The organism is Pseudomonas sp. LRP2-20, assembly GCF_024349685.1.
Lineage (GTDB): Bacteria > Pseudomonadota > Gammaproteobacteria > Pseudomonadales > Pseudomonadaceae > Aquipseudomonas.
The window spans coordinates 2,420,386-2,477,548 of the sequence record NZ_AP025944.1 but is presented as its reverse complement, the minus strand read 5'-3'; the positions used below and the strand labels follow the sequence as shown (position 1 = coordinate 2,477,548).

Sequence of the window (57,163 nt, the reverse complement as noted above, 5' to 3'; positions counted from 1 at the left end):
CGCCATCGCCACCGGTTTTTTCAATGCCGGCACCAACGTCGGCGCCATGGTCACCCCGGCCCTGCTGCCGCTGATCCTCACGGTCTGGGGCTGGCAGGCCGCGTTCATCGCCATGGGCTGCCTGGGCCTGGTCTGGCTGGTGTTCTGGGGCCTGAAGTACTTCAACCCGGAGGAGCACCCACGGGTACGCCAGAGCGAGCTCGACTACATCCAGCAAGACGCCGAGCCTGAAGTGGCGCGCCTGCCCTTCAGCCGCATCCTGGGCATGCGCGGCACCTGGGCCTTCGCCGTGGCCTACGCGATTACCGCGCCGGTGTTCTGGTTCTACCTGTACTGGCTGCCGCCGTTCCTCAACCAGCAGTACAGCCTGGGCATCAGCGTGACCCAGATGGGCATCCCGCTGATGCTGATCTGGCTGACCGCAGACTTCGGCAGCATCGGCGGCGGCATCCTCTCTTCGTGGCTGATCGGCCGCGGCGTGCGCGCCACCACCGCGCGCCTGGTATCGATGCTGATTTTCGCCTGCACCATGGTCAGCGTGACCTTCGCCGCCCATGCCAGCGGGTTGTGGATCGCAGTGCTGGCCATCGCCCTGGCGGTCGGCGCGCATCAAGCGTGGACGGCGAATATCTGGAGCCTGGTGATGGACTACACGCCCAAGCACCTGATCAGCACGGTATTCGGTTTCGCCAGCATGTGCGCGGCGATTGGCGGGATGTTCATGACGCAGATCGTCGGCAGCGTGCTGATGGCGACCAACAACAACTATGCCGTGCTGTTCACCATGATCCCGGCCATGTACTTCCTGGCGCTGATCTGGATGTACTTCATGGCGCCGCGCAAGCTCGAGAGCCAATAAGCCCGGATTCCAGTTACCTCGATGGGGCCCTGACGGGCCCCTTTTTTCATGCGTGTCCGGGGGGTTCCTGCAATGGCCTGATCGCCGGCGGCCGGCTGCCACGGGTAAACCACCGGCCCCGAGCACTGTGCAGTACTTGTGGGAGTTACTCTCTTGCTCAATATCTTGAAGCTGGCGCGATCCCTGTGGGAGCCGCGCTTGTCGTGGCGACGAACTGCGGCGATGGGCCGCGAAGCGGATGGACCTACCTTGGGGCTGATGTGGACTCGGATGTATTCGCCGTGGGGTATGTAGAGCCTATGAGATCGAGCGCCGCCCGCTCGGCGCATCGCGGGCGGCGCTCGATCTCATAGGCGCTACACACCCCAAGGCAAGCACACCATGTAGTGGTCTACTAACCCCGGACACCTTTTATGAGCTCAGACGCTGGCGAGTACGGCCTTGGCCTTCTCCAGTGCCATGCGCGCACGCTGCTCACCACTGATGCCCTGCTCCATCAGCTGCCGGGTGGGGATCTCCAGGCTCAACGGTACGGTTGCCGGCAAACCACGCAACAACCCCACCAGGTCGGCATCGCCCTCCCCCGGGAAGCGCCGTTCGTTGCGCGCCTGGCGCAGGATCTCGTCCATGTCGGCCGGCACCGGGCCGGCGACGTCGCACAGCTGGGCATAGCGCATGCACTGCGCGGGCAACTGCGCCAGGTCGTCCAGCGAAGAACGCGAGCGGTTGAAGTGGAAGGCATCCACCAGCACGCAGCCATTGGCCCGGTCGGCGTTGGCCACCACGCGCATGGCCTGGCGCAGGTCGCGCACGTCGGTCCAGGGCATGAACTCCAGGTGCGGGTAGATGCCATAGCCGGCAGCCAGGTCGCACAGCTCGGCAAAATTTGCGGTAAGGCGCGCTTCGTCCGGGTCGTTGCCAGCCACCAGCAACTCGCTGCCGCCCAGCTCGGCACCGACAGCCAGTATCGCTTCGAAATCGGCCACGCAGGTGTCGGCCTTGAGCCGGAGGATTTCCAGGTCGAGCACCTTGATACCGGTGTCGCGCAGGCGCGCCTGGGTCTGCCGGCGCAGGTCGGCGTCAGCCACCAGCGGGAAGTGCTGCTCCTGCTCGGTGGCCGGCACCAGGCGCAGGCCCACATGGCTGTATCCGGCACGGGCGGCGGCTTCCACCATGTCTGGCGGGGAAAGTTCGAGCACCGTCAGGGCAGCCAGGGAAAAGATTCGGTCGGTCATGTCATTTACCTAAAGACGAAAAAATCAGGCGATGAGCGCTGGCGCGCAGGCCCGGCCGGTTTCGGCGGCCTGGCGGATCGCTTCGACAAGGGCCAGGGTGCGGCCACCGTCGGCGGCATCGATCAACGGCGCTTCAGTGCCCTGGGCGACGCGGATGAAGTGCTGCAACTGCAAGGTCAGCGCCTCGCCTGCGGGGATGGCTTCCTCGCTCTGCAACAGCGGTGTGTGCCAGCCAGATCCCGCCTCGGCGTATTGCCAGCGCTTGAGCTGCGGAATGCTCAGCGCACCCTGGGTGCCGGCCAGCAGGTAGCAAGGCTGGCCATCCTGACGCGGGTAGATCGGGCTTTCGCCGGAGTCCAGTTCCCAGCTCCACGGCGCGGCTACGGCGTCGGAACCGGTCAGACTGCCCAGCGCACCGTTGGCGAACTGCAGCAGCACCGCCGCGCTGTCTTCATTGGCGAAGCCGCGCACGTCGTTGCGGGTGAAGGCCTGCACCTGCACCACCTCGCCGCACAAGTGGCGCAGCAGGTCGAGGTCGTGGATCAGGTTGGTGAGCAGAAAGCCCGCCCCCGGCTCGCGGCGCCAGGGTGTTTCGAAGTAGCTGTCGGGTTTTTGCAGCTGCCACAGCGCGGTGACGTTGATCAACCGCCCCAGCTTGCCTTCGCCAATCACCTGGTGGGCCTTGGCGATCAGCGGGTTGTGCCGCCGGTGATGGCCGACCAGCACTGGCACGCCGTGGCGGCGCGAGGCCTCGACCAGTGCACGGACTTCATCGAGGTGCACACCCACCGGCTTTTCCACCAGCACCGGTACACCGGCCTCGACGCAATCCAGGGCGCAGGCCACATGCAGGTTGTTAGGGTTGGCGACGATCACCGCATCGGGCCGCGCCTGCTCAAGCATCTGCCGGTGATCGGCGAAGCAGGCAACCCCGCACTCGGCAGCGAAAGCTTCAGCCTGTGGGCCTGGGTCTGCCACCGCGCACAGCTGGGCTTGCGGCAGCTCGCGCAGGTGCTGGTAATGCTGGCGGCCCATGATGCCGGCGCCGATCAGGGCGATTCGTAGGGGTGAGTTCAACGCACTGTCCTCTTGTCGTTATTGTGGCGCCGATTGTGAAACCAGATTCCAGAATCGACACTACACAATGTAGAACCAAGTTCAGCTTTTCAGAACGACCTCCCCCACAGACTGTGCGATTACCGACCAGAAATGCACATCAGGCAAACAATTCGCTTGCCCGGCTGGCAGCCGACAGCTCTTCTGCCGCCGCCAGCAGCAGCGGCGCCAGCTCGGCCAGGCGGGTTTGCGCCAGGCGGGCGCTAGGGCCGGCAATGCTGAGCACGCCGATCACCTCGTGGCTCTGCGGGCGGCGCACCACGGCGGCCAGAGCTGAAGTGCCGATGGCCGAGGTCTGCTCGACCCAGGCATAACCGCGCTCACGGGCGCGCTGCAGGTAAGCCAGCAAGTCATCGGTCGAGCGCGGCGCATTGGGGCCGAACTGGGCGGGGTCGGCAATGCCTTGGCGCAGCACCATCTGCAGCGCGTCTTCATCGCTCAGGCTGGCCAGCCAGGCATGCCCGGAAGCGGTATAGAACAGCGGCGCGTCACGCCCCATGTCGGGGTCGTAGCGCAGCCCGGAGCGGGCACCCTGGGACTTGGCAATCCAGGTCTGGCGGTTGCCTTCGATCACCCCAAGGCGCACCAGTTCGCCGCTGTCCTGGGCCAGGCGGTCGAGAATCGGCTGAATGATGTCGGCGCCGCTGCTCGACAGGTAGCGAAAGCCCATCGCCACCAGCTTGGCGGACAGTTGATAGCGGCTGTTGTCGCGGTTCTGCCGCACGTAACCCAGGCGCACCAGCTCGGTGAGCATGCGGTGGCAGGCGCTCTTGGGAATGTCCAGGCGCTCGGCCAAGGTTTGCAGCGGCAAGCCGTGCGGCTCGCCAGTGAGGCTTTCAACAAGACTGAAGGCGCGTTCGATCTGACTACCAGCCATGATGCGGATCCCTGAAAATTTGCCGAATTCTAGAAGATGATTCCATATCGTCGATAGTCGTCGTGCCCACCAGGCACTGAAGTGTCCGGTAATCGACCGAAAGTTGGTACTTGGCCTTGCAGTGCCGCCCGCATAAAAAGAATATTGTGGAATCAGGTTCCAATAATAATGCAGGAGATACCGCAATGCCCGCCGAACCCTTCCCAAGCGACTGCGACGTACTGGTCATCGGCTCTGGCGCGGCCGGGCTGGCAGCGGCGGTCACGGCCGCCTGGCACGGGCAGAAGGTCATCCTGGTAGAGAAGGACCCGGTCCTCGGCGGTGCCACCGCCTGGTCCGGGGGCTGGGCCTGGGTGCCACGCAACCCGCTGGCCCGGCGCGCCGGCATCAGCGAAGACATCGAGCAGCCGCGTACCTACCTGCGTCACGAACTGGGCACGCACTACAACGCCGAGCGCGTCGATGCCTTCCTCGAAGCCTGCCCGCACATGGTCGCCTTCTTCGAGCAGCACACCGCCCTGCAGTTCGCCGACGGCAACGGCATCCCCGACATGCACGGCGACACACCCGGCGCTGCCCTCGGCGGCCATCAGGTGATTGCCGCGCCGTACGATGCGCGCCAGCTCGGCGCGCTGCTGCCACGCCTGCGCAAGACCATGCGCGAGACTTCATTCATGGGCATGCCGATCATGGCGGGCGCCGACCTGGCCGCTTTCTTGAACATGACCCGCTCGCCGCGCGCCTTGCTGCACGTGTGCAAACGCTTCGCTCGCCACCTCTACGATCTGGCCCGCCATGGCCGGGCGATGCACCTGGTCAACGGGGTGGCGCTGGTGGCACGGCTGGCGAAGTCGGCGGATGACCTGGGTGTGCGGATGATCGAGTCGACAGCGGCCAAGGACCTGCTGATGGAAGACGGCAAGGTGCTGGGGGCCGTGGTCGCAAGCGCGCAAGGCGAACGGGCAATCCGCGCCAGGGCCGTGGTGCTGGCCGCAGGCGGCTTCCCCAACGACCCCGCTCGGCGCCGGCAGCTGTTCCCGCGCGACGCCAGTGGCCATGACAACCTCGCCCTGCCCCCACCGTCCTGCTCCGGCGATGGGCTGCGCCTGGGCGAATCGGCCGGGGGTGTGGTGGCCACTGACCTCAAGTCGCCGGTGGCCTGGGCGCCCGTGTCGAAAGTGCCACACCGCGACGGCAGTGTCGGCCACTTCCCGCACATCATCGAACGCGGCAAGCCAGGCATCATCGGTGTGCTGGCCAACGGCAAGCGCTTCGTCAACGAAGCGCACGGCTATTACGACTATGTTTCCGCCATGGTCGCCGCCGTGCCGGAGGGCGAGGAAGCCTGCTCATGGCTGATCTGCGACCACCGCTTCCTGCGCCGCTTCGGCCTCGGCCATGCACGCCCTGCGCCCCTGCCGATCGGCTCACACCTGCGCAGCGGCTACCTGAAACGCGGCGCCACCCTGGAACAACTGGCCCAGGCGTGCGGCATCGACCCCGCCGGGCTGAGCGCCACGGTCGCTGAATTCAACCTGCACGCACGCCAGGGCCAGGATCCCGCCTTCGGCCGCGGCTCGACACCGTTCAATCGCAAACAGGGCGACCCGCTGCACAAGGGGCCCAACCCCTGCGTGGCGCCAATCGAGCACGGCCCGTTCTATGCGGTAAAAGTGCAGCCCGGCTGCTTCGGCACCTTCGCCGGCCTGCGCACCGACGGCCACGCCCGCGTGCTGAACGACGCCGGCCAGCCAATCAGCGGCCTGTATGCGGCCGGTACCGACATGGCCAGCGTGTTCGGCGGCTGGTACCCCTCCGGCGGCATCAACCTCGGGCCGGCACTGACCTTCGGCTATGTCGCCGGGCGGCATATCAGCGGCGCAACGGAGTACGAATAGCGTCAGCAGGAGGCAAACCATGGACATGGGCAGGGTTTGCCACTCACACTGGCGCCCACCGACCTTACCCGAGGAGGACCACTGCCCTTGAACAAGAACACCGAGCCCTCAAGGGGCTGGCTGGCCAGCAAGCTCCTCGCCGACGGCCAGGAACCAGACCCGCGCTTCACCCTGGCCAACGAGCGTACCTTCCTGGCCTGGATCAGGACCGCGCTGGCGCTGCTGGCCAGCGGCATCGCCGTGGACATGTTCACGGCCGAGATCTTCAGCCCCGGCACCCGCCGCCTGCTGGCGGTGGCGCTGATCAGCCTGGCCCTGCTGCTGAGCCTGCCGGCCTTCATCCGCTGGCTGAACGTGGAGCGGGCGATGCGCCAGAAGCGCCCGCTGCCCTTCCCGTTGATCGCCCCGGCGCTGTCGATCGGCGTGTCGCTGGTGATGGCGTTTTTTGCCTACGCGGTGTTCTTCCATGCCTGACCCGCAGCTGGTCCACGCCGATGACGGGTTGCAGCCGGAGCGTACGCTGCTGGCTTGGCGCCGAACCATTCTGGCGATGGTGGTGTGCAGTTGCTTCTTCCTGCGCTGGGTGCCGCACCATCACTGGCTGGCCGTAGCGCCGGCCGTGCTCTGCCTGTTGGCTGCCGGCGCTGCCTGGCTGCGCTTGCGCCGCAGCTACCAGCGCCATGTGGTCGGCCTGCAGGCTGAGACCATCGCCTCTGGCGTCACGGTGAATCTGCTGCTGGCGGTATGCGTTACCGCGCTGTGTGCGGTCGAACTCGCCGCGATCCTGGCCTGGTAGCCACGGCGCACTAGAACTGCCCCAGCCAGTACGCCACATCCACCTCATCGATCTGCTCGCGGCGCAGGAATCGCCCGGCGTACTCCAGGTACACCCCGCTGCTGAGGAACAGCCGCAGCAGCTGCCCGTCGATGTGCTGGTCGCGGGCCATGAACACCAGGATCTTCACCGACTCGGACAAGCTTTTCGCCGGCTTGTACGGCCGGTCGGCGGCCGTCAGCGCCTCGAAGATATCGGCAATCGCCATCACCCGCTCGGCAACGCTCAGCTGGTCCTTGCCCAACCGGCGTGGGTAGCCGCCGCCGTCCATCTTCTCGTGGTGGTTGCCGGCGATGTCCGGCACACGCCGCAGCTGGCGCGGGAACGGCAGCGCCGTCAGCATGATGATGGTCTGCACGATATGCTCGTTGATCTTGAAGCGTTCTTCATCGTTCAGCGTGCCCCGGCGGATCGCCAGGTTGTACAGCTCACCCTGGTTGCTGGCATTGGCCGGCAGGCGCATGTCGAAGCCCCACACATTACGCGGGTCGCCCTTGACCACCGGCGGCTTGCGCGTCCCCCAGGGCTGCAGGTGTTCGGGGCGATCGGCCAGCAGCGCCTCTTCGACCGGCAAGGGTGCAGGCGCCGCGCCGGCAAAACGCTGCTCTTCATCGCGGGAAAGGCCCAGGCGGTTATCGAAATGCCGCAGCCAACGGCGCTGGCCGATGCGCTGCAGGCGCTCGACATCCTCATCCTGCATGAACTCGCCACCGATATTGGCCCTGGCGACGAACGCGAACTCTTCCTGCAGCTCGGCGCGGCACTGCTCCAGCGTGCGTTGCAGCAGCGGCTTGGCCTCGCCGGCGGCAAGGCCTTGCCAGTAGGCAAGCTCGGCATCACGCCAGAGCACCTCGAAGCGCATGCGGATTTCGTGAATGCGGTTGTACAAGGTCTCCAGCTTGGTCGCCTTGTCGACCACGTACTCGGGGCTGGTGACCTTGCCGCAATCGTGCAGCCAGGCGGCAATGCGGAACTCGTAGCGCTCGGCCTCGGTCATGCTGAAATCGGCAAACGGGCCGCTGTCGGCCTGCATGGCCTTGTCCAGCAGCATCTGCGCCAAATGCGGCACGCGCTCGCAGTGGCCGCCGGTATAGGGGCTCTTGGCATCGATGGCGTCAGCGAGCAGCTTGATCATCGCGTCCAGCAGGCGTTGCTGGGCTTCGACCAGCTGGCGCGTCTCGATGGCCACGGCCGCGGCACCGGACAGCTCCTCGACGAAACGGCGGAACGGCTCGCCCACTTCAGCAGCCTCGCCCTGCATCTGCAGGACAAGGATGCCGAGCAGCTCATGCCCCCGGTCGTTGAGCACCAGCACAAGACTACGCCCGCCCAGCGCCAGGGCCTGCGTGACCGCCCCCGCCAGGTCGGCTTGATCGGCCTCGCCGAACGCCAGCTCGTCGGGGTAGCCGGTACCCCCGCAGGACGCGGACAGCCGCAGGCGAGCATGCGGGTCATCGAACAGGTACACCGCCCCGGCGCTGGCCCCGGCGGCCTCCACCAGATGCGTCAGCACGCCATCGAGCATGCGCTCCAGCTGGGTTTCGCGGCTGAGTGTCAGGGTGATTGCCTGGAAACTGCGGATGGTGCCGGACATGCGCCTGAGTACCCGGCTCAGCGCTCGCACTTCGGAAACCCGCGAGTCCACGCCCACTTCGCGGCTGAAATCGAAGTCGGCCAGGCCACGCACCTGCTCGGCCAACTGGTGCAGCGGGCGGCCGATGCGTTGCCCGAGCAGGCCGCCCAGCAACAGGAGCACGGCCATCAGCGCGGCCGTCCACACCAGTTGCTCGAACAGCACCTTGCGCGCCCCCGCCAGCAGTTCATGCGCTGGCACCGCGATCAGTACCTGCAGGTCCTGCCCGGCCAGGTTGGTCAGCGGCACGCGCATGCCGTACCAGCTCGCGCCGTCGACCTGATAGACCTGTGGTCGCGTGCCTTGCGGCTGTCGGCTGTAGATCTGTTGCAGGCTGGGAATTCCCAGCTCGCCGAGACGCGACAGGCGCACGGTGTCGCCCTCGTGAACGATGACCCGCTGCAGGTCCGGGTACGCGACCACGTTGCCCTGGTCGTCGACCACGGCAATCTCGGTACCGGGCGTCATGCGCAAGTCGCGGGATTCGCTGGCCAGGTCGTTGACCGAGACATCCATGCCGAGCACCGCCGCGCCGTCGACGCTGCGTTGGGCCATGGTCATGCCGATTTCGCGGGTGGTGAAGAAGACGTAGGGATGGGTGAGCACGGTGCCGGGTTGTGCCGATGCATCGACGAACCAGGGGCGCGAGCGCGGGTCGTAGTGATAGTCCGGCATGGCCTGGGCCTTGAGCAGGGTCAGCGCGGGGTCATAGAAGCGCCACTCGCCGCGCATCGCACCACCCTCACCCAGGCTGACACTCTGCACCAGGAAGCGGCTGCCCACTGGCGCGGCAAAGCGCTCCAGCAACTGCGGGTCGCGTAAGCGGCGCACCAGCAGGAACTCGCCGTTGGGGTACCCGACATAGGCGGCGCTGAGCATCTTGTTGGCATTCAGGCTCTCGACCAGCTGCGGCAAGCGCTCCAGGCGCTGGGCCAGGCTGCTGGCGGCCGGGTTGAAGGCCAGCAGGCGAATGCTGCTCTGCGCCGGATCGACCAGGCGCCGGGCACGTTCGTCGATGGTCTTGGCGACCTGCTGGGCAGCATCGCCGGCCGCAGCCACCAGGGCCTGGCTGATACCGCGGTAGCCCTGCCAGGCCAGGCCGGCGCCGAGCAGCAGCATGCCGAGCATGATGGCCAAGGCCACCAGCAGTTGCAGGGGAATACCCCGCCCGGCGTTGCTCATGGCTGGCTGCTCCACGCGCCAGCGCAATGCCACAACCCCAGGCTCTCCCTCTGGCGGCCCGCCGAACCGGCAGCAAAACCTTTCGACACGCAGACCATCCCAAGCGCTCCATGTGTGGCGACTTTCAACAGTGTAATCAGCAAAACCGATCATGCAGCGTGAGCACCGAACACCACATGGGAGATGGCACATCGTGCCACCCACCCGTGAAATGTTCAGGCTATCTCGCAGCTTTGCTGTTTGAGGGTAGACAGCAACCCGACAATGAATTGAATTTGTCTAGCAGCTCCCTGCCAAATAAACACTAACAGCACATTTTTAACATTGCGTTTCAATTTATCACGCAAATACCAACTTTAGCGAAAATTCCTACAACATTTTCAGACGACAAAAGTTTCACAGCGAAATGATTCCACGCTAGGGTGAAAACTTTCTCCCCCCTTACGCCATGCCATACCAGCAATGCTAAACAGCAGACAAGTAGGCGAGGACATTTCATGCAAACCGAATCAAAACATCACAACAATTCACATGAACCACACAATAAAGCCCGGGAAATAATCAATCAAAAAAAAGCAACCCCAGTGAATGATCGTAAAACTTGCGATCATTCAAATTCAGAACTGGACAGGCCAACTTTCTCCACCACGGCCGAAACGGAATATCCCGCAGACCCCGACTTCCAGTTGCGCGGTGGCTTCGACAACTTGATGCTGGACGCCGCCGCACCGCTGTTCGGCCTGGTCATGCGTCTACGCACGCTGGATGAACTTCCGAATATCAAGGATGTGCATGCGAAAGTGCGCAACCAGATCGAGAAAATTCGCCAGGAAATGCGCCAGAACAACTATGAGCCGGCGCAATTGCAGGCCTACTCCTATGCCCTGTGTCTGTTCATCGACGAAGCCGTGATGGAACGCCCGTGGGGCAAGAACAGTTGCTGGAGCCAGGAATCGCTGCTGAGCATCTTCCATGACGAGACCCAGGGCGGTGAAAAGGTCTTCACCGTGCTCTCGCGGCTCATGCAGGAGCCCAAGCGCTACCAGGACGCCCTGGAGTTCATGTATTTCGCGCTGTGCCTTGGCCTGAAGGGCAAGTACGCCGTTGCCCCGAAAGGCGAAGAAACACTGAACGCCCTGATCCACCAGCTGCACGGGATTATCCGCGAACTGCGCGGCCCCGTCCCGACAGAAATCTGCGACCCCTACACCAACGTGGCGCCCCGCGACTTCCGCTTGAAACGGCAGTGGCCCTGGTGGAGCCCGCTGGTGCTGTCTGCCGTTGCCATGGCCATTGCCTACGGGATCTACAGCTACCGACTTCACCTCATTACCACCGAGGTGCTGGAGTCGTTGGACCGCATTTTACAGCAGTAGCCGAACGCCACGCATTTCAGGGAGATCCACATGTCCAGCCAAACCGACCTGCGCTTCAGCTTTCAGCCGCTGCTGACCCAAATGGAATTCGAGGTTGTGTCGTTCACGCTCGACGAGGCGATCAGCACGCCGTTCCAGCTGCATCTGGAACTGATCAGCTTCGAAGATGATGCCGACTTTGCCCAGTTGCTCGACAAACCTGCACTGTTCACCCTCTGGCGTGGTGAACGCCCGCTGCGCTACGTGCACGGCCTGATCAGCAGCTTCAGCCAGGGTGAAACCGGCTTCTGTCGTACCCGTTACCACGCCCTGGTCGAGCCACAACTGGCACGCGCCAGTCTGCGCTCGAACTGGCGCATCTTCCAGCAGAAAACCGCCGCGCAGATCATCGAGCTGATGCTCCAGCGCCAGGGCATCCTGCACTTCGAGCTGCATGCCAGCTGCAATCATCAGGTGCGCGAATTCTGCGTGCAGGCCGGCGAGACCGACCTCGACTTCATCGCCCGGCTGGCGGCTGAAGAAGGCTTCGTCTACCGCTTCGAGCACAGCGCCAAACAGCACAAGCTGATCATCAGCGATCGCGTGCAGGCCTTGGGGCTGATCAGCCATGGCGTCATCAAGGCCGAGGATGACGATGACGGCCTGTTCGATGATCAGCAGCAGATGGGCCCCTATCATGTGCTGTACCGCGCCAACAGCGGCGGTGTGCAGGCGCTACCCTGCCTGCGTCGGTTGCGCTATAGCGAACAGGTACGTACCGCCAGGCAAGTGCAGCGCGACTACACCTTCACCAACCCGGCCTATAACCAGCAGCACCGCGCAGAGGCCAGCGGCGTAATTCACCAATCGACGGATTACGAGCGTTTCGACTACCCCGGCCGCTACAAGCGCGATGCGGTAGGCAAACCCTTTACCCAGACCCGTCTCGACGCCCGGCGTCACGATGCCTGCATCGCTGAAGTGGAAGGCGACGATGTGCGCCTGCAACCGGGGCTGAGCTTCACCCTCACCGAACATCCGCGTGAAGACCTGAACGTGCATTGGCGGGTGATCCATGTCGTCCATGAGGGCAGCCAGTTCACCAGCTTGCAGGAAGAAGCCGCCGGTGCCGAACGCGGCACGCACTACCAGCAGAACGCAACGCTGGTGCCTGGCCGAACCGAGTGGCGCCCTGCCCCGCTGGACAAGCCCCGTGTCGATGGCCCGCACATGGCCACCGTGGTCGGGCCACCCGGTGAGGAGATCTACTGCGACCCGTGGGGCCGGGTCAAGGTCAGCTTTCCCTGGGACCGCGAGAGCCAGAACAACGAGTTCAGCTCCTGCTGGGTGCGCGTTTCACAAGGCTGGGCCGGCGGCAGCTGGGGTTCGATGGCCATCCCGCGGGTCGGCCAGGACGTGATCATCCACTACGTCAACGGCGACCCCGATCAGCCGATGATCACCGGGCGTACGTACTGCGGTAACCAACTGCCTCCGTACGACCTGCCGGAACACAAGACGCGCATGACCATCAAGAGCCAGACCCACAAGGGTGATGGCTACAACGAACTGCGTTTCGAGGATGAACTGGGCAAGCAGGAAGTGTTCATCCATGCCGAGCGGGACCAGAACAATGTGGTCAAGCACAACGAAACCACTCAGGTGGGTAATGATCGAACCGAGCGCATCGAACGGGACGAAACGATCTCGGTCGGGCAAGACCGCCGCGAGGACGTGGGCCGAAATGAGTCCGTCAGTATCGGGCAAAACCGCACTCAGGAAATTGCCAACGACGACAACCTGACCATCGGCTGCACCCATACCATTCTCATTGGCAAGGACCGTATTGAAACAGTCGACAATCATCGGCAGGACATCACCAAGGCCAACCACTCCGTGGAAATTGGCGGCCACCTTGAACAGCGTGTTGCCGGTCACAGCACCCTCCAGACCGGAGAAGCGATTCGGCATGTCACCAGAAACTATGACATTCAGGTCAGTGAAAGCCTGACCATAAAAAGCCCGGCAGGCCTTATTCGGGTCGATGGTGCCGGCATTACGCTGGACGGCTTGGCGCTCACCTTCAGAGGCCCCGTCAGCCAGCAATCGAAGGGCAACCAATACTCGACGTCAACTTTTGGTGTACCTGAACCCGGTGAACCGATCTGCCTGAGCTGCCTGCTCAAGGCGATTACTGATGGCCACAACATGATTCGCATGGAGGGCCCTTGATCATGACCAGCCCTTTCGTCGATGCCTACACCAAGATACTTCGAGAATCCGATCATTACCGGCTGAGCGCCATTGTTGAAATGGCCTGCCTCTCATCTGCGCAACGTCAAAAGCTCACTGGCTTCTACAAGGGGCGGTGCTGGCCACTACTTTACCAAGCGCAGTTCCACAATCTGCAGGCGGTAGGCCCATGGCTGTTCGGTGCACGACCCGGTTCGGCAGTCGCCGGTCAATACGACTTTCAATGGCAACTTGAGCAAGGTACAAACGGGGCAATAAGTGGCTGGATCATCAGTGCATTGCCACCGGAAAAGTTGGCTCATCATCTTGGTCAGGCCAACGTGGTTTTCGGCGCCGATGGGCACACTTACATGCTGCGGTATCACACGGCTGCCGCACTTCAAGTGTTATCAATGCGCCGCGAGCTGCCTGGTATAAGCGAATGGCTTGCCCCCATCCATCATTGGTGGGCAGCCATGGCACACCCGCAATTGAAACTATGGCAGCCGATCACAGGCGCTAATAACCCCCAGATCATTCACGTTCCTCCCATCACGCTCGACGAGGCTTGCTGGACGGCACTGGCTGGCGACCCTTTGAGCCACCAATTGGCTGAAGCGCTGAAAAACGAACAGTCCTGCCCTGCGCTAGCCACGCATTGTCATGGCACGCGGCTTGGCTTGATACAGCACTACCTGAACCAGGCCCGTGAAAATGGCCTGAGCCACCCGTCAGACCTGACCACCTATGTACTGATGACGGCTCGCTACGGTGAACAACTGGACAAAACGCCCGCATGGCAAGACGCGCTGGCAGCCACGCGCGGGCAGCCGTCAACGCTTACCGAAAATGTGCAGGTCTACCTGCGGTCCCTGTTCTGAGGCACGCCATGAATGATCTAAACAAAACCCTGGAATTGTGCAAGCGCATCAACAACGCCTACAAACCTGCCCTGTTCAACAGCCCGGTCGCCAACTGTACGCGCCGCTTCGAAATCCTTCCGCTACGCTATGCCACTGTCGGTGGCAACCCGGCGCAACGCGCTCGCTTGCCCAAGTTACCTGTCCATCTCACGCCTTTTGCAGAAGTAGGCGAGCTCGAGCAGTCCAGCTACGCGATCCGCCCTCTTCGCGAAGGTTTTTTCTATCTGCTGATAAAGCGCTGCGGTGCTCAGGAGTATGAATGGCATAGCCAGTACCGTGTGGCAGCCAATGGTTCACTGCAATACATCGATGCCGACGCGCCGCTGGCACCGGTGCCTAGTGCAGCCAGCCTGGATGAAGTACTCCGTGGCTTCGGCTGGACTATCACGCTGTACGACTTGGACGACATTGAAGAACTGCGGCCACTTTTCAGCCCGTCCCCGCTAACACCGCGACTGCTCGACAATTACCGGTTGCTCGAACATGAGTACCGCGACAGCTTGCCGAAGATCACCGTCGAAGCGTTGATACAACCTGCCGACGCCCCGTCCCTGGCACACGTGCTCAAACACGATCAACTCAGCTGGGTGGCCGACTTCAAGGCACAAGAAGATGATGCGCTAAAAGCGCTGCTGGACCAGCAGCCGTTTAACACCGGCCAGATCGTGTCGCCCCACGCATCGAGGCAAGCGTTGGCACCCGCCGTAAATCAGATCAAGCCACGGGGCGCGGCAATTGTGCTCGAGGATGCCATCGGCATCACCCAGGAACTCAACGCGTGGCGCAATGCAGCCATCGACGACGTGAAAACCAAATGGTTGCAACACGTAGTCGAGCCCGGAGTGGATAACGAACGCAAGCTGCTGGTGGCGCAATCCTTTCTGGAGATTGAAAAACTTTATCCGCAGATGGTTGCGGATCAAATCGTCAAACGCGAAGTCATGGCCGAAACCATCCGCACGCAGCCTACCACGCCTGTGGAGTTCTATGCATTTTCCGAGCGAGCAAGGAAAGCTGCCGACGAGCACGACGCCCGCATGAAACCACACCTGCAGAAATTTGAGCGTGAAGTACGTGACAAGGTACAGAAACGCCTGGATGCCGGAGAGTTCAAGGCGAAGTTTGACGAAAAATATGGCCAGTTGCTGGACCTGCCCGCCATGCATAACCAGTTGGAGAGTTTCGAGGAAATAATGCAGCAGGCCGAGCAGGCGGCCGAAGAGCGCGCGCATGATCATCTGCTCTGGCTGACCAGCGAACCGTTGTTGCAGGCGCTGGACCGTTACGACAATGCCGACCTGATCAATGGCTTGGCCTTCGCCGAACAGACAGGGCTGTGCGTGATTGGCATGGAGCTCAGCGAACTGGGCACCAAGTTGCTGGATTATTGGTGGGGCAATGACCTGGAAGAGCGCTCGAACCTAGTGATTCGAGGTGTTGCTTACAATCAGGAGGACGTCCGCGACGAACTCACCGCTCTGCGTGAAGCCGCCAAGGCTATCCCTCCCTCTGAAACTGCACTCGAGTTGCGAGAATCGATTGCCAGGCAAGCACACACGGCTGCCAATGCCTTTGGACGGATCAATACGCTCCACGAGCAGTTACAGACTCAAGGCAGCACGGCAAGTATTGGCTTGTACGCCTGGTATGCCGCGCTGGGTCGACAAGTGCTGCGAACTGCGGCACCCAACAGTGCAGACCGCGCTCTGCACCACGGCCTTCGCCTGACCCTGCTGGCCTCGGTTCACGAGACAGCAGTCAAGGTGCGGGTGGATGAAGCTGCGCGACTAGGCCAGGACATCAACCCGCAGCGCAGTGGCGCCCAAGTTGCCCGGTACCTCGACCAGGCTTGGGCCGAGGGGCTGATGCAGGCCAACTCCAGCGATTTCTACAAGGTCCGGGCTTCGGCGGTGATTCTCTTGCTCGAGGGGATGCTGATGGCCTTGAAAGCCCAGCAATTACCGGACAGTGATACGCGCAAGAAAACCGAACTGTTGGCAATGGCGATGACTACGGCTGCTGCGGGCTTTGAGATGGGCGCCAGCTATGTGGATCAGGTGGTCGCGCGGTACGGGGCTAACAGCGTGACAGGGAAAGGGGCGTCAGTGACATTGGGCCGTTTGAAACTGTGGGGGGCTGGGTTAGCTGGGGTGGGGGGGCTGGTCTTGGCTTGGTGGGATTTTTCGGATGCAAGTGATCATGACAAAGAGAGCTCTGGAGCAGTTACATCAACGGCAGCAAGAAGATCACGAGTTATAAGCACGGCTTACCGTGCTCGAGCAGCGGCGACCGTTACCTTGTCATTTGCCGAATTGGGCACTGCCATTGCAATTGCCAAGCCCTTCTTTGATTATTTGGCAAATAAAAGCCAAGGAACGCTTGCAAAACTTCTAGGCAAACCCATGTCCATATTAGCAAGTAAGCTTGGATCAAAAGCAGCACGACTCCTGCTTTCCCGTTTGATACTGGGGGCTTTCTGGATAGGGGTTGGCCTTACCTTGGTCTTACTATTGATAGAAGACGACGCTTTGGAAAAGTGGTGCAAGCACAGTGTATTTCGAAAAAACAAACGAGCTATTCCGCACGAAGAAAAATCTGAGCTACCTGCTCTCTACTCAGCATTCAAAGAGATAATCTAATGTATCTAATAGAGTGGGGACTCTGGAAAATAGCTACAGAAACCCAGAAAGAACGAGCCGCACCTAATTCCGAAAAATCATCAAAAAGGAAATGCGTAACCGATGACATCTACGAAAGCGACCTCGACTCAGAAGTACACTTTAACAGTGTTAGCGAAGTACCAACCGCACGAGGACCAATATTTGAGTTCAATGATACACACCTTGAAATGCGGTGTGGCGGCTCAGAGGAAAAGCGGGGCATACTAACATTAATGACACTAGGCGGCGTATGCCCAGCTATATATTCATTCACCCAAGGTGCGGTAGGCTTCGTGTATCAAGACATTACCACCCCTCATTTGAGCGATGCAATTTCTATCTCCCTCACTCTCTTCACGCTCGCAATGACCGCTGCCATATACTACTTCTACTTCAAATACGGCTTCCAAATCACCAGACTTGAAGCTCTTACCAGTCGCCACTTACTTATCCGCTTCAACAGAAAAACCCGCCAAGTTCATCTACATCGCCCCAAAAACTGCGGTGGCATCGTTACCTTCCCCTGGCACGCCACGGGTAGTACAGCAGTCCTTCCTGAAGATGATTGGCTGAGTGCAGGCATGAGATTGGCATTGGTTTGGCACCCTAGCCGGACCGGGCTACCTCATATGGAAACAGCATTCATCGGCAAACAAGGCCAAGGTGGCAGCGAACTGCGTGACGAATGGGAGTTCATCCGCCGTTACATGGAAGAAGGCCCAGCCACATTGCCCCGCCCCAAGCTAAGCACCCAACTGCCCTCCCCAATCCAGGCATTCAGTGCGCAATTCGAAGGCCTCGGCCGTTTTATTCGCAACAGCAGCTGGTTGCTGAAACTCGCCCTGCTCTTCGTATGGCCTGCCTTCGTCATCATCGGCACTGCACACTGGGTCAGCCTGATGCTGTGCTGGCGACCGCGCTGGCCAAAAATCATCCGAGAGGCTGGCATGCCCGGCAAACCTGTACCGCCTTTGACCACTTTGGCCGACTACCCGCCAGAGATACAGGAACGCTTACTCGCCAATGCCGATCTCTGGCAGCTAAAGCCGGGCAAACGACCTGAGAAAAAGCCTCGCGCCGTGAAAGCGCCCAAGGCAACTGGCTGACGCGCCTCGAACTCGCTTCCATTTACCCAGAGCGGGATGGCACGGGCTCTGCCCGTGTTTGCGGGCAAGCCCGCTCCACAGATAAAGGAGCATGCATTGGGGTGCGTGGCAGTCCAGCAAAATCTCAACAAGGCAATAAACATTGGCCTCCCCGCCTCCACCCGCTAAACTCCCCCCGGGTGCTAGCTGCAAGGTGCAGTGATGCAGGTTAAAGAACAGTGCAGGTCGGGCCGCCTGCAGGAGTTCTTGCGCCTATGCAAAAAACCCATTTGACCCGCGCCCAGCGCCTGGCCCAACGCGCCTTCGCCAATTTCGAGCGTTTCCTGCATATCGAAGCGGTCAGCGGCATCGTCCTGCTGATCACGGCTGTCGCTGCCCTGATCTGGGCCAACTCTCCGGCCGCCGCCAGCTACGATGCCCTGTGGCACACTCCGATCAGCTTCGGCATCGGCTCGTTCAGCTTCTCGCAATCCCTGCACTTCTGGATCAACGATGGCCTGATGACCATCTTCTTCCTGGTGGTCGGCATGGAAATCCGTCGCGAAATTCACGAAGGCGCCCTGGCCAGCCTGCGTCAGGCCACCTTGCCCATGGCCGCCGCGGTGGGTGGCGTAGCGGTACCTGCGCTGATCTACCTGGCTTTCGGCCATGCGCCAGCCGAGCAGCAAGGCTGGGCCGTGCCGACCGCCACCGACATCGCCTTCGCGGTGGGCGTGCTGGCCCTGCTGGGCAAGTCGATCCCGTCCAACATCCGCGTGTTCCTGCTGGCCCTGGCGATCATCGATGACATCATCGCCGTGCTGATCATCGCCGTCTTCTACTCCGGTGGCCTCGACTACAGCGGCTTCGGCGTAGCCGCCATCGGCCTGCTGCTGGTGATCGGGCTGCAGAAGATCGGCGTCGGCTCGGCCTGGGCCTATGTCATCCCTGGCACCATTACTTGGGTCGGCATGCTGATGACCGGCGCCCACCCGACCCTGGCCGGCGTGATCCTCGGCCTGATGACCCCGGTTGCCGCCATGCCGATGGGCGAGCGCCCGCTGGATGCGGTGTCGCGCTTCACCAACGACCTGCTCGGCCGCGCCAAGGCCCCCGAGCAGGACACTGGCGACCTCAGCGCCCCACTCAAGCGCCTGCGCCTGGCCCAGCGTGAACTGGTGGCCCCGGTGACCCGTGTAGGCGGCGCCCTGCACCCGTGGGTGGCGTACGCGATCATGCCGCTGTTCGCCCTGGCCAACGCCGGTGTCGGCCTGTCGGGCATCGACCTGTCGGCCGAGGGGCCGCACTGGGTGATGACCGCCGTGGCCGTGGCCCTGGTGGCCGGCAAGCCGCTGGGCATCATCGGCGTCAGCTGGCTGATGGTGCGCCTGGGCTGGTGCAGCCTGCCGGCCCAGGTCAACTGGCGCGGCATCACCCTGATCGGCCTGCTGGCCGGCATCGGTTTCACCATGTCGATCTTCATTGCCAACCTGGCCTACAGCGACCCGGCCTCGCTGGGCGCAGCCAAACTCGGCGTGCTGTCTGGCTCGGTGATCGCTGCCGTGCTGGGCCTCGCCTGGGGCGTCACAGGCCTGCGCAAAGGCGCCAGCAAGGCGCCCGTGCAAGTGGGTTGAAGCCATCCGGGGCCTGCGGGCCCCTACATTTTTCTGTATACAAAAATTTCAAACTTTGCTTACATGCATGCCTGTGCGCCTACGACACCGGCCAACGTCGCTGCGTATTGCGCCAGGCATGAGACATGCAAGCTTCCCTGCAACACACCCCCAAGACCCTCCTGGTCAAGAACGCCGCACTGCTGGTCACCATGGACGGCGAACGCCGCGAGATCAAAGGCGGCGGCCTGTACATCGAAGACAACCTGATCAAGCAGGTCGGCCCCAGCGATACGCTGCCACAGCACGCCGATGTGATCCTCGACATGGCCGGCAAGGTGGTCATCCCGGGCCTGGTCAACACCCACCACCACATGTACCAGAGCCTCACCCGCGTGGTACCGGCGGCCCAGGACGGCGAGCTGTTCAACTGGCTGACCAACCTGTACCCGATCTGGGCGCGGCTGACCCCGGAAATGATCTCGGTATCGACCCAGACCGCCATGGCCGAGCTGATCCTGTCTGGCTGCACCACCTCCAGCGACCACCTGTACATCTACCCCAACGGCTGCAAGCTCGACGACAGCATCCATGCTGCCGGCGAGATCGGCATGCGCTTCCACGCCGCCCGCGGCAGCATGAGCGTGGGCCGCAGCCAGGGCGGCCTGCCGCCTGATTCGGTGGTGGAGAAGGAAAGCGACATCCTCAAGGAGTCGCAGCGCCTGATCGAGGACTACCACGATGCCAGCCATGGTTCGATGCTGCGCGTGGTGGTGGCACCCTGCTCGCCGTTCTCGGTCAGCCGCGACCTGATGCGCGAGGCCGCAGTGCTGGCGCGCAACTACGGCGTTTCGCTGCACACCCACCTGGCCGAAAACGTCAACGACATCGCCTACAGCCGCGAAAAGTTCGGCATGACCCCGGCCGAATACGCCGAAGACCTCGGCTGGGTCGGCCACGATGTGTGGCACGCCCACTGCGTGCAGCTCGACCAGCACGGCATCGAGCTGTTCGCCCGCACCGGCACCGGTGTCGCCCACTGCCCCTGCTCGAACATGCGCCTGGCCTCGGGCATCGCGCCGATCCGCAAGATGCGCGACCACGGCGTGCCGGTAGGCCTGGGTGTGGATGGCTCGGCCTCCAACGACGGCGCCAGCATGATCGGCGAAGTGCGTCAGGCACTGCTGCTGCAGCGCGTCGGCTTCGGACCGGACGCGATGACCGCCCGCGAAGCCCTGGAAATCGCCACCCTGGGTGGCGCCAAGGTGCTCAACCGCAACGACATCGGCGCCCTGGCACCCGGCATGATCGCCGACTTCGTCGCCTTCGACCTGGGCCACGTGGCCTATGCCGGCGCCCTGCACGACCCCTTGGCGGCCCTGGTGTTCTGCACCCCGACCCACGTCGACACCAGCGTGATCAATGGCCGGGTGGTGGTGCAGGATGGCCGCATCACCACCATCGACCTACCGCGGGTACTGGAACGCCACAACCAGTTGGCCTACCAGCTCGTCAGCGGCGAATAACCCGAACCACCCTGGCCGCTGCGCTCGAAAGAGCGCGGCGCGCCTTGTTGCGGCTGCGTTTTACCTGTTTCACCCCAATGCGACTGAAACCATGCAGTTAGACGCGTGACAATAACAAAAGCGAGCTACTCACCATGACATCTACCGCTACACCTCGTCCGGAAGACGAGAACCTCGGTATTGGCGCCAACTTCGCCTACGGCCTGCAGCATGTATTGACCATGTACGGCGGCATGATCGCCGTGCCGCTGATCATCGGCCAGGCAGCCGGCCTGTCGCCGGCCGATGTCGGCATGCTGATTGCCGCCTCGCTGTTCGCCGGGGGCCTGGCCACCTTGCTGCAGACCCTGGGCCTGCCGTTCTTCGGCTGCCGCCTGCCGCTGGTCCAGGGCGTTTCCTTTGCCAGCGTGGCGACCATGGTCGCGATCATCGGCAATGATGGCACCAACGGCCTGCAGGTGGTGTTCGGCGCCGTGATCGTCTCGTCGTTGGTCGGCCTGCTGATCACCCCGCTGTTCTCGCGGATCATCCAGTTCTTCCCGCCGCTGGTGACCGGCATCGTCATCACCACCATCGGCCTGCCCCTGATGCCGGTGGCAGCGCGCTGGGCCATGGGCGGCAACAGCCAGGCGGCCGACTTCGGCAGCACCGCCAATATCAGCCTGGCCGCGTTCACCCTGGCCTGCGTGCTGTTGCTCAGCAAGCTGGGCAGCGCCAGCCTGTCGCGCCTGTCGATCCTGCTGGCGATGGTGATCGGCACCCTGGTGGCCATGGCGTTCGGCATGGCCGATTTCTCCCAGGCGCTCGACGGCCCTTCGGTGGCACTGCCCGAGGTGCTGCACTTCACCCCCGAGTTCCAGCTGGCAGCGATCCTGTCGATGCTGATCGTCATCGTGGTGACCATGGTCGAAACCTCGGCGGACATCCTCGCCGTGGGCGAGATCATCGGCACCGACGTCAATGCCCGGCGCCTGGGCAACGGCCTGCGCGCCGACATGATTTCCAGCGCCCTGGCGCCGCTGTTCGGCTCGTTCACCCAAAGCGCCTTCGCGCAAAACGTCGGCCTGGTGGCGGTGACCGGGGTCAAGAGCCGCTATGTGGTAGCCAGCGCCGGTTTCATCCTGGTCACCCTCGGCCTGCTGCCGGTGATGGGCCGGCTGGTGGCCGCAGTACCGACCGCCGTGCTCGGCGGCGCCGGCGTGGTGCTGTTCGGCACCGTCGCGGCCAGTGGCATCCGCACCCTGGCCCAGGTGGACTACCGCAACAACATGAACCTGATCATCGTCGCCACCTCGATCGGCTTCGGCATGATTCCGATCGCCGCACCGGGCTTCTACCACCACTTCCCGAGCTGGTTCGAGACCATTTTCCACTCCGGCATCAGCTCGTCGGCGATCATGGCGATCCTGCTCAACCTGCTGTTCAACCACCTGCGAGCCGGCAACTCCGACCAGCAGTCGGTGTTCGTCGCCGCCAGTGAGCGGACCCTGCGCTACCACGATGTGGCCTGGCTCAACGAAGGCGACTTCTTCCGCGATGGCAAGCTGTTCGACTGTGATGGCAAGGAAGTGCCGATCATCGAAGTGGAGGAGGCCCATGGGCATGCCCCGGCATCGGCCAGGAAACAGGCCGAACACGCTCACTGACAGGCAAACCTGAAACCTGATGAACAAATCTTCATGTTAGTGTTAACGCCCTGATGGTGGGCGGGATGCGTGATCCGGGGCGGTGACCGGGTCGCGCTTGCCTTGAGGCGCGGGGCCGGGTTGCGTAGCATCGCCGGCCCTGGGGCCGCTGGGCGGCCCATTCGCGGGGCAAGCCCGCTCCCACAAGTACCGCGCAAGCCCAAGATCGGCGCAGTACATGTGGGAGCGGGCTTGCCCCGCGAACGAGGGCGAAGCCCTCGCCCGCCGAATTCGCTACTGTACAGAGCCCCCATGCCACAACCGATCCCCCTCAAGGACCACGAAAAGGAAAAACACCTGGTCAACCGCCGGCTCCTGGCCTGCGCCGCCCTGGTGTTCAGCCTGTGCGCCGTCCTGGTGGGCCGGCTCTACGTGCTGCAGGTGCTGCAGCACGACCAGCAGAGCGCAGTGTCGGAAAACAACCGCGTGCACATCCTGCCCATCGCCCCCGAGCGCGGGCTGATCTATGATCGCAACGGCGTGGTGCTGGCCGACAACAAGCCCAGCTTCGACCTGACCATGACCCGCGAGCGCGCCGGCGACTCAGCCAAGGTGCTCGACAGCCTGGCCGAAATCCTCGGCCTCGGTGAAGACGACCGCAAGCAGTTCGACAAGGACCTGCGCCGTGGCCGCAAACCGTTCGAGCCAGTCACCCTGATGGTCGGCCTGACGGAAGAACAGATCGCCCTGATCGCGGTCAACCAGTTCCGCCTGCCAGGCCTGGACGTCGAACCCCAGTTCATCCGCGAATACCCGCTGGCCGAACACTTCGCCCATTCGGTCGGCTACGTCGGGCGCATCAACGAAAAAGAAGCCAAGACCCTCGACAGCACCGAGTACCGTGGCACCCAGTCCATCGGCAAGACCGGCATCGAGCACTTCTACGAAGCCCAGCTGCACGGCCACGTAGGCTACGAAGAAGTGGAAACCAACGCCCAGGGCCGGGTGATGCGCGTGCTCAACCACAAGGACCCGATCCCCGGCAAGGACATCATCCTCAGCCTCGACTCGCACCTGCAGGTGGCCGCCGAAAAGGCCCTGGGCGACCGCCGTGGCGCCGTGGTGGTGCTCGACCCGGCCAACGGCGACGTGCTGGCGATGGTCAGCAACCCGAGCTTCGACCCCAACCTGTTCGTCAAGGGCATCAGCTTCAAGCAGTATGCCGCGCTGCGCGACTCGATCGACCGGCCGCTGTTCAACCGCGTGCTGCGCGGCCTGTATGCGCCCGGCTCGACGGTCAAGCCGGAGGTGGCCATCGCCGGCCTCGACAGCGGCGTGATCACCCCCGGCAGCCGGGTGTTCGACCCGGGTTACTACGAGCTGCCCAACTACGACCACAAGTACCGCAACTGGAACCACAGCGGCGATGGCTGGGTAGACATGTACACCGCCATCATGCGTTCCAACGACACCTACTTCTATGACCTGGCGCACAAGCTCGGCATCGACCGCCTGCACGACTACATGGCCGAGTTCGGCCTGGGCCAGAAGGTCTCGCTGGACATGTTCGAGGAAGCCCCCGGGCTGATGCCTTCACAGGCGTGGAAGCGCGCCACCCGGCGCCAGGCCTGGTTCCCGGGCGAGACGCTGATCCTCGGCATCGGCCAGGGCTACATGCAGGTCACCCCGTTGCAGCTGGCCCAGGCCACCAGCCTGCTGGCGAGCAAGGGCGTATGGCACCGCCCGCACCTGGCCATGACCGTGGGTGGCGAGGCGCCGGTCGACCCCAACCCGATGCCCGACATCGTGCTGCATGACAAGCACGCCTGGGACCAGGTCAACGTCGGCATGCAGATGGTCATGCACGACCCGCGCGGCATCGCCCGCGCCGCTGCCGCCGGCGCCCAGTACCGCATCGCAGGCAAGAGCGGCACGGCGCAGGTGGTGGCGATCAAGCAGGGTGAACGCTACAACCGCAACAAGACCCTCGAGCGGCACCGCGACAACGCCCTGTTCGTCGGTTTCGCCCCGGCCGACCACCCCAGCGTGGTGGTGGCGGTGATGATCGAGAACGGCGAGGCCGGCGGCCGTGTTGCCGGGCCGGTGGTGCGCGAAGTCATGGATGCCTATCTGCTCGATGAGCAGGGCCATCTCAAGCCACAATATGCCGGTACGCCGGCGGCCAAGGCCGTGCCGCACAGCTGACGGGCCGCCGGGAACACTGGTGTCTCAAATTGCTACATTTCGAAGCGCCGGGCAGGCGCTTCATGCCTGCCCGGTGGGTTGAAAGCCCTTCAAATCCACCATTTACCTTATTGAAATCAAAGCCTTGCCTTGCCAGCAGCACAGCCGTCGCACGCTTCAGGCCTGCTTTTTGCTTGAATATTCAAGTGAATTGTAAGGCATACCCCGAAGACCAAGAGTCGCCCGAGCGATCCGCGTCAAGTCCTACCGTGCGAGGCATCCATGACCCCTGCAAGCCGTGTTTCCGACGACCACTTCCAGGCCTGGCTGAGCCAGGTCAATGAAGCCTGCGGCCATTTCAACGGCCGCAAGCTCGACGCCGGCTTCGTCGGCCAGCTGGAAAAGTGCCAGGCAGGCCAGATTTCCATGAGTATCGTCGACATGACCCAGGTCAACCTGTTTCGCGGCCCGCGGGAAATCCGTGCCAGCAGTGCCGACCACTACTACGCCGTGCTGCAGATGGCCGGCACCTCGCGCATCGAGCACCAGGATGCCCGCATTGAACTGCAGGCCGGCGACCTCACCCTGATCGATGCCAGCACCCCGCTGGACATGCACTTCCACCAGCGCTCGCGTCAGCTGTCGCTGATCCTGCCGCGCAGCCAGGTGCAAAGCGGCACCCGGGGTATCGGCGTGGCCTGTGCCAGGCGGATCGAGGCCAACACGCCGCTGGCCAGCATGGCCCGGCTGATGATGCTCGAAGCCGGCCGCACCCAGCACATGGCCAACCACGAGAGCCAGGCGGTGCTCGACGCCCTGATCACCGTGCTGCGCCCGGCCATCGCCCAGGACGCCATCCCCGGCAGCCACGAGCGCATGTTCCGCAAGGCCCTGGGGCTGATCGACCAGAACATCACCTGCGAAGGCCTCAGCCCCGAGTTCATCGCTCGCGAAGTGGGCATTTCGATGCGCAGCCTGTACCGCATCTTCGCCAAGCACGAGCTGGTCATCGCCCAGTACATCCGCAACCGCCGCCTGGACTTCTGCGCCGAGAGCCTGCGCAACCCGGCCATGGACCAGAAGGTTTCGTCGCTGGGCTACGCCTGGGGCTTTTCCGATTCGAGCTATTTCAGCACCGCGTTCAAGGCCCGCTTCGGCATGAGCCCCGGCGAGTACCGCAAGCGTCACGCCAACTGACCAGCCGGGCAAACCGGCCTCAAGTAACCTCTTGTTCTACCAAGGCCCCGCAACGGGGCCTTCGGCGTTTCAGCCCTGCCGTCACCTTGGCACGGTGCCAAAGGCAACTGGCAGCCAGCACAAAAACTGCTACCAGTGCTTCCTGCATGATCGTTGGCATGTCTTCGGAACTTCTGCCAAGCCCATAACAAAGGAAGCCAGACCATGCACCACCGCCCGTTCCGTCTCACCCTGGCCGCGGTCCTCGCCGCACTCCTGGCGGGAGCCTCGCTGGAGGCGTCCGCACTGGAGCTCTACGGCGATGACGAGCGCCACCTCAATGCCAACGTGGAGGCCGTGTTCGGTGTGTTCCACAGTGAAGAAAGCTATGCCATCGCCCGCGACCAGCCCGGCTCCACCTCATGGCGCGAGGGCTACATCAAGTACGGCCTGAGCGGCGACCAGCGCCTGGGGGGCAGCGGTTCGCTGTACGGCGCCTTCGCCCTGCTCAGCTCCGGCACCTGGGGCGATGGCGACGCCGCCGGTTTCAGCGACGGCAGCGAACGCACCACCAAGATCGAGGATGCCTACCTGGGCTGGAAGTCCGGCAACCTGGTGCCCGCGCTGGGCGAGGACGGTATCGACCTGTCGTTCGGCAAGCAGATGATCGCGGTCGGTGACGGCTTCCTGATCCAGGGCGACTCTCTTAACGTCGGTCACGGCCTTGCCGATGGCCAGTTCAACCGCGGCGGCGCCTACTACCTGGCGGCGCGCAAGAGCTTCGACAAGACCGCCGTACTGCGCCTGGGCGGCAAGCAGGGCTGGCGCAGCGACCTGATGTGGCTGCAATCGGACAACCGCGCCCAGGCCAAGACCGAAATGCACGTCGCCACCCTGGAGCACGTGGCCGATGCCGGCACGGTCGGCCTGACCTACATCGACACCACCCACGTCGACAAGGCATTTGCCTCGCCCCAGCAGCTGGAGCGCGACGGCATGAAAACCTACAGCCTGCGCGGCCAGGGCAATGCCGGGGTGGAGAACCTGTTCCTGTCCGGCGAGTACGCCAAGCAGGACAAACCGCACACCGCCACTGAGGATGCCTGGTACCTGGAAGCCGGCTGGACCTTTGCCGATGTGCCGTGGCAACCGAACATCAGCTACCGCTACAGCCGTTTCTCCGAAGGCTATGACACCTTGTTCTACGGGCTGAGCCGCGGCCTGGGTACCTGGTTCCAGGGTGAAGTGGCCGGCAACTATGCCGGGCCGTTCAACAGCAATGCGCGCATTCAGAAAGTGGGGCTGAAGGTGAGCCCTTCCCCGTCGCTCAACGTCGGGATCCTGGGTTTCAACTTCGACACCATCGACCGCAACCTGGGCAATGCCGACGGGCATGAGGTGGATCTGTATGCAGAGTGGACGATCAACGAGCACCTGATGATCGTGCCGCTGGTGGGCTTGTACCAGCCTGATCGCAGTGCCGAGCAAGGCGGGACGCAGCTGGGCAATGACAACCGCAACCTGTATAGCCAGGTGGTGTTTGTCAGTACGTTCTGAGTTAAAACCGGGGGGCTGCTTTGCAGCCCATCGCCGGCAAGCGCGGCTCCCACAGGTAAGTTACTGCCCTTGAACCCGGTGGTGTCCCTGTGGGAGCCGCGCTTGCCGGCGATGGGCCGCAAAGCGGCCCCAGTAGCAGGGACTAACGCTCCGGCACCGGCAAAGGCGCCTCACTGTTCCAGGCGGTCACCGGCCGGCTGAACAGGTTCTCGGTCTGGAAGTGCGCCATCCGCCACTGCCCTTCCTCCTGCGTGAAACGCACCGTCAGGCGCGCCGCATTCAGGTGCGAAGCACCGTCGGCAAAGGTGCTGGTCTGCAGCATCACCCACCGCCCCAGCCCCTGCCCACCGTCCACCTCGATGACCTCGCTGGTCAGGAAGTGCACGTTCAAGGCGAAGTGCGCCGGGGTCTTCATGTAGGTGGCGAACATCGCGCCAATCGCCTCACGCCCCCGATAGCCACCAAAACTCGCGGCGTACTTGGCACCCTTGCCCTCCCACACGGCCTCGCGGGTGAACAGCCCGGCCAGCTCGTCCAGCGGCGTGCTGGCGTCGAGCTGGTCGCACAATTGCATGTAGCGATTGATGCACACGCGAATGGCCTGCTGGTCTTCGAAGCGCTGCAGGCGGGCCTGCAGTTCATGGATATCGCTCATCGCCACCTCAGTACAGGTTCAGCAGCAAACGCTCGGCCACAGCCAGCAGTTTCTCGTCGGCGCCCTTGGCCGCCACCAGTTGCAAGCCAACCGGCAGGCCGGCTTCGCTGCCCAGCGGAATGCTCAAGGCCGGGTGCCCGGACAGGTTGAACGGTCGCACCAGCGAGGTCATGCCCAGCACCGCTCGGGTGTCGGCAGCGTCTTCCAGGCGCAGCGGGAAGTCCGGCATGGTCGGCAGCGCCAGCACATCGTAGCTGGCCAGGGCCTGGTCGACTTCTGCGGTGAAGCGCCGGCGCACTTCTTCCGCTTCAGCCAGCGCAGTGTCGGTGGTCTGCCCGGCCGCTGCCAGGCGCCCGGCGATGTCGGCACCGACCTTGCCGGTTTCCAGCAGGTGGCCACAGCCGACGAAGGTTTCGCGGTTGATCACCACCATGCCGGCCTCGTAGGCCGCACCAAAGTGCTTGAGCTCGACGTTGCCCAGCGCCAGGCCGCTGGCGGTCAGGGCGCCCTGCACCACTTTGTGGATCGCCGCCTCGGCGGTAACCCGCAGCACGCCGATACGGGCCTTGGCCGGGACCTGCGCCGGGGTGAAAGTCGGGTCGATCATGCTCATCGCCCGCACCAGCATCGGCAGGCTCGCGGCAAACGGGCCAACGCAGTCGAGGCTGGTTTGCGCCGGCATCACGCCTTTGCGGCTGACCCGGCCAAAAGTCGGCTTGAGGCCGAACACACCGCAGCAGCAGGCCGGCACCCGCACCGAGCCACCGGTGTCGGTGCCCAGGCTGAAATCGGCCAGGCCTGCCGCCACCGCTGCCGCCGAGCCGCTGGAAGAGCCACCCGGAATGCGCCCGGGGAAGCGTGGGTTGGCTGCCGTGCCGGTGTAATGGTTGATGCCGGTGGTACCGAACGCCAGCTCATGCAGGCTGACCTTGCCGGTCAGCCGCGCGCCGTTGGCCAGCAACTGGCTGACCACCTCGGCATGCCGTTCGGCCAGCGGGGTATGCTCCAGCGCCTGGCTGCTGGCGCGGGTCGCGGTACCGGCGACGTCGATGGTGTCCTTGACCACGACCCGGGGGCCGCTGCCGCCCAGGTCAAGGGGTTCAACTATGATTGTCATTTTCATGGAGCCCTTTTCAAGAATGGATGCCGGACCGTGGCCCAGCCATGAACATGCGTGCTAATTACTGGAAATGTCAACTGAACATTCCCGTAATTGCTGGCACGGTCGCGGTGGTCAAATGCGCGGAAAGGTCTATGATGTCGCGACTATTTCCGCACAAGTAGTGAATCAATGAGCACGTCTAAAAACAAAGGCCACAGCCATCACGACCCGGCCAGCGATGAATTTCGCAAGGAAGATTTCCCCTTCTACTGGCTGGCCCGTGTGCACGGCCGCTACACCCAGAACATGGAACGTCTGCTGAAGAAGGTCGACCTCGACGTGCCGCGCTGGCGCGTGCTGTGGATCCTCAACGAGAACGGTGAATCGAGCATTTCCGAGATCTCCACCCATGCCATCGCCAAGCTGTCGACCATCACCAAGATCGTCTACCGCATGAAGGAAGATGGCCTGGTCGATACCGCGCCCAGCCCCGAAGACGGGCGCGTGACCCAGGTGCGCATCACCGAGGTCGGCCTGCAGAACATCGAGCGCATGCAGGATGTGACCCGCGAGTTGTTCCAGCGCAGCTTCAAGGGGTTGACCGAGGCGCAGGTGCAGCGGTTGAACAAGATGCTGGAAGTGGTGTTCCACAACCTCGAAACCTTGTGACTACCGGGGCCGCCGTGCGGCCCCCGCTTTCAGCAAGCCTTCGACGACTCGCACACCCGGTGATAGGCGCGGTTGAAATACACCAGCCCGTCATCGGCACCGCCGTGGCGGATGTCCTGGATCTCGCAGTAGAAGATGCTGTGCGAGCCCACCTCATGCACCTGGGCAATCCGGCAATCGAAGTTGACCAGCGCTTCCTGCATCACCGGCGCGCCACTCTCCAGCACCGTCCAGTCGGTAACGGCAAAACGCTCGTCCATGTTCAGGTTGCGGTTGGCAAACGCCCCCGACAGTTCCTGGTGGGTGCCGGCCAGCACGTTCACGCACAGCGCGCCGTTGGCCTTGAACTGCTCGTTGGAGTACGAAGAACGGTTCATGCACACCAGCAAGGTGGGCGGCGAGTCCGTCACGCTGCACACCGCCGAGGCGGTGAAGCCGAAGCGGCCGGCCGGGCCATCGGTGGTGATGACCGATACGGCACCACCGAGCAGCGCCATTGCGTTGCGAAATTGCGATACGTCTACCATGGTCATGCTCCTCAGATATCCAGCACCAGCTTGTTCGATTTGGCCCGCGAGCAGCACACCAGGATCTGGTCGTTCGCGGCTTTTTCTTCATCGGTCAGGTACACATCGCGGTGGTCCGGCTCGCCTTCGAGCACTTCGCACATGCAGGTGCCACACACGCCCTGCTCGCACGAGATGTCGATCTTGATGCCCACCTGGGCCAAGGCGTCGAGAATGCTCTGGCCCTCGGCTACCTGCACGGTCTTGTTGCTGCGTGCAGCGACCACTTCGAAGCCGGCACCGCTGGCGTCGACCTCGACCTGGAAGTACTCCTTGTGGATGTGCGCCTCGCTGTAGCCTTGCTGGCGCGCGCCATCGATCACCCAGTCCATGAAGCCCGACGGGCCGCAGGTGTACAGGTGGGTGCCGGGCGTGCCGCTGCCAAGCACATCCGCCAGGTTCAGGCGCTGGGCGGCCTCTTCATCGTCGAAGTGGGTGAACACCCGAGCGGCGAACGGCGCGCTGGCCAGCGCATCGAGGAAGGCACTGCGGCTGCGCGAGCGCCCGCAGTAATGCAGTTCGAAATCGGCCCCCTGCTGGTGCAGGGCATGGGCCATGGCGATCATCGGCGTGATGCCGATGCCGCCACCCAGCAGGATCGAGCGGCGCGCATCGGCCGCCAGCGGGAACAGGTTGCGTGGAGTGCTGATCTGCACCTCATGCCCTTCCAGCAACGTGTCATGCACGCTCACCGAGCCACCGCGGGAGGCCGGGTCTTTCAGCACGCCCAGGCGATACACCGTGGCATCGGCCGGGTCGCTGCACAGCGAATACTGGCGCACCAGGCCCGGGGCGACATGGATATCCACATGCGCGCCCGCCTCGAAGGCCGGCAGCGCCGCGCCATCGGCCCGGCCCAGGTCGAGCACGACCACGTCGGCCCCTTGGATCTCGCGCTTGCGCACGACTACGTTCAACAGTTGTTCATTCATGGCCGGTGTCCCGCCTAACAGAGGGGCGCGTGGGCGCCCCGGAAAATATCAACGCATGAACAGGCCGCCGTTCACGTCCCAGGTCGCCCCGGTGGTGAAGTAGGCCTCGGGCCGCGCCAGTTGCACGATCAGGTCGCCAAGAAAATCGGCATCGCCCAGGCGCTGCACCGGGATGTTCGCCAGCAACCCCTGCATACGTTCGGCCGGCACTGCGGCGTGCACCGCAGGCGAGTCGATCGGGCCCGGGGCGATGGCATTGACGGTGACGCCGCGGCTCGCAAACTCCTTGGCGAAGATCTTGGTCAAGGTGACGATCGCGCCCTTGCTCGCCGCGTAGTGCGCACCGGTGGCGGTGCCGCCGTTCTGCCCGGCCAGCGAGGCCATGTTGATGATCCGCCCGTAGCCGGCTTCGGCCAGGTGCGCGCCAAGCACCTGGCAGCCGAGGAACACGCTGCGCAGGTTGAGGCCGACCACGGCGTCGAACTCTTCGGGGCTGATCTGCATCAGCGGCGTGGTCTTGGTGACGGCGGCGTTGTTGACCACCACGTGCAGGGCGCCGAAGTGCTCCAGCACCTGGGCCAGGGCCTGCTCGAAGTCGGCCTTGTTGCCGACGTCGAGCTTGACCGCCAGGGTGCGCCCGCCCAGCGTTTTGGCGGTGGCCTGGGCCAGCGCCAGGTCGCGGTCCGAGACCACCACGTCGAAGCCTGCGGCGAGCAGCCGGGCACAGAAGCGCTGGCCGAGGCCCTGGCCGGCGCCGGTTACCAATGCGACTTGATTCATGGCGCGCTCCTCAGAGGATGTAGCCGATGCCGGCAAGGGCATCGTCGCTGTTGATCAGGCTGATCACCTTGCGGTGGATCCTGAAGCCGCCTTCAGCGCGGACCAGGGTGTAGGTCAGGTCGGCGCTGTAGTGCTTGAGGCTTTCCTTGCGGAACTCGCGGATGTTCTGCGCGGCCCGCACGGTGACGTTTACACCGTCGTCGGCCAGCACCCGAAAGCGCGAGATCGTGCGCACGGTGCGTGGTTGCGGGCTGGTGGAAATCGACTCGCCACCGATCAGCCGCTGCACGCGCAGGCCACGCATGTGGTGGTCGTCGTAGGCGTAGTTCAGGGTGTTCTCGTAGTCGGTCTCTTTCGGGTTGATCGGGATGATGTAGGTCCCGTTTTCGGTCCACAGGCTCAGCCAGGTGTCGTATTCACCGTGGTCGAGCATGTCGCCTTCCTGCCAGATGAACGCGGTGACTTCGTTGAGCAGATTCAGGTTCATCATTTGGCCTCCGCGGTCATCATCTTCTTCCACTGCTGGTACGCCGCCCGCATGCCGGTTTCGGCACTGACGTCGGAGACCAGGCCGTCTGCGCTGGGCTTCTCGCCCGGCAGGCCGCGGTTGAGCATGATCCACAGGTTCTCGCCGGCATTGGCGCCTTTCTGCACGCGCTCCCAAGCCTCGGAATCGTCCGGGGTGCCAAAGCCCATCGGGCCCTGGAAGTGTTCATGCAGGCGCAGGCGGTAGCGGTTGGCCGCAGCCGGGCCGCCATCCATGGTGATCACTGAGTGGTGGATTTCCGTTTCCGTGACCGAGATCGGCTGCAGCACGCGGAAGAACGCCATCGAGCAGGCGACGTTGGGGAACAGGTTGAGGTTGAAGCCCGAGCCACCGACGGCGCGGACGATGCGGCGCACCTGCTGCTCCTCGATGCCCTCGTCACGCAGCTCGGCGGCCAGCGACTCGAAACGCTCGGGGATCGGCTTGTCGAGGTCGGCTTCCAGGTCCACCAGTTCGGGGATCATCACCATCACGCTGTGGCCGTTGCCCAGGTCCTCGACATAGCCGGGGCCTTTGACGAAGTCGAACAGCTCCAGCGTCTGCTCGTCCACCGAGGACAGGAAGCTCTTGTGCACCAGCGGGAAATGGTAGGCGTCGGTGGTGTTTTCCAACTGGATCTTCCAGTTGCCGGGGAAGCGGAAGCGGTGCTCGCCGGGGACCTTGATGCCGTAGCCGGCGCCTTGCTTCATGAACAGGTCCATCCACTTCTTCGCCGCACCGAGGAAGTCTTCCAGCGGCTCGATATCATCCTTGAAGGTGGCGAAGACCATGCCGGCGTAGCTTTCGGTGCGCAGGCTGACCAGCGGCAGCTCGGCCTTGTCGATGCAGTCGCCGTAGCTTTCCGGGTGCGGGATGCCGCGCAGCGAGCCGTCGAGGGCGTAGCCCCAGCCGTGGTACGGGCAGACGAAGCTGTTGGTCTTGCCCTTCTTGTGCTCACAGACCGTGGCGCCGCGGTGGCGGCAGCGGTTGAGCAGCACGTTGATGGCTTTCTTGCGGTCACGCACCACGATCACCGGCTGCTTGCCGATGTAGGTGGTCTTGTAGCTGCCGGCGTCCGGGACTTCGCTTTCGTGGGCGACCCAGATCCAGGTGCTGTGGAAGATCTTTTCCAGCTCGGCGTCGAACAGCGCCGGGTCGGTGTACAGGGAGGTGTGGACGCGGTCGGGCTGCACCAGCTCGGCCGGGTCGACCGTCAGGTTGATGGCGGGGATCAGGTTGGTCACGGCAGAGTCCTCGAATCAGGCGCGCTGGATGATCAGTTCGCGGCCGACACGGGCCTCGACCTTGGCATAGCGCCACAGCTTGTACGGCCCCTCGCCCACCGCAGTGGTGCGGAACAGGTTGCAGGCGGCGTGCACGGTCTCGATGTCTGGCACGTCGGCCAGCAGGTAGGTGGTCCAGGGGAAGCCGTCGGACGGGCCGACCATGCTCTGGTCGTCATCCATGTTGCCCAGCACCTTGACCCCGGCCAGGTCGTGGATGCCGTTCCACATCGCGCTGAACGCGGCCCACACCTGCAGCTGTTCCTCACGCGGGGCGTCGAAGAAGTTCTGGTTGATGCCCATGCAGAACAGCACGCGCAAGGCTTTCTTATCGCTCATGTCAGTAATCCCGAAAGTTACAGGTAGCCCGGCAGGGGCTGTTTGCCGAAGAACATCGCCCCGGCGTTCTGGTAGGTGACGTCGCCCATGAAGGCGTGCTGGGTCACCACTTGCGCGTCGTTGACGCAGCGGGCCAGCGGGCTTTCGTTGTAGATGCCGGTCATGCCCGAGAGCATCTGCGCGCTGCGCGCCACTTCGGCGGCCACGCGCGCGGCATGGGTGGAGGACAGGCGCAGCAGGTTGGTGACCTCGATCGGCACCGGGTCGCCGGCCAGCACATGTGCCCAGGCCTGCTCGATGGACTCGTAGAAGAACGCCCGCGCCGAACGCAGCGCCGCCTCGGCCTTGGCCACGTCGACCTGGGCCAGTGGGCGGTCGGCCAGCGCCGGGGCGCCGGTTACCGAGATGCGCCCGCTGGCCATGCCCGACAGCTCGTCCAGTGCGGCACGGGCAATCCCCAGGCCGACCACCGAGAGCACCTGGGTGGCGAATGACAGCGACGGGTAGCGGAAGAACGGCTCGTCGAGGTTGGGCTTGCCACCGCGGACGAATGTCCACTGCTCGCCGACCACCACATCCTCGACCAGCAGGTCGTGGCTGCCAGTACCGAGCAGGCCGACGGTGTCCCAGGTTTCTTCGATACGCGCCTGGCTGCGCGGCAGCACCGCCAGGCGCGGCAGGTCGAGCTTGTCGCCGTTGCGCGGGGCGATGCCGACACCGACGATGTCGGCCCCCATCGAGCCACTGGAGTACTTCCAGCGGCCGTTGACCTTGAAACCGCCAGGCACGATCTCGGCCGGTTGCGGCGGGAAGATGCCACCGGCGAACACGGTGTCGGGGCTATTGCCGTAGATTTCGGCGATGGTCTCCAGCGGCAGCGCCGCCAGGTACACCGGGCTCATGCCAAAGCTGGCGACCCAACCGGCCGAGCCGTCGGCATGGGAAATGCGCTCGATCATTTCGCAGAAGGTACCCGGCGAGCATTCCAGCCCACCAAAGCGTTTCGGCACCAGGGCGCGGTACACGCCATGGGCCTTGAAGGCATCGATCACATCTCGGGAAATGTGGCGCTGGCGATCGAACTCACCCAGGCGGGCACGATCACGCACCCCATCAAGCAAGGCCTCGAAGGCAGGGCCAGAGGCGAGCGCCGACACAGGCGCGGCACGCAGGCAAAGCGAATCCATGGACATTCTCCGTCTCAGGCGCGGTTTTCGTGTTGTTTGGCAGGCGGCGAAATGGCCAGGCTCGGCAAGGGCGAGCAGCGGCCACGCAGGGGGGCAAAGGCTGGATCGGGCGGCATGGTTCTGTCTCTCTTGTTTTGGCAGCCGGTGACAAAAATTTGCGACCGATTACGTGAATTGTCAATTGAATTTTCACGCTAAAAATCACCACTACCTCTTGAGCTTTCATCCTGAAAATCAATCAAAAATGCTCTAGCCAATTGATTAATATCGGCTTTTACATCGATTGCTGGTCATGAAAACCCAGCTAAAAAAACTAACCGCGCACGGCAATATGCCGGAAAATTTTTAGTCGACTTTTCACATGATTCCGGAGAGAAAAAAGCTGGTGTAGGATGGCCAGGCAAGGAGCGCAACAAGGCCGGCCACCCGCGCCGCGCCCATAAAAACAACAGCCAGCGCCCCACCAGGATCAATGGGGACACGCCAATGCCTGCCGTGATTACCCCGAGGTCGAGGCCATGCCCACCCGCCACATCGACTTGCAGGACCATCGCCTGCGCTATCTGCACCTGAGCCACGACAAAGGCTCCATGCGCGCCGCCGCCGAAGCCCTGGGCGTCGCCACCTCATCGGTCAGCCGGCAGATCGCCCGGCTGGAAGAGGAACTGGACATCGAACTGGTCCGCCCTGGCACCCACCGCATCTGCCTGACGGCTGCCGGCGAGGCTGCCGTGGACTACTACGTCGAACGCATCCGCCAGCACGCCCAACTGGTCGATCGCCTGGACCAGCTACGCGGCCAGCAGCAGGCGTCGACCGTAATCGCCATCGGCGAGGGCCTGCTGGGTGCCCGGGCGATCAATTCGCTGCAAGGCTTTCTGCATGCCCATGGCGCGCACAAGGCCGAAATCATCAGTGCGCCCTCGCTGGAGGTGCAGCGCCGGGTACTGGCCGACGAGGCGCACCTGGGGGTGATCTTCGCCCCCAGTGCCACCGCGCGCCTGACCCGCCTGTTCAGCCTGGCCCAGCCACTGCGCATGATCGTGCACCGCGACAGCCGGCTGGCTGGGCGTACCACGGTCAGCCTGGAAGAAGTGGCGCGCGAGTCGCTGGTGCTGCCGGGTGCCGACTTCCGCGTGCGTGAACTGGCGGATGCCGCCTGCAAGGACCAGCCGTTCGCCATCGTGCCCACGCTCACCTCCAATTCGCTGGCGGTGATCCTCGACTTCGTCCGCTCCGGCATGGGCGCCACGTTGCTGGCCGAATTGCCGATCATCGACGAGCTCAAGAGCGGCACGTTCAAGGCACTGGCCATCGATTGCCCGGCGATGAATGCGACCGATATCCAGATCGTTACCCGGCGCGGGCGCACCCTGGATGGATTGAGCCGCGAGCTGGCCATGGAGATGGCGAGAGCGGTACGCATGGCAGCTAACGCCTGACCGAAAGACGACGCGATACCTGTAGGAGCCGCGCTTGCCGGCGATCGAGGGCGCAGCCCTCGCCTGCTGCCTGAAGGTCTCCCGAAATGCCGAAAATCCTGGGGCCGCTTTGCGGCCCATCGCCGGCAAGCGCGGCTCCCACAGGGGATCGCAGCAGCTTTCGAAGTTGTTGCGCAAAACGCAACGACTTTGCCCGCCGCTGTCATTGAGCCCCTCCCCCCTGCCCTTTAGCGTTGCTCACATAAGAAATCGCCCCACATAGGTGACCCCGTGAGCAACCTGATCCCCACCGTCAACCTGACGCTCGACCCGGCCGAGCTGGTGCAGCCCGACCGCGTCCACACCTCCCTGTACACCGACCCGGCGCTGTTCGACGCCGAGCTGGAAAAGATCTTCCACAGCACCTGGATCTGGGTCGCCCACGAAAGCGAAGTGCCCGAGGCCGGCAGCTACAAAACCACCTACATCGGCAAGCAGCCGGTGATCGTGGTGCGTGACCGCAAGAAAGCTATCAACGTGCTGCTCAACCGCTGCCGCCACCGCGGCGCCACGGTCTGTGAGCACAAGAAGGGCAAGACCAACAGCTTCGTCTGCCCGTACCACGGCTGGGGCTACGCCCTCGACGGCTCGCTGCGCGGCATCCCGCACCCGGAAAGCTACGGCGACTGCATCGACAAGGCCGAGCTGCCGCTGGTCAGCCTGCGCACCGAAAGCTACGCCGGCATGGTCTTCGCCACCTTCAAGGATGATATCGAGCCGCTGGAAGACTTCCTCGGTGCGGCGAAGAAGTGGATGGACCTGTTCATGAAGCAAGGCGCCGGCTACGGCATCAAGGTCCCCGGCGAGCACCGCTTCCGCTTCCCCGGCAACTGGAAGATCCAGCTGGAAAACACCACCGACGCCTACCACTTCCCGCTGGTGCACAAGAGCTTCCTGTCCTCGGTGGACGAGCAGACGCTGGAGCTGTTCGACTTCGTCAAAGGCCCCGGCTACGTCGAGGACCTGGGCAACGGCCACAGCGTGATGGTGATGATTCCCGAGCTGGTGGACCTTGAAGCCGACCTCGACAAGCCGATCCCGGAGCGTTTTGAAAGCCTCGCTGCGGAACTGCGCGACGAAGGCATCGAGGAGCAGCAGGTACGCCGTATCGTCCGCGCCGTCGGCGGTTCGGGCTTCAACCTCAACCTGTTCCCCAACGTCGCCTGCTCGATGGCGTTCTTCCGTGTGCTGCAACCGATCTCGGTCACGGAAACGGAAATCCATCACTCGGTGATCACCATGGACGGCGGCCCGGCTGCGGCCAACCGCTACCGCCTGCGTCTGCATGAACACTTCCAGGGCCCGATGGGCTTTGGCACGCCGGACGACTCCGAGGCCTGGGAGCGGGTGCAGAAAGGCGCCAATGCCGGCGAGAACCTGTGGATCATGCTCAACCGCGGCCTGCCGGGCGAGAAGCCCAGCGAAGATGGCCTGGTCTCCGACGTCAGTGCCGAAACCGGCATGCGCGCGGCGTACCAGCAGTGGAAGAAGATGATGACGGCGGAGGCCAAATGATGAACCTGCAATTGCTCAATGAAGTCACCGCGTTCATCTGGCAGGAAGGCGACATGCTCGACCACGGTGAATACGACACCTGGCTGAGCCTGTGGACCGAAAACGGGACCTACATCATCCCGATCAACCCGAAAGAGACCGACTACGAGAACACCCTGAACTACGCCTACGACGACCACCACATGCGTGGCCTGCGCGTGCAGCGGCTGATCGGTGGCGAGTCGATTTCCACCAGCCCGCAACCACGCACCGTGCGCACGATCTCGCGCTTTCGCGTGCTGGCCGACGACGGTGTCAACGTCACCGTGCGGGCCGCGCAGAACATCCGCGAGTTCCGCAAGGAGAGCCTCAAGCACTACAGCGCCGACCTGACCTACACCCTGGTCCGCGCTGAAGGCGGCTTCAGGATCCACCGCAAGGTGATCAGCCTGATCAACAGCGACGATGCCCTTGCCGGTATCGGCTACATCCTCTGAGGCCAGGCTGATGAACGATCAACTGCTCGATGTGATCGTCCAGGCCCGCGAGGTGCAAGGGGGCAACGTGGTCGTCCTGGAACTGGCCGCCGTCGATGGCCGGGCGCTGCCGCAGTTTGCCGCCGGCGCCCACGTCGACCTGCACCTGGCTCCCAACCTGGTCCGCCAGTACTCGCTGTGCGGCGACCCGGCACAAGCCGATGTCTATCGCCTCGGCGTGCTCAAGGACAACCAGTCCCGCGGCGGCTCCGTGGCGGTGCACGAACAGCTACAGCCCGGCACGCCGATGCGCATCAGTGCACCGCGTAACCTGTTCCCGCTGGCTGGCAATGCGCAACGCTCGATCCTGCTGGGTGGCGGCATCGGCATCACGCCGATGATCGCCATGGCCCATGCCCTGCACGCCCAGGGCCAGCCGTTCGAGCTGCACTACCGCGGCCGCTCGCGCAGCCGCTGCGCCTTCGTCGATGAACTGCTGGCCGCGCCGTTCGCCGCCAGCGTGTTCACCCATTTCAGCGACGAAGGCCCCGAGCAGCAACTGGACCTGGCCCGCGTGCTCGGCCCGGGTAGCCCCGGCGTGCACCTGTACACCTGCGGCCCGACGGGCTTCATGGACTGGGTGATCGAGGGCGCACGCCGGCAAGGCTTCGATGAGCAGCACATCCACCACGAGTACTTCCAGGCCGAGGTCGACACCTCGGGCGACAGCTTCGAGGTGGTCGCCGCACGCAGCGGCAAGACCGTGCAGGTGCAAGCCGGGCAAACCCTGACTGCCGCCCTGCGCGAAGTAGGCGTCAAGGTCGAGGTGTCGTGCGAGCAAGGTGTGTGCGGCACCTGCCTGTGCGATGTGCTCGAAGGCGAACCTGATCACCGTGACCATTACCTGACCGATGAGGAGAAACAGAGCAACGAACAGATCGTGCTGTGCTGTTCCCGGGCGCGCGGCAAGCGCCTGGTGCTGGATATCTAGAACAACAAAAACAATACGTGACAGACAAGCGGGCCATAGACCTGCAGAGCGCCTCTGCCCAGTTGAACGACTGCCGAGACTTTGTACTGATCACATTTCCAGGATTACGCTTTCCAGGATTACCCCATGGATCTCAAATGGCCGTTGCGTGCGAAATCGTTGTGCTTGTGTGTGGGCACCGTGTTACCCCTGACCAGCTTCGCCGATGTGGTGGATGACAGCCACCTGTCGCTGAACTTCCGTAACCTCTACCTGAACCGTAATTTCACCAATTCCAGTGCGCCGGTATCCAAGGTCGGCAACTGGTCGCAGGGCTTCGACCTGCAGTTCGAGTCCGGCTACACCGACACCCCGTTGGCCGTTGGCCTTGATCTCAATGGCCAGTATGCCTTTCGCCTGGACTCCACCGGCAACGACGGCTCGCTGCCGTTCAGCCAGCATCGCCAACAGGCCGCCGATGACTACAGCCGCGGCGGCGCGACGCTGAAGCTCAAGTACGCCAAGACCCAGGTGAAGATCGGTGACCAGAAGCCGTTCTACCCGGTCGCCTCCAACGACCCCAGCCGCCAGCTCGACACCATTTACCAAGGTGCGGTGATCGAATCGCGCGACATCGACAACCTGACCCTGGTGGGCGGGCGCTTCTGGTCGATCGTCACCCGCGAGTCGTCCAACCACGAGCGCCTGTACCGTTATGGCACCAACGATAGCCTGGACAGCGATGGCCTGGACTTCGCCGGTGCCACCTACAACTTCACCCCAGACCTGCAGGGCAGCTACTTCCACGGCGTGCTCAACGACATCTACAAGCAGGACTACGGCGGCATCAAGCACACCCTGAAGTTCGCCGACGGCTACCAGCTGAAAACCGACATCGGTTACTTCAACAACCGTGAAGACGGCGCCGCGCGCAGCGGCCCGGTGGACAACCGCGCCTACTTCGGCCTGGTGACCCTGGAAAAGAGCGGCCACATGGTCGGCGCCAGCTACCAGCGCATGACCGGCGACACGGTGTTCCCGACCCTGAACGGCTACGTGCCGCAACTGTGGCTGCCGAACTGGGCGAGCATCCCCTTCATCCGCCCGGACGAACGCAGCTGGTCGGTGCGCTACGGCTACAACTTCGTCGCCATGGGCATACCCGGCCTCAAGCTGTTCACCCGCTACATCAAAGGCACCGACGTCGATCGCGGCCCGGGCCTTGCACGCGACCAGGAAAGCGAGCGCGACATCATGCTCAGCTACGTGGTCCAGAGCGGCCCGCTCAAGGACCTGTCGTTCGACCTGAAGAACATGCGTACCCAGCAGAAGTACGGCAACGACTACACCGAGTACCGCCTGATCACTTCCTACACCTGGAAGTTCTGGTAAGTGGCCCGCATGGAGATGGCTCATGACTAACCTCAACACCAGCATCACCCGCGATACCGACCCTCGCACCATGCGCCGCATCGTCATCGCCTCGGTGCTGGGCAACGCCCTGGAATGGTACGACTTCTTCCTTTACGGCACGGCCGCGGCGCTGATCTTCGCCCCGTTGTTCTTCCCCGCCGGCACCGACCCGGTGCTCGGCACCCTGGCCTCGTTCGCAGGTTTTGCCGTGGGCTTTCTCGCCCGCCCGCTGGGCGGCCTGATCTTCGGCCACATCGGCGACAAGGCCGGGCGCAAGAAGGCCCTGGTCATGACTCTGGCGATCATGGGCGCAGCGACCTTCGCCATGGGCCTTTTGCCCACCTTCGAACAGGCCGGCTACCTGGCACCGGCGTGCCTGGTGATCCTGCGCGTGCTGCAAGGGGTGGCCTCGGGCGGTGAATGGGGTGGCGGCGTGCTGCTGCTCAGCGAAAACGCACCGAAGGATCGCGTCGGTTTCTATGCGGCCTGGAGCCAGCTGGGCGTGTCCGGTGGCTTCGTGCTGTCGGCGGCGGCCTTCTACCTGGTGCAGATGCTGCCCCATGAAGACATGATGAGCTGGGGCTGGCGCGTGCCGTTCCTGGCCAGCATCCTGATCTTTGGCGTCGGCGTGTACATTCGCCGGCGCCTGCCGGAGAGCAAGGCCTTCGTCGAGGAACAGGCGCAAGCGGACAAGCCTGAGCACATGCCGGCCATGGAAGTGCTGCGCAAGCACCCCAAGGCGGTGCTGCAGGCCATGGGCATCCGCATCGCCGAGAACGGCAGCGCCTACCTGTTCCTGGCGTTCACCATCGCCTACGCCAAGTTCACCGGGCTGGATACGCAGCTGGTGCTGGCCAGCGTGATGGTGGCGATGATCGTCGAGGCCGGCACCATCGTGTTCTGGGGCTGGCTGTCGGACATCATCGGCCGGCGCGTGGTGTATGCCATCGGCTCGGTCGGTTTGATGGTGCTGGCGTTTCCGTTCTTCTGGATGCTCGATACCCATTCGCCGGTGTGGGTGTACCTGGCGGCGTTGCTGGGCATGGCTTTCTGTCATGGCGCGATGATCGGCACCCAGCCGGCGCTGATGGGTGAGCTGTTCCCGCCCAAGGTGCGGTATTCCGGGTTGGCCATGGGGCATGAAATCGCCTCGATCTTCTCCGGAGGGTTGGCGCCCTTGGCAGCGACGGCGTTGTTCAGCCTGTACAAGGATGCCTGGCCGGTGTCGGTTATGCTGGTGGTGATGGGGGCCATTACCACCCTGGCGGTGATCTCCATCAAGCCACAGGCCAAGGCCTAGATTTGCTCGGTTTTTGCCCGGGCCTTTCCGTGCGGGGAGGGTTCGGGTTTTTTATTGGAGTGCATGCCTTGAGGGTTGCAGTGCCTGGTAGATCGAGCGCCGCCCGCGCGGCGCATCGCGAGCTTCGCTCGCTCCTACGTTTGTTTCGGGCCGATCAGTCCTGGGGGATTTGCGCGCGAACGCCTTGGCGCATGGCGCGATATCGCGTCGTACCAACAAGGCGGCCGCGCGCGCCTGTCACAGGCGTTACTGGCCAGAAACAAACGTAGGAGCGAGCGAAGCTCGCGATGCGCCGCGCGGGCGGCGCTCGATATCAAAAACACCACAACCCTCAAGACAAGCGCCCTCAACCCCAATCAAATTGCCGCCCCGTGCCAACCTCTTGCCCCTGCCTGCCAATCCACCCTCAAGCCATTCCGCCCTGCGCCAAGCCCCGGTAGCCTGCCGCGAGCCCTACTCGCGTCGCGGAAAACAACAACATGACCAACGCCTTGAGCATCCACAACAAGATCACCCTGCTCGCCAGCTTGTGCCTGGCTGCCGTCGTCGTGCTCCTCACCGCACTGGCCCTGGCCCAGCGCCAAAGCAGCGAAGACCAGGTCGGCAGCAGCGCCAGCGCCATGCTGCTGGCCGCCGCGCGCAACAACCTGCGTGCCGAAGGCCAGGCCCAGGCACTGCAGATCCAGCAGGGCTTCGCTCACGCCTACACCTTTGCCGAAGGCGTCGGCCGCCAGGTCATGCACCTGCGCCAGCGCGCAGGCATGCCCGCTGCCGAACTGCGCCGCGACCTCACCCAGGTGCTGCGCGATGCCCTGGCCGGGCGCCCGGAACTGTTGGGGCTGTTCATCACCTTCGAGGCCAATGCTTTGGACGGCCACGACGCCGACTTCCCCGGCCGGCTGGACCTTGGCAGCAACGACCAGGGCCGCTTCGCCCTGTACTGGCTGCAACCTGGCCCCGGCCAGCTGCAGGCAGTACCGGGCGACGAGAAGATGCTGGCCGACACCTCGCCCGGCCCCAGCGGCGCGCCGTTCAATGCGTTTTTCAGCTGCTCGCGCGCCAGCGCCAAGCCTTGCCTGCTCGAACCCTATGTCGACAGCTCCAGCGGCACCGCGCGGCTGGTCACCAGCCTGACCCTGCCCCTGATCGACCAGGGCCGCGTGGTTGCAGTGATCGGCCTGGACATCGACCTGGCGACCCTGCAACGTGATGCCGAAAAAGCCGCCGCAGCGCTGTACGATGGCCAAGGCGATATCGCCATCGTCAGCACCGCCGGGCTGCTGGCCGGTGACAGCAGCCACCCCGAACGCCTCGGTACGCTGCTCAAGGCACGCCACCCCGCACAAGCCGCTGCCATGCTCGGCGCCACAGCTGCAGGCCATACTCAGGCGTTCGAGGATGCCAGGCACATGCGCATGCTGGTGCCGATCCAGCCCCTGCCTGAAGCCAGCCCCTGGGCCGTGCTGGTCGGTGTCGGCAAGGACGTGCTCGGCGCGCCGGTCACCGCCCTGCAGGAACAGATGCGCACCCAGCGCCTGCGCAGCCTGGCCCTGCAGATCGGTCTTGGCCTGGGCATCGCACTGCTGGGCGTGGCGATGATGTGGCTGACCGCGCGCAGTGTCAGCCGCCCGCTGCTGCGGGTCGCCTACCTGCTGGAAGACATCGCCGAAGGCGAAGGTGACCTGACCCGCCGCCTGGCCTACCCCGGCAAGGATGAACTGGGCCGCCTGAGCCGCGCCTTCGACCGCTTCCTGGAGCGCCTGCAACCGGTGATCGCCCAGGTCCAGGGCGGTGTGCGCGATACCCGCGACACCGCCGACCAGTCGGCGCGCATCGCCAGCCAGACCAGCGCGGGCATGCAGCAGCAGTTCCGCGAAATCGAACAGATGGCCACCGCCTTGCACGAAATGTCTGCCACTGCCCAGGCCGCAGCCCACAGTGCTGCGCAAGCTGCCGAGGCGGCGCGCCATGCCGACCAGGCCACCGGCGCCGGTGTGCAGGTGATCGAAAGCACCACCCAGGGCATCCAGGCCCTGGCCACGGGCATGAGTGACGGGATGCAGCGCCTGAATGCCCTGGCCGCGAGCAGCGAGCAGATCGGTGCGGTGATGGGTGTGATCCTGTCGATTGCCCGGCAGACCAACCTGCTCGCGCTCAATGCGGCCATCGAAGCAGCCCGCGCCGGTGACGCCGGCCGCGGGTTTGCCGTGGTCGCCGACGAGGTGCGCGGGCTGGCCCAGCGCACCCAGGCCTCGGTGGAAGAAATTGGCGCGATCATCGACAACCTGCGCAACGGCACCCACGAGGTGACCGGCGCCATGCAGCACAGCTACCAGCAGGCCCAGGCCAATGCCGAGCAAGCACGCCAGGCCCTGCAGGCGCTGGCGCAGATTCGTCAGGCGGTCAGCGTGATCACCGACATGAACGTGCAGATCGCCTGCGCCGCCGAACAGCAGAGCAGCGTGGCCGAAGAGGTCAACCGCAACGTCGAGGCGGTGCGCGATGTCACCGCCTCGTTGTCCGGCCAGGCCGAGCGCTCGGCGGGGATCAGCCAGCAGTTGAACGACCTGGCGTCAGAGCAGCAAGGGCTGATCGAGCGCTTCAAGGCCTGAGGCAAAGCGCGGCGCCAGCCCGGCCTGGTGCAGGCGCTGCACCAGGTTCGCCAGGCGCGCGTGGCGGTAGGCATCGAGGTCGGTATCGCGGTAGTCGTAGAACCCCACGCCATCGCGCAGGCCGTTGCGCCCGCTGGCCATGTTCTCCAGCACCGAAGGGGGCGCCTGGTAGCGCTCGCCCAGGTGGCGGCTGAGGTAGCTTGATGCATGGTGCAGGATGTCACCACCGCCCCAGTCGATGAATTCCAGCAGGCCCAGTACCGAGAAGCGCAGGCCAAAACCGGTACGTACGGCCAGGTCGATCTGCTCGGCGCTGGCCACCCCCTCCTCGACCATGCGCGCCGCCTCGTTCATCACCAGCGCCTGCAGGCGCGGCACGATGAAACCAGGGGTGGCGTTGCACAGCACCGGTACCTTGCCGATGCCCTGCAAGGTGGCCAGTAACTCGGCAACCACCGCGTCGCAGGTTGCAGCGCTGCGAGAGACTTCCACCAGCGGCATCAAGTGTGCCGGGTTGAGCCAGTGTGCGTTGACCATGCGCCCAGGCGCGCTGACCATGGCGGCCAGCTCGGTGACCAGGAAGGTCGAGGTGGTCGAGGCGATGATCGCGTCCGCGGCCACATGCCGGTCGATCCAGGCAAAGGTCTCGCGCTTGGCTTCGAGCACTTCGGGCACCGCTTCGAACACCAGCCGGCAACCTTGCAGCGCCTGGCCGCCCTCCTCCAGTGTCAGCAGTTGAACCCGCGACAACAATCGCTCGGCCTGCTGCGCGCCGATCATCTCGAGGGCCACCAGGCTCTGCGCCTCGACGGCAAGATTACGCCTGAGCGCCTCAAAGTAGCTGGCCTGGGCTTGCGCCTGCCGCGCCTTCAGGTCGATCAGGCTGACATGGACGCCGGCCTGGGCGAAGGCCAGGACGATGCCCTCGCCCATCCGCCCGGCACCGACCACGGCGATGCGCTGTAATGGCCCGTTCATGGCGCAACACCGTTACGCAGCAAGGCCGCCATCTGTTCACGGTCGAGCTCGGCCAGGCCGAGGTTTTCCAGGGTGCGGCCTTCGCCATACAGGTCACGCCCGGTCACCGCCGAGGCCAAGGCCAGCAAGCCCTGAGCCACCGGCGTCGGCACGCCGGCCCAGCGCCCGACCGAGACCAGCAGCGACAGCCCCAGGCGGGTGTCTTCGAGCATGTAGCGGTGCTGCTGCAGGTCGATCTTCTCGCGCCAGTCACCGCTGTCGGTGAGCTTGCCATGGGCACCACGGCCGTACATCCACTCATCGCCTTGGTCAGAGTTGTAGTGGTCGGCCAAGGGGAAGTGCGGTGCCGGGTAGCCCAGCGCCTCGCGCACGCGCATGCGTTCGGCGTCCAGTGCATTGGTCACTCGGCGGATCGAAGGCTGGGTGCCTTCGTTGTGGATGTCCCACGACGCGAAATGCTCCAGCGGCCCGGCATTCATCAGGATCAGCGGCGGGTGAATGACCGGCCCGGCGTTCATCAAGGCACCACTCAGGGCATCTTCGATCGGCTCGACGCTGGGATAGGCCTCGCGCAGCACGCTGAAGGCATGCGCCGACAGGCGGCTGGGCAGCACGCCAGTCGGCAGGCGCGTGGCGTAGGCACTGATCACCAGCTGGTCGGCGCCGTGCTTGCGCACCAGGTACGGCAAGGTCCCGGTTTCGGCGAAGGCCACCTCGGCAGGGTTGCCACAGTCGCGCATGGCCTTGGCAAACAGGTAGCTGCCGAAGGTGCCTGGCGGCAGGAACACCACCTGGCCGGCACTGAGCAGCGGCGCGACTTCAGCAGCCAGGGCTGCGTGACTGGTTGCCGGCAAGGGGATGATCACCAGGTCCGCGCCCTGCAGTGCTGCTGCCAGGTCGGTGACCAGTTGCAGGTTGTCGCCAAGGGCCAGCTGGCGGGTGCCGCGGTAATCGCGCACGCTGACGCTGCCAATCGCCTGCAGTGCCTGCAGGGCCGCAGCGTCGCGCCGCCACAAGCGGGTGGCATGGCCGCGCTCGGCCATCTCGACAGCCGCTGCATAGCAGCCGTGGCCGCCGCCAAGAACAGTGATTTGCATGGGTGGAACTCCGCGTGGGTAAGGTAGGCCGATGCTAGCCATCACGCGTTTGGCCGGCGCTGCGGATCGCGCAGGCAGGCTACCGATTGCGCAGCTTTCAGCCCCTGAGCGTGGCGGAGGGCAGGCAACCGAAGCGCTGCCGGTACTGCTGGGTGAAATGCGCGGGGCTGTTGATGCCGAAATGCAGCAGTACCTCGGTCACGCTCCCCTCGCCTCGCTGCAATGCCGTGTGCACCGCCTGCAGGCGCCGGTCGCGGATGTACTCGACCGGCGTCTGCCCGAGGAACTGGCGAAAGCCATTCTGTAGCGTGCGTACCGAAACGCCACTGAGCGCACACAGGGTGGCCAGCGCCAGCGGCTGGTCCAGGTTTGCCTCGATGTGCTCGCGGGCCCGGCGCACATGGCTGGGCAACGGGGCACCTGTCGGTTGCAGCAGCGCAACGGAATAGTTGTGTGGCAACTGGGTCAGCAGCAGTTGCACCAGGTGATCCACCAGACCCTGGCGCAACGGCGCCAGGCTCAGTTGCAGGGCGAACAGCCGGCACAGGTAATCCAGTGTCAGGCCCAGCGCATGGACACCTGGGTGGTCGGCCGCCAGTGGCACGTCGAACGCCAGCGGCTGCCTCAGGCTGCGTCCCAGCAATTGCTGCAGGGGCAGCACGGCCGCATGCTCGCGGCCGTGGCTGACTTCGCACTGCCCCTGCAGGGTGGTGCGGAACAGGTACTGCGCGCCTGTGCCCTCCAGGCTGACTTCCACCGGCGCGTCGTAGTGCAACTGCAGCAGCCGCACGCCGGCAAACTCCACGCCGCTGACCTGCAACTGCGGCGCAACATCGTCCAGCACCCGCAGCCGATGCGGGCAGAGGTAGCGGGCCAGCTGCACCTGCATCTGGGCCACATCCTGCGAGTGAAACAGCGGAAAGCGCTCCAGCAACTGGATGTCCGCCAGCATCTCAGGCCTCGGCCGGGTGTTCGCGGCGCATGCTGTCACGGAAGCATTTGCAGCCTCTGGCCAGCAGCACGATGGCCAGCAATGAGGCAGCGAAGCTGACGATCGACATCGACGAACCGACCGCTGCCGGGGCGCCAAAGTAGCGGTCGGTGATCAGTGCCACCAGCGTGGTGCCCAGGCCCAGTCCGAGCAGGTTGCTGATCAGCAGGAACACCGCCGACACCTGGGCGCGCACCTGGTTGGGCGAGAGGATCTGCATGGCGGCCGTGGAAGCCGGCATCGGGAACGAGGCGAAGAACATCGCCGGCACCAGCAAGGTCACCGACAGCCACAGCTGGTCGACCTGCGAGTACAGCACCGCCGGCACGATCATGCCCAGCGCGCCGATCACCCCGGTGCGCATGGCCGCATCACTGCGCCCACGCTTGGCCAGGTGGTCGGTGAGCCAGCCGCCGAACACCACGCCGGTGGTGTTGGCCAGCAGCAGGATGGTGCCGAGCATGAAACCGGCCTGCTCGGGGCTCATGCCGAACTTGCGGATGTACAGCGCCGGGGTCCAGCTCATCATGCAGAACAGCGCCATGGCGTAGAACGAGAAGCCCAGGTAATGGCAGCCGAAGGTCGCCCGGTGGCGGCCGATGAAGCGCAGGCCATCGCTGAGGCGGACCTTGCGGACATTACCGTCGGCGTCCAGTTGCGCGCCCTTGCGCTGCGGGTTGCGCACGGTCAGCCAGACCAGCAGGCCGACGATCACCCCGGGCAGGCCGACAATGAAGAACGCCAGTTGCCAGGCTTTCATCGCGCCTAGGAAGGCCACTTCGATGGTTTGCGCGTCCTTGAGCAGGGTGATCACGTAGCCGCCGACCAGGAAGGCGAAGCCACCACCGACGAACGAGCCGATCGAGTAGATACCCACCGCGCGGCCGAGTTTCTCCTTGGGGAACAGGTCGCTGAACATCGAGTAGGCCGAAGGTGACAGGGCCGCCTCGCCAACCCCGACGCCGATGCGTGCCAGGAACATCTGGGTGAAGTTCTTGCTCAGGCCGCAGGCGGCGGTGGCGAAGCTCCAGAAGATCACCCCCACGGCGATGATGCGCGGGCGCGAGAAACGGTCGGCCAGGTAGGCGATGGGCATGCCCATGAAGGCGTAGAACAGCGAGAACGCCAGGCCGTGCAGCAGGCTGAACTGGGTGTCGCTCAACTGCAGGTCGGCTTTGATCGGCTCGATCATCAGGGCGAGGATCTGCCGGTCAACGAACGAGAAGATGTAGGCCACCATGCACAGGATGACCACGTACCATTCGTAGAGATAGCGCTTGTTGTGCTGCTTGAGGTGTTGCTCTTGAGTGAGGGTATTCATGCTCGCGAATTCCTGATGGGACAGCCTGGATAGGGATTACAAGGCAGTGACCTGTCAGTAACAGGCGAGCGCACGCAGGGCGGGATTACGCATGACCAGTGACCTTTATTGTTATTGGAATGGTGTATGGCGGTAGAGCATCTTCAGCTAGTACCGGCCTCATCGCCGGCAAGCCGGCTCCCACAGGCACAGCGCAGCCTTCTGGAGCTGCATCAATCCTGTGGGAGCTCGCTTGCCGGCGATGAGGCCGTCACAGGGACTCAGGCACTCTGCAGCGCGCGAGGCCGGTGGCTGCGTTCCTCGGCCTCTGGCGCCTTGGCGGTCTGCAGCCGGAAGTCGAACGACAGCTCGGCAAAGCGCTCGCCCTGCACGCCTCGGTCACGGGCCGCTGCGGCATCGTCGACAAAACGCAGGTCGCCGATCAGGCCGTCACGGGTGGCATAGGCAAAGTCATCCCACAGGTACTTGTCGCCGGCGAAGTTGATCTGCGTGGTCAGGTGACGGTGGCCCGGTGCCGAGATGAAGAAGTGCACGTGGGCCGGGCGCTGGCCGTGGCGGCCAAGCAGGTTCAGGCATTCCTGGGTCGGGCCCTGGGGATCGCAGCCATAACCCGACGGCACGATGGAGCGCGCACGGTAGCGGCCTTCGGCATCGGTGACGATGCGCCGGCGCAGGTTGTACTCGGACTGGGTGGAGTCGAAGTACGAGTAGGTGCCCTGGGTGTTGGCATGCCACAGGTCCACGGTGGCACCGGCCAGCGGTTGGCCGTCGGCATCGAACACCTGGCCCTGGAGGAACATCACCACGCCCGGATCGGTGCCGTCGTCCATGCGCGCCTCACCCACGGACAGCGGTGCACCGGCCACGTACAGCGGGCCTTCGATGGTGCGCGGGGTGCCGCCGGTCAAACCGACTTCGGCATCCTTGGCATCCTGCAGCAGGTCGAGGAAATGCTCGATGCCCAGGCCGGCCGCCAGCAGGCCCGCCTCGTTGCGCCCGCCCAGGCGGTTGAGGTAGTCGATGGCATGCCAGAACTCGTCCTCGCTGATTTCCAGGTCTTCGATCAGGCGCGCGGTGTCCTGCAACACGCGCAGGATGATCTGCTTGAAGCGCGGGTTGCCCTCGGTCTGGCCAAGGCCGGCCACTTGCTCGAAGAACGCCTGGATATCGGCAGTGTGGGAAATCTTCACGGTCATTTCTGCTTACCTCGAATTGTTCTTGTCAGGTAGTCGTGGTTCAACGGTGAATCAGCGGTCGTCGCTGTGGATCGACGACGGGTGGCGGCACAGGCCGTCGACCTCGATGTCCATGTACGGGAATAGCGGCAGCTGCATCAGCGTGTCGTGCAGCGCCTCGACGCTGGGTACGTCGAACACGCTGTAGTTGGCGTAGTGCCCGGCAATGCGCCACAGGTGGCGCCAGGTGCCCTCGCGCTGCAGGCGCTGGGCCAGTTCCTTCTCGTCGGCCTTCAGTTGCGCGGCCTTGGCCGGGTCCATGTCGACCGGCAGTTTCACGGTCATCTTCACGTGGAACAGCATGTTGTTTGCTCCTATCTTGCAAATGTCTAAAGGCTTACGCGGCCCCTGTGGGAGCGGGCTTGCCCGCGAACACGGGCGAAGCCCGTGCCATCCACCGCATTGCCTGCTTCGCGGGCAAGCCCGCTCCCACAGGTGGGGGTTGTGTGTTTTTCAGCGGCGGGCAAAGCGCGCCAGGCGTTGTTCGTCGAGGGTCAAACCCAGCCCCGGCGTACGCGGTACATGCAGCTGGAAGTCGCGGTACTGCGGCGGCTCGTTGACGATCTCTTCGGTCAGCAGCAGCGGCCCGAACAGTTCGGTGCCCCAGGTCAGCTGCCGCAGGGTGAGGAAGGCATGGGCCGAGGCCAGGGTGCCGATCGAGCCTTCGAGCATGGTCCCGCCGTACAGGGCGATGCCCGCCGCTTCGGCGATCTGCGCGGTGCGCAGCACGGCGCGCGGGCCGCCGTTCTTGGCGATCTTCAGGGCGAAGATGCTGGCAGCACCCTCGGCGGCCAGGCTGAAGGCGTCCTCGACGCTCTCGATGGATTCGTCGGCCATGATCGGCGCCGGGCTGCGTTGGTTCAGGCGCACCTGGCCGCCGCGGTTGATGCGCGAGATCGGCTGTTCGATCAGGTCGATGCCGTTGTCGCCGAGCACCTGGCAGGCGCGGATGGCTTGCGATTCGTCCCAGTACTGGTTGACGTCCACACGCACGCTGGCACGCTCGCCCAGCTCGCGCTTGATCGCCACCACGTGCTTCAGGTCCTGCTCCAGCGGGTTGGCGCCGATCTTCAGCTTGAATACCCGGTGCCGGCGGATGTCCAGCATGTGTTCGGCTTCGCCGATGTCGCGGGCGGTGTCGCCGCTGGCCAGGGTCCAGGCCACTTCCAGGCTGTCACGCACACGCCCGCCGAGCAGTTCGCTGACCGGCAGGCCGAGGCGCTTGCCCTGGGCGTCGAGCAAGGCGCTTTCGATGCCGGACTTGGCGAAGGTGTTGCCCTTGGCCAGCTTGTCGAGCTTGAGCATGGCGGCGTTGATGTTGTCCGCTGGCAGGCCGATCAGCGCGGGCGCCAGGTATGCGTCGATGTTGGCCTTGATGCCCTCGGGGCTTTCATAGCCGTAGGCCAGGCCGCCGATGGTGGTGGCCTCGCCGATGCCTTCGACGCCGTCGCTGCAGCGCAGGCGCAGCACCACCAGGGTTTGCTGCTGCATGGTGTGCATCGCCAGCTTGTGCGGGCGGATGGTCGGCAGGTCCACAATGATTGCGTCGATACGCTCGATCAGGGCGTTTGTCATGGTTCGAAAGTCTCGTCAAATCAGGCCGCGGGCTGCAAACCCGCCACTACAGTTACTTGATTATTCAAGCATTGCGCGAGACCCTGTGGGCCGTCCAATATCAAATGAATCTCCCACCATACCCTGGAGGTCTGATGGAGCTGCGCCACCTTCGCTACTTCAAGGTCCTGGCCGAAACCCTGAACTTCACCCGCGCCGCCGAACTGCTGCACATCGCCCAGCCGCCGCTGAGCCGGCAGATCAGCCAGCTGGAAGAACAGCTCGGGACCGTGCTGGTGCTGCGCGAACGCCCGCTACGCCTGACCGAGGCCGGGCGTTTCTTCTACGAGCAGACCTGCACCCTGCTGGAGCAACTGCAGAACATCAGCGACAACACCCGGCGCATCGGCCAGGGCCAGCGCCAGTGGCTGGGCATCGGCTTCGCCCCTTCGACCTTGTACACGGTACTGCCGGAGCTGATCCGTGAGCTGCGCAAGGACAGTGAACTGGAACTGGGCCTGAGCGAAATGACCACCCTGCAGCAGGTGGATGCACTGAAAAGCGGGCGCATTGATATCGCCTTCGGCCGCATCCGCATCGACGACCCGGCAATCCAGCAACAGGTGCTGCGCGAAGACCCGCTGGTGGCCGTACTGCCCAAGGGCCACGCCTTGGCCGGTGCCCCGCTGACCCTCGAACAGCTGGCCAGGGAAGCGTTCATCCTCTACCCCGCCAACCCCAGGCCGAGCTACGCCGACCACATCCTCGCGCTGTTCGCCCACCACGGCATGAGCCTCAAGGTCAGCCAGTGGGCCAACGAGCTGCAGACCGCCATCGGCCTGGTCGCCGTGGGGCTGGGCGTGACCCTGGTGCCGGAGTCGGTGCAACAGCAGCACCGCACCGATATCGAGTACGCCAGCCTGCTCGACCGCAGCGCGGTCAGCCCGATCATTCTCAGCCGGCGCAAGGGTGACAGCAGCCCGATCGTGCAGCGTTGCCTGGCGCTGATCGCCCAGCAGGCCAAGAGTGCGCCCCTGCTTTAGCCACGCTCGAAGAAGCTGCTGCCCTTTTCCTTGAGCAGCGTCACCAGCGCCCCTGCCGCTGGCGACAGGTAGCCGTCCGCGCGCACCGACACGGCTACCGTGCGGCGCATGGTGGTCTGCTTGAGCGGCACTTCGCGCAGCCAGGACATGCCCAGTCCATGCTCGAGGGTTTCCCGGGCGGCGAAGCTGAGCAGCTGAGTGCGCGCGATCAGACGGGGCAGCAACGAGATGGCATTGGTCTCGATCTGCACTTGCGGCGCCGGCAACTGGTGGGCGATGAACACATTGTCGATCCAGCGCCGGGCGGTCACCGTCGGCCCCGCCAGCACCCAGCGGTACTGGCAGAGGCTCTGCAGGGAAATGGGGCCGGCGAATATCGGGTGCTCGGCGCTGGCCACCACGATCGCTTCGTCTTCAAGGATGGGATACGTGGTGAACTCGGGATCCATGGCGATCTGCGGTGAAATGATCACATCCAGCCGGCCGCTGCGCAGGGATTCCTTGAGCACATCGTCCTGGGCGATGGACAGCTTCAAGGTCACGTCCGGTGCCCGCTCCAGCAACGCTGCGGTCAGGTGCGGCAACAGGTGATCGGCCATGCTCGCCGCGCAGCCCAGGCGGATGTTGCCGACCAGACCGCTGGCGAAGTCGCGCACCTCGCGCTCGGTCTCGGCGATGTTCAGCTGCAGTTGCTTGCCCCGCGCCAGCAGCAGCTTGCCGACATCGGTGAGCTTGATCCGCCGGCCATCGCGCTGGAACAACCGGGTACCCAGTGATTCTTCCAGGCGCTGGATGCTCTTGCTCAGCGCCGGCTGGCTGCGGTTGAGCTTTTCCGCTGCCCGGCCAAGGTGGCCCAGCTCGGCGATGGTTTCAAAATAGGTGAGGTCACGCAGGTCCATGATTCATGAATTTCAGTTATGGATTCATCAAAAGTAGAAAATAGACTTGATCGATTGCGCCGTCGATAATTTTCTCCGCTGGCGCTGCCAGCCCCCGCGTTACCGCTGCGCAAGGAGTATCCACGTTGCACACCGCCCTACCCCCCGCTTGCAAAACCCTCTCCCGGTGGCTCGCCCTGTTGATCTGCGCCGGCGCGTTCGGCCAGTTGCTGCATGCCCTGGCCGTACCGGCCGGGTTGTTCCTCGGCCCGATGCTGGTGGCCATCGTCTTCGGCGTCTCAGGCGCGCGCCTGCACCTGCACCGCCAGGTGTTCCGCTTCGGGCAAGGCTGCGTCGGCCTGCTGGTGGCCCACTCGGTGACCTGGGCGGTGCTGGTGTCGATGGCCCAGTCCTGGCACCTGATGCTGCTCGCCACCTTCATCACGGTGTTGCTCAGCGCCCTGGTCGGCCTCGGCACCGTACGCTTCGGTGGCATCCCCGGCAGCACCGCCGCCTGGGGTACGGCACCGGGGGCGGCTTCGGCGATGGTGTCGATGGCCGAGGATAATGGCGCCGACGGTCGCGTGGTGGCGACCATGCAATATGTGCGGGTGGTGTGCGTGGTGATGATCGGCTCGCTGGTCAGCCACCTGCTCGGCGCCACGCCGGGCGCAGGCGCGGTGGCCCATGCGCCGGTGGCGCTGGAAGGCCCGCACCTGCTCGACATCCTCCTCAGCCTGGGCGTGGTGCTGATGGGCATCAGCCTTGGTAACCGCCTGCCTGCTGGTGCGCTATTGGCACCGCTGCTGCTCGGCGGCGCCCTGCAACTCAGTGGGCTGCTGACCATCCGCTTGCCCGAGCCTCTGCTGGCCGTTGCCTACGGCGCCATCGGTTGCTACATCGGCCTGCGCTTCGACCGGCAGACCGTGTGCTATGTGTGGAAGCGCCTGCCGACCATGATTGCCGGGGCGCTGGCGTTGATCGTGCTGTGCGCCGCTTGCGCCTACGTGCTGGCCCTGGCGATGGGCACGGACTTCCTGTCGATGTACCTGGCCACCAGCCCGGGTGGGCTGGATGCCATGGCGATCATCGCGGTGGAAACCCATGCCGATGTCGGGTTGGTGCTGGCGATGCAGACGTTGCGGTTGTTCGGGGTGATTCTGACGGGGGCCTTTTGTGCGCGGCAGATCATTCGCCTGACACGGGGGTAGTGGGTTGGGGCGCCACAATCCCCAAGTCAGCCTGGCGTGATCGACCCTACCCTTGCAATGCTGCCTCGATCTTTGCCACGTCGATCTTGCCCATGTTCATCATGGCTTCGAACGCCCGCTTGGCCGCGGCCTTGTCGGGGCTGGCGATGGCGTCGAGGAGAACACGCGGGGTGATCTGCCACGAGATGCCCCATTTGTCCTTGCACCAGCCGCAGACACTTTCGGCCCCGCCGTTACTCACGATGGCCTGCCACAGGCGGTCGGTTTCGGCCTGATCCTCGGTGCAGACCTGGAACGAAAACGCCTCGCTATGTTTGAACGTGCTGCCGCCATTGAGCCCCACGCAGGGTATGCCAATGACCGTGAACTCGACGGTGATAACGTCCCCGGCCTTGCCCGAGGGGTAGTCGCCAGGGGCCGGGTGTACTGCCACCACGTGGCTGTCGGGAAAGGTCCGGGCATAGAAATTCGCCGCCTCTTCGGCATCCTTGTCGAACCACAGGCAGATCGTGTTCTTGGCAGTCATGGCAAGACTCCAGTTGAGAACAGAAAGCCTTGAGTCTAGCCCTTCAGCCCTGGCTGGCGATGGCAGCGGCCAGCGCAGCGTCGCTCACCGTCGATTGCGGATGGGCCTGGCGGTAGTCGCGCAGCGCCTGCTGCAGGCGCGGGCCGCACAGGCGACCGTTGGTCGCGACGTAGGCCAGGGCATCGTCCCGGGCGGTTTCACTGCTGCTGCGCGGGTGGCTGGTTGACTCACTGAGCGCCGCCGTGCCCAGGCTGCTGCCGATGGTGAAATGGTCGATCACACTGCCCTTGCCATCCATGGCCCATACCTGACTGCAACACAGCAGGACCAGGGTGCTCGATAAACCGGATCGTTTCACGGGGCGGGCCTACCTGATAAAAAGGCAAGTTTTGCACAGCAGCACAAGCGCTGACCATGCGCGTGAAACCTCGCCGTTACCAGGATAACGGTCAGAAATGCCCTACCTGTACAGGAGAAACATCTTACAACCCACAGGTTCCCAAGCATTGCATCATTCCTGACAAACCTCACAAGCGACTTTTCGCAGGGAGATACAGGTTTGTCGGATTTCAAATCAAAATTGCAGCACCTCAGTGCCGAACAGATCGAGGCGTTGTACAACGAATACATCAGCGGCGAGCGAATTGCGCTGCTGCTCGAACGTTACGCCATCGATATCGCCCCCAGTAGCCTGATCAAGGCCTTCCCCCCGGTGCCTTGCGCCGAGCTCGAGTGCCCTTACTGCGAAGTCAGCCTGTATGAGCGGCGCAAAAGCCGCTCGGCCAACAGCTGGAACGACAACCTGGCCTACTGCCCGAACTGCGCCCACCGCCATTACTTCCCTGGGCGTAACAAATGGCAACGCGAATGCACCTGCGTGCCGTGCCAGGCGGCACGTGAACGGGCCAGGCAGGCAAAGGCCATCGAGCAGCGCAAACGCATCCACGAACACTGGTCATTGGCCAAGCGCCTG

At 64.1% G+C, this 57,163-nt stretch carries 49 protein-coding genes and 1 pseudogene (2 of these 50 running past the window's edge); 27 read left to right on the top strand and 23 right to left on the bottom strand.

The features are described 5' to 3' along the window. Window positions 1-859 carry the 3' portion of an MFS transporter gene (locus tag OCX61_RS10915; RefSeq protein ID WP_261943786.1) on the top strand. The gene continues 467 nt to the left of window position 1, outside the view, so the window shows 859 of its 1,326 coding nt (coding positions 468-1,326); its start codon lies off the left edge, out of view; the stop codon is at window positions 857-859. A gap of 419 nt (window positions 860-1,278) precedes the next feature. On the opposite strand, the gene OCX61_RS10910 is transcribed toward OCX61_RS10915, so the two are convergent. From OCX61_RS10910 to OCX61_RS10900, 3 genes are all read right to left on the bottom strand, one after another. Further along, window positions 1,279-2,094: a sugar phosphate isomerase/epimerase family protein gene (locus OCX61_RS10910; RefSeq protein WP_261943785.1), complete on the bottom strand. Its 816-nt coding sequence runs from the start codon at window positions 2,092-2,094 to the stop codon at window positions 1,279-1,281. 24 nt (window positions 2,095-2,118) lie between these two features. Beyond that, window positions 2,119-3,171 (bottom strand): Gfo/Idh/MocA family protein, encoded by a 1,053-nt coding sequence (locus tag OCX61_RS10905; protein ID WP_261943784.1) that lies wholly within the window; start codon window positions 3,169-3,171, stop codon window positions 2,119-2,121. Window positions 3,172-3,310: 139 nt separating this feature from the next. After that, window positions 3,311-4,087 (bottom strand): IclR family transcriptional regulator, encoded by a 777-nt coding sequence (locus OCX61_RS10900; protein WP_261943783.1) that lies wholly within the window; start codon window positions 4,085-4,087, stop codon window positions 3,311-3,313. A 185-nt stretch (window positions 4,088-4,272) separates the two neighbouring features. Here OCX61_RS10900 and OCX61_RS10895 point away from each other — a divergent pair, with 185 nt between their 5' ends. The 3 genes from OCX61_RS10895 (at window position 4,273) to OCX61_RS10885 (ending at window position 6,781) form a co-directional block, all read left to right on the top strand. Next, complete coding sequence (locus OCX61_RS10895) at window positions 4,273-5,985, top strand: FAD-dependent oxidoreductase (RefSeq protein WP_261943782.1); 1,713 nt, start codon at window positions 4,273-4,275, stop codon at window positions 5,983-5,985. Window positions 5,986-6,072: 87 nt separating this feature from the next. After that, entirely contained in the window at window positions 6,073-6,459 is a 387-nt protein-coding gene (locus OCX61_RS10890) for a YidH family protein (protein WP_261943781.1), read from the top strand. Further along, window positions 6,452-6,781, top strand: a complete 330-nt coding sequence (locus OCX61_RS10885) for a DUF202 domain-containing protein (RefSeq protein ID WP_261943780.1) — start codon at window positions 6,452-6,454, stop codon at window positions 6,779-6,781. The genes OCX61_RS10890 and OCX61_RS10885 overlap by 8 nt, the downstream gene beginning before the upstream one ends. Window positions 6,782-6,791: 10 nt before the next feature. Here OCX61_RS10885 and OCX61_RS10880 read toward each other — a convergent pair whose 3' ends face one another. After that, complete coding sequence (locus OCX61_RS10880; RefSeq protein WP_261944297.1) at window positions 6,792-9,635, bottom strand: HD domain-containing phosphohydrolase; 2,844 nt, start codon at window positions 9,633-9,635, stop codon at window positions 6,792-6,794. Window positions 9,636-10,132: 497 nt separating this feature from the next. Between OCX61_RS10880 and icmH the strand changes: the two genes are divergently transcribed. From icmH to OCX61_RS10825, 11 genes are all read left to right on the top strand, one after another. After that, complete coding sequence (gene icmH, locus OCX61_RS10875) at window positions 10,133-11,011, top strand: type IVB secretion system protein IcmH/DotU (protein ID WP_261943779.1); 879 nt, start codon at window positions 10,133-10,135, stop codon at window positions 11,009-11,011. 30 nt (window positions 11,012-11,041) lie between these two features. Further along, window positions 11,042-13,222 carry a type VI secretion system Vgr family protein gene (locus OCX61_RS10870; RefSeq protein WP_261943778.1) on the top strand — a complete coding sequence of 727 codons (2,181 nt, stop codon included), beginning with the start codon at window positions 11,042-11,044 and terminating at the stop codon, window positions 13,220-13,222. A gap of 2 nt (window positions 13,223-13,224) precedes the next feature. Continuing rightward, on the top strand, window positions 13,225-14,103 hold the full coding sequence (locus tag OCX61_RS10865) for a DUF4123 domain-containing protein (protein ID WP_261943777.1): 879 nt from the start codon (window positions 13,225-13,227) through the stop codon (window positions 14,101-14,103). An 8-nt stretch (window positions 14,104-14,111) separates the two neighbouring features. Continuing rightward, on the top strand, window positions 14,112-16,784 hold the full coding sequence (locus OCX61_RS10860; protein WP_261943776.1) for a T6SS effector BTH_I2691 family protein: 2,673 nt from the start codon (window positions 14,112-14,114) through the stop codon (window positions 16,782-16,784). Then, the gene (locus tag OCX61_RS10855; RefSeq protein WP_261943775.1) at window positions 16,784-17,911 is read left to right on the top strand and encodes a DUF6708 domain-containing protein; all 1,128 of its coding nucleotides are present in this window, start codon (window positions 16,784-16,786) and stop codon (window positions 17,909-17,911) included. The genes OCX61_RS10860 and OCX61_RS10855 overlap by 1 nt, the downstream gene beginning before the upstream one ends. A 254-nt stretch (window positions 17,912-18,165) precedes the next feature. Next, window positions 18,166-19,524 carry a Na+/H+ antiporter NhaA gene (nhaA, locus tag OCX61_RS10850; RefSeq protein WP_261943774.1) on the top strand — a complete coding sequence of 453 codons (1,359 nt, stop codon included), beginning with the start codon at window positions 18,166-18,168 and terminating at the stop codon, window positions 19,522-19,524. Between the two features lie 125 nt (window positions 19,525-19,649). Next, complete coding sequence (locus OCX61_RS10845; protein WP_060485395.1) at window positions 19,650-21,029, top strand: 8-oxoguanine deaminase; 1,380 nt, start codon at window positions 19,650-19,652, stop codon at window positions 21,027-21,029. A 134-nt stretch (window positions 21,030-21,163) separates the two neighbouring features. Beyond that, complete coding sequence (locus OCX61_RS10840; protein WP_261943773.1) at window positions 21,164-22,675, top strand: nucleobase:cation symporter-2 family protein; 1,512 nt, start codon at window positions 21,164-21,166, stop codon at window positions 22,673-22,675. 291 nt (window positions 22,676-22,966) lie between these two features. Further along, entirely contained in the window at window positions 22,967-24,859 is a 1,893-nt protein-coding gene (gene mrdA / locus OCX61_RS10835; RefSeq protein WP_261943772.1) for a penicillin-binding protein 2, read from the top strand. A 261-nt stretch (window positions 24,860-25,120) separates the two neighbouring features. Continuing rightward, entirely contained in the window at window positions 25,121-26,035 is a 915-nt protein-coding gene (gene feaR, locus OCX61_RS10830) for a transcriptional regulator FeaR (protein ID WP_261943771.1), read from the top strand. Between the two features lie 204 nt (window positions 26,036-26,239). Then, window positions 26,240-27,571: an alginate export family protein gene (locus OCX61_RS10825; protein ID WP_261943770.1), complete on the top strand. Its 1,332-nt coding sequence runs from the start codon at window positions 26,240-26,242 to the stop codon at window positions 27,569-27,571. A 142-nt stretch (window positions 27,572-27,713) separates the two neighbouring features. On the opposite strand, the gene OCX61_RS10820 is transcribed toward OCX61_RS10825, so the two are convergent. Both OCX61_RS10820 and OCX61_RS10815 read right to left on the bottom strand, forming a co-directional pair. Beyond that, complete coding sequence (locus OCX61_RS10820) at window positions 27,714-28,226, bottom strand: nuclear transport factor 2 family protein (protein ID WP_261943769.1); 513 nt, start codon at window positions 28,224-28,226, stop codon at window positions 27,714-27,716. 7 nt (window positions 28,227-28,233) lie between these two features. Next, window positions 28,234-29,343 (bottom strand): amidase, encoded by a 1,110-nt coding sequence (locus OCX61_RS10815; protein ID WP_261943768.1) that lies wholly within the window; start codon window positions 29,341-29,343, stop codon window positions 28,234-28,236. 174 nt (window positions 29,344-29,517) lie between these two features. Here OCX61_RS10815 and OCX61_RS10810 point away from each other — a divergent pair, with 174 nt between their 5' ends. Continuing rightward, the gene (locus OCX61_RS10810; RefSeq protein WP_079228674.1) at window positions 29,518-29,997 is read left to right on the top strand and encodes a MarR family winged helix-turn-helix transcriptional regulator; all 480 of its coding nucleotides are present in this window, start codon (window positions 29,518-29,520) and stop codon (window positions 29,995-29,997) included. 29 nt (window positions 29,998-30,026) lie between these two features. Here the strand turns inward: OCX61_RS10810 and OCX61_RS10805 are convergent, their stop codons facing one another. Genes OCX61_RS10805 through iacA form a run of 7 tightly spaced genes read right to left on the bottom strand, consistent with a single transcriptional unit; the run spans window position 30,027 to window position 35,610 of the window. Then, window positions 30,027-30,524 (bottom strand): flavin reductase, encoded by a 498-nt coding sequence (locus OCX61_RS10805; protein ID WP_103446926.1) that lies wholly within the window; start codon window positions 30,522-30,524, stop codon window positions 30,027-30,029. 11 nt (window positions 30,525-30,535) lie between these two features. Then, window positions 30,536-31,495 carry a PDR/VanB family oxidoreductase gene (locus OCX61_RS10800; RefSeq protein ID WP_261943767.1) on the bottom strand — a complete coding sequence of 320 codons (960 nt, stop codon included), beginning with the start codon at window positions 31,493-31,495 and terminating at the stop codon, window positions 30,536-30,538. A 48-nt stretch (window positions 31,496-31,543) separates the two neighbouring features. Beyond that, window positions 31,544-32,275 carry an SDR family NAD(P)-dependent oxidoreductase gene (locus OCX61_RS10795; protein WP_261943766.1) on the bottom strand — a complete coding sequence of 244 codons (732 nt, stop codon included), beginning with the start codon at window positions 32,273-32,275 and terminating at the stop codon, window positions 31,544-31,546. 10 nt (window positions 32,276-32,285) lie between these two features. Continuing rightward, window positions 32,286-32,762 carry an aromatic-ring-hydroxylating dioxygenase subunit beta gene (locus tag OCX61_RS10790; protein ID WP_261943765.1) on the bottom strand — a complete coding sequence of 159 codons (477 nt, stop codon included), beginning with the start codon at window positions 32,760-32,762 and terminating at the stop codon, window positions 32,286-32,288. Further along, window positions 32,762-34,045: an aromatic ring-hydroxylating oxygenase subunit alpha gene (locus tag OCX61_RS10785; protein ID WP_261943764.1), complete on the bottom strand. Its 1,284-nt coding sequence runs from the start codon at window positions 34,043-34,045 to the stop codon at window positions 32,762-32,764. Before OCX61_RS10785 ends, OCX61_RS10790 begins: the two co-directional genes overlap by 1 nt. Window positions 34,046-34,060: 15 nt before the next feature. Further along, window positions 34,061-34,423, bottom strand: a complete 363-nt coding sequence (locus OCX61_RS10780) for an IacB protein (protein WP_261943763.1) — start codon at window positions 34,421-34,423, stop codon at window positions 34,061-34,063. Between the two features lie 17 nt (window positions 34,424-34,440). Further along, window positions 34,441-35,610: an indole-3-acetate monooxygenase gene (gene iacA, locus OCX61_RS10775; RefSeq protein ID WP_261943762.1), complete on the bottom strand. Its 1,170-nt coding sequence runs from the start codon at window positions 35,608-35,610 to the stop codon at window positions 34,441-34,443. A 518-nt stretch (window positions 35,611-36,128) separates the two neighbouring features. Between iacA and OCX61_RS10770 the strand changes: the two genes are divergently transcribed. The 8 genes and pseudogenes from OCX61_RS10770 (at window position 36,129) to OCX61_RS27330 (ending at window position 45,356) form a co-directional block, all read left to right on the top strand. After that, complete coding sequence (locus OCX61_RS10770; protein WP_261943761.1) at window positions 36,129-37,052, top strand: LysR family transcriptional regulator; 924 nt, start codon at window positions 36,129-36,131, stop codon at window positions 37,050-37,052. A gap of 270 nt (window positions 37,053-37,322) precedes the next feature. Next, complete coding sequence (locus OCX61_RS10765) at window positions 37,323-38,606, top strand: aromatic ring-hydroxylating oxygenase subunit alpha (protein WP_261943760.1); 1,284 nt, start codon at window positions 37,323-37,325, stop codon at window positions 38,604-38,606. Continuing rightward, complete coding sequence (locus OCX61_RS10760) at window positions 38,606-39,082, top strand: aromatic-ring-hydroxylating dioxygenase subunit beta (RefSeq protein WP_261943759.1); 477 nt, start codon at window positions 38,606-38,608, stop codon at window positions 39,080-39,082. Before OCX61_RS10765 ends, OCX61_RS10760 begins: the two co-directional genes overlap by 1 nt. A 10-nt stretch (window positions 39,083-39,092) precedes the next feature. Further along, window positions 39,093-40,052, top strand: coding sequence for a PDR/VanB family oxidoreductase (locus tag OCX61_RS10755; protein ID WP_261943758.1), 960 nt, complete (start codon window positions 39,093-39,095; stop codon window positions 40,050-40,052). 126 nt (window positions 40,053-40,178) lie between these two features. Further along, window positions 40,179-41,423, top strand: a complete 1,245-nt coding sequence (locus OCX61_RS10750; RefSeq protein WP_261943757.1) for an OprD family outer membrane porin — start codon at window positions 40,179-40,181, stop codon at window positions 41,421-41,423. 22 nt (window positions 41,424-41,445) lie between these two features. Beyond that, window positions 41,446-42,744, top strand: coding sequence for an MFS transporter (locus OCX61_RS10745; protein ID WP_261943756.1), 1,299 nt, complete (start codon window positions 41,446-41,448; stop codon window positions 42,742-42,744). 479 nt (window positions 42,745-43,223) lie between these two features. Next, a pseudogene (locus OCX61_RS27335) lies at window positions 43,224-44,450 on the top strand (cache domain-containing protein); the annotation flags it as partial. Between the two features lie 150 nt (window positions 44,451-44,600). Next, window positions 44,601-45,356 carry a methyl-accepting chemotaxis protein gene (locus OCX61_RS27330; protein WP_400811531.1) on the top strand — a complete coding sequence of 252 codons (756 nt, stop codon included), beginning with the start codon at window positions 44,601-44,603 and terminating at the stop codon, window positions 45,354-45,356. Here the strand turns inward: OCX61_RS27330 and OCX61_RS10735 are convergent. From OCX61_RS10735 to OCX61_RS10705, 7 genes are all read right to left on the bottom strand, one after another. Then, window positions 45,318-46,334, bottom strand: coding sequence for a 3-hydroxybutyryl-CoA dehydrogenase (locus tag OCX61_RS10735; protein ID WP_261943754.1), 1,017 nt, complete (start codon window positions 46,332-46,334; stop codon window positions 45,318-45,320). The genes OCX61_RS27330 and OCX61_RS10735 overlap by 39 nt on opposite strands. Further along, window positions 46,331-47,431 (bottom strand): NAD/NADP-dependent octopine/nopaline dehydrogenase family protein, encoded by a 1,101-nt coding sequence (locus OCX61_RS10730; RefSeq protein ID WP_261943753.1) that lies wholly within the window; start codon window positions 47,429-47,431, stop codon window positions 46,331-46,333. Before OCX61_RS10730 ends, OCX61_RS10735 begins: the two co-directional genes overlap by 4 nt. Window positions 47,432-47,528: 97 nt before the next feature. Beyond that, window positions 47,529-48,383: a helix-turn-helix transcriptional regulator gene (locus OCX61_RS10725; RefSeq protein ID WP_261943752.1), complete on the bottom strand. Its 855-nt coding sequence runs from the start codon at window positions 48,381-48,383 to the stop codon at window positions 47,529-47,531. Window position 48,384: 1 nt separating this feature from the next. Then, complete coding sequence (locus OCX61_RS10720; RefSeq protein ID WP_261943751.1) at window positions 48,385-49,743, bottom strand: spinster family MFS transporter; 1,359 nt, start codon at window positions 49,741-49,743, stop codon at window positions 48,385-48,387. Between the two features lie 260 nt (window positions 49,744-50,003). Further along, on the bottom strand, window positions 50,004-50,939 hold the full coding sequence (gene catA / locus OCX61_RS10715; RefSeq protein ID WP_261943750.1) for a catechol 1,2-dioxygenase: 936 nt from the start codon (window positions 50,937-50,939) through the stop codon (window positions 50,004-50,006). Window positions 50,940-50,990: 51 nt separating this feature from the next. Further along, window positions 50,991-51,281 carry a muconolactone Delta-isomerase gene (catC, locus tag OCX61_RS10710; RefSeq protein WP_003256111.1) on the bottom strand — a complete coding sequence of 97 codons (291 nt, stop codon included), beginning with the start codon at window positions 51,279-51,281 and terminating at the stop codon, window positions 50,991-50,993. 150 nt (window positions 51,282-51,431) lie between these two features. Further along, window positions 51,432-52,553 (bottom strand): muconate cycloisomerase family protein, encoded by a 1,122-nt coding sequence (locus tag OCX61_RS10705; RefSeq protein ID WP_261943749.1) that lies wholly within the window; start codon window positions 52,551-52,553, stop codon window positions 51,432-51,434. Between the two features lie 134 nt (window positions 52,554-52,687). On the opposite strand from OCX61_RS10705, the gene OCX61_RS10700 reads away from it, so the two are divergent. After that, on the top strand, window positions 52,688-53,575 hold the full coding sequence (locus tag OCX61_RS10700; RefSeq protein WP_261943748.1) for a LysR family transcriptional regulator: 888 nt from the start codon (window positions 52,688-52,690) through the stop codon (window positions 53,573-53,575). On the opposite strand, the gene OCX61_RS10695 is transcribed toward OCX61_RS10700, so the two are convergent. Beyond that, the gene (locus OCX61_RS10695; RefSeq protein WP_261943747.1) at window positions 53,572-54,474 is read right to left on the bottom strand and encodes a LysR family transcriptional regulator; all 903 of its coding nucleotides are present in this window, start codon (window positions 54,472-54,474) and stop codon (window positions 53,572-53,574) included. The genes OCX61_RS10700 and OCX61_RS10695 overlap by 4 nt on opposite strands. 125 nt (window positions 54,475-54,599) lie before the next feature. Between OCX61_RS10695 and OCX61_RS10690 the strand changes: the two genes are divergently transcribed. Further along, complete coding sequence (locus OCX61_RS10690) at window positions 54,600-55,664, top strand: AbrB family protein (RefSeq protein WP_410011103.1); 1,065 nt, start codon at window positions 54,600-54,602, stop codon at window positions 55,662-55,664. A gap of 46 nt (window positions 55,665-55,710) precedes the next feature. On the opposite strand, the gene OCX61_RS10685 is transcribed toward OCX61_RS10690, so the two are convergent. Further along, window positions 55,711-56,190 carry a VOC family protein gene (locus OCX61_RS10685; protein ID WP_261943745.1) on the bottom strand — a complete coding sequence of 160 codons (480 nt, stop codon included), beginning with the start codon at window positions 56,188-56,190 and terminating at the stop codon, window positions 55,711-55,713. A 43-nt stretch (window positions 56,191-56,233) separates the two neighbouring features. Beyond that, window positions 56,234-56,548 (bottom strand): DUF2388 domain-containing protein, encoded by a 315-nt coding sequence (locus OCX61_RS10680; protein ID WP_261943744.1) that lies wholly within the window; start codon window positions 56,546-56,548, stop codon window positions 56,234-56,236. Between the two features lie 201 nt (window positions 56,549-56,749). Between OCX61_RS10680 and OCX61_RS10675 the strand changes: the two genes are divergently transcribed. Further along, window positions 56,750-57,163: the start of a hypothetical protein gene (locus OCX61_RS10675; protein ID WP_261943743.1), read on the top strand. Its footprint extends 924 nt past the window's final position; 414 of the gene's 1,338 nt are visible here — the first part of the coding sequence; the start codon lies at window positions 56,750-56,752; its stop codon lies beyond the right edge, outside the window.

What these genes read in the sequence shown, in the direction of transcription:
- OCX61_RS10910 (WP_261943785.1), bottom strand. Translation starts at nt 2,094, where the DNA reads ATGACCGACCGAATCTTTTCCCTGGCTGCCCTGACGGTGCTCGAACTT.
- OCX61_RS10900 (WP_261943783.1), bottom strand. Translation starts at nt 4,087, where the DNA reads ATGGCTGGTAGTCAGATCGAACGCGCCTTCAGTCTTGTTGAAAGCCTC.
- OCX61_RS10895 (WP_261943782.1), top strand. Translation starts at nt 4,273, where the DNA reads ATGCCCGCCGAACCCTTCCCAAGCGACTGCGACGTACTGGTCATCGGC.
- OCX61_RS10885 (WP_261943780.1), top strand. Translation starts at nt 6,452, where the DNA reads ATGCCTGACCCGCAGCTGGTCCACGCCGATGACGGGTTGCAGCCGGAG.
- OCX61_RS10880 (WP_261944297.1), bottom strand. Translation starts at nt 9,635, where the DNA reads ATGAGCAACGCCGGGCGGGGTATTCCCCTGCAACTGCTGGTGGCCTTG.
- icmH (WP_261943779.1), top strand. Translation starts at nt 10,133, where the DNA reads ATGCAAACCGAATCAAAACATCACAACAATTCACATGAACCACACAAT.
- OCX61_RS10870 (WP_261943778.1), top strand. Translation starts at nt 11,042, where the DNA reads ATGTCCAGCCAAACCGACCTGCGCTTCAGCTTTCAGCCGCTGCTGACC.
- OCX61_RS10865 (WP_261943777.1), top strand. Translation starts at nt 13,225, where the DNA reads ATGACCAGCCCTTTCGTCGATGCCTACACCAAGATACTTCGAGAATCC.
- OCX61_RS10860 (WP_261943776.1), top strand. Translation starts at nt 14,112, where the DNA reads ATGAATGATCTAAACAAAACCCTGGAATTGTGCAAGCGCATCAACAAC.
- OCX61_RS10855 (WP_261943775.1), top strand. Translation starts at nt 16,784, where the DNA reads ATGTATCTAATAGAGTGGGGACTCTGGAAAATAGCTACAGAAACCCAG.
- nhaA (WP_261943774.1), top strand. Translation starts at nt 18,166, where the DNA reads ATGCAAAAAACCCATTTGACCCGCGCCCAGCGCCTGGCCCAACGCGCC.
- OCX61_RS10845 (WP_060485395.1), top strand. Translation starts at nt 19,650, where the DNA reads ATGCAAGCTTCCCTGCAACACACCCCCAAGACCCTCCTGGTCAAGAAC.
- OCX61_RS10840 (WP_261943773.1), top strand. Translation starts at nt 21,164, where the DNA reads ATGACATCTACCGCTACACCTCGTCCGGAAGACGAGAACCTCGGTATT.
- mrdA (WP_261943772.1), top strand. Translation starts at nt 22,967, where the DNA reads ATGCCACAACCGATCCCCCTCAAGGACCACGAAAAGGAAAAACACCTG.
- feaR (WP_261943771.1), top strand. Translation starts at nt 25,121, where the DNA reads ATGACCCCTGCAAGCCGTGTTTCCGACGACCACTTCCAGGCCTGGCTG.
- OCX61_RS10825 (WP_261943770.1), top strand. Translation starts at nt 26,240, where the DNA reads ATGCACCACCGCCCGTTCCGTCTCACCCTGGCCGCGGTCCTCGCCGCA.
- OCX61_RS10820 (WP_261943769.1), bottom strand. Translation starts at nt 28,226, where the DNA reads ATGAGCGATATCCATGAACTGCAGGCCCGCCTGCAGCGCTTCGAAGAC.
- OCX61_RS10815 (WP_261943768.1), bottom strand. Translation starts at nt 29,343, where the DNA reads ATGACAATCATAGTTGAACCCCTTGACCTGGGCGGCAGCGGCCCCCGG.
- OCX61_RS10810 (WP_079228674.1), top strand. Translation starts at nt 29,518, where the DNA reads ATGAGCACGTCTAAAAACAAAGGCCACAGCCATCACGACCCGGCCAGC.
- OCX61_RS10805 (WP_103446926.1), bottom strand. Translation starts at nt 30,524, where the DNA reads ATGGTAGACGTATCGCAATTTCGCAACGCAATGGCGCTGCTCGGTGGT.
- OCX61_RS10800 (WP_261943767.1), bottom strand. Translation starts at nt 31,495, where the DNA reads ATGAATGAACAACTGTTGAACGTAGTCGTGCGCAAGCGCGAGATCCAA.
- OCX61_RS10795 (WP_261943766.1), bottom strand. Translation starts at nt 32,275, where the DNA reads ATGAATCAAGTCGCATTGGTAACCGGCGCCGGCCAGGGCCTCGGCCAG.
- OCX61_RS10790 (WP_261943765.1), bottom strand. Translation starts at nt 32,762, where the DNA reads ATGAACCTGAATCTGCTCAACGAAGTCACCGCGTTCATCTGGCAGGAA.
- OCX61_RS10780 (WP_261943763.1), bottom strand. Translation starts at nt 34,423, where the DNA reads ATGAGCGATAAGAAAGCCTTGCGCGTGCTGTTCTGCATGGGCATCAAC.
- iacA (WP_261943762.1), bottom strand. Translation starts at nt 35,610, where the DNA reads ATGGATTCGCTTTGCCTGCGTGCCGCGCCTGTGTCGGCGCTCGCCTCT.
- OCX61_RS10770 (WP_261943761.1), top strand. Translation starts at nt 36,129, where the DNA reads ATGCCCACCCGCCACATCGACTTGCAGGACCATCGCCTGCGCTATCTG.
- OCX61_RS10760 (WP_261943759.1), top strand. Translation starts at nt 38,606, where the DNA reads ATGAACCTGCAATTGCTCAATGAAGTCACCGCGTTCATCTGGCAGGAA.
- OCX61_RS10755 (WP_261943758.1), top strand. Translation starts at nt 39,093, where the DNA reads ATGAACGATCAACTGCTCGATGTGATCGTCCAGGCCCGCGAGGTGCAA.
- OCX61_RS10750 (WP_261943757.1), top strand. Translation starts at nt 40,179, where the DNA reads ATGGATCTCAAATGGCCGTTGCGTGCGAAATCGTTGTGCTTGTGTGTG.
- OCX61_RS10745 (WP_261943756.1), top strand. Translation starts at nt 41,446, where the DNA reads ATGACTAACCTCAACACCAGCATCACCCGCGATACCGACCCTCGCACC.
- OCX61_RS27330 (WP_400811531.1), top strand. Translation starts at nt 44,601, where the DNA reads ATGCAGCAGCAGTTCCGCGAAATCGAACAGATGGCCACCGCCTTGCAC.
- OCX61_RS10735 (WP_261943754.1), bottom strand. Translation starts at nt 46,334, where the DNA reads ATGAACGGGCCATTACAGCGCATCGCCGTGGTCGGTGCCGGGCGGATG.
- OCX61_RS10730 (WP_261943753.1), bottom strand. Translation starts at nt 47,431, where the DNA reads ATGCAAATCACTGTTCTTGGCGGCGGCCACGGCTGCTATGCAGCGGCT.
- OCX61_RS10725 (WP_261943752.1), bottom strand. Translation starts at nt 48,383, where the DNA reads ATGCTGGCGGACATCCAGTTGCTGGAGCGCTTTCCGCTGTTTCACTCG.
- OCX61_RS10720 (WP_261943751.1), bottom strand. Translation starts at nt 49,743, where the DNA reads ATGAATACCCTCACTCAAGAGCAACACCTCAAGCAGCACAACAAGCGC.
- catA (WP_261943750.1), bottom strand. Translation starts at nt 50,939, where the DNA reads ATGACCGTGAAGATTTCCCACACTGCCGATATCCAGGCGTTCTTCGAG.
- catC (WP_003256111.1), bottom strand. Translation starts at nt 51,281, where the DNA reads ATGCTGTTCCACGTGAAGATGACCGTGAAACTGCCGGTCGACATGGAC.
- OCX61_RS10705 (WP_261943749.1), bottom strand. Translation starts at nt 52,553, where the DNA reads ATGACAAACGCCCTGATCGAGCGTATCGACGCAATCATTGTGGACCTG.
- OCX61_RS10700 (WP_261943748.1), top strand. Translation starts at nt 52,688, where the DNA reads ATGGAGCTGCGCCACCTTCGCTACTTCAAGGTCCTGGCCGAAACCCTG.
- OCX61_RS10695 (WP_261943747.1), bottom strand. Translation starts at nt 54,474, where the DNA reads ATGGACCTGCGTGACCTCACCTATTTTGAAACCATCGCCGAGCTGGGC.
- OCX61_RS10685 (WP_261943745.1), bottom strand. Translation starts at nt 56,190, where the DNA reads ATGACTGCCAAGAACACGATCTGCCTGTGGTTCGACAAGGATGCCGAA.